This window comes from Cellulosimicrobium sp. BMG9.22 (assembly GCF_059159975.1).
The window spans coordinates 1-57,671 of record NZ_JBZGBY010000024.1 but is presented as its reverse complement, the minus strand read 5'-3'; the positions used below and the strand labels follow the sequence as shown (position 1 = coordinate 57,671).

Genomic DNA, 57,671 nt, shown 5'->3' with positions numbered 1-57,671 from the left:
ACTTCGTCGGTGGGAGCCACGACGCGCACCTCGATGCGTTCAACGAGTGGGTCGGAGTGCTTCGCGAGTGGCTGACAGGCGACGCGCCCAGGGATACTTCACTCGACGTGCGCTGAGGTTGCTCTGTACCGAAACGCGGTGGAGTTCCGGTTCAACGTCTGACCCAGGCCCCGCAGGATCGAACGCGTCTCGCGGGCGGCGGTCCGTCTCCGTCGCGCGGCAGGCAGAGGAGTGGAGTGGGAACCGTGAAGCGCAAGGTCGTCGTCGTCGGCGCGGGGATCGTGGGCATCTCCGCAGCACACGTCCTGGCGACCCGTGGTGCGGACGTCGTCGTGCTCGAACGCGATGGACAGGATCCGCGCGGTTCGACGGCCCTTGCACCCGGATTCGTCGGCCTCTACAACGACGCTCCTGTCCTGACGGAGCTGGCACGGGAATCCGCCGCGCTGTACGACATCGCGGGCACCGGCTTCCGCCGCTCTGCCGGTCTGGAGCTGGCGACGTCGGAGGCCGGAGCCGCCGAGGTCGAGCGTCGTGTCGGGGCCGCCCGCTCTGCCGGGCTGCACGCGGAGCTGGTGCCGGCGACAGGCCTCGCGAGCACGGTGACCACCTTCGTCGACACCGGACAGGTGCGCGCGGCAGGGTACTTCCACGAGGACGCGTCGGCCGACGTGCGCGTCGTGGGGACCGCCCTGCGGGCAGAGGCCGTCGCTCGCGGTGCGAGGTTCGTGGCCGACCAGGAGGTCGTCGCGGTCGAGCGGCAGGGCGCGGCGATCCTCGTCGTCACCGCGGCGGGTGACCGCTCTCGTGTCGACGACGTGATCCTCGCCGGGGGCGTGTGGGGATCGGGGCTGACAGCTCTCACGGGCCTCGACCTCCCGCTGTTCCCTGTCGCGCACCCCTACGTCTACGGCCGCCCGGCCGCGACGTGGAGCCCGGGACCGTTCGTGCGATGGCCCGAGCGCCACGTCTACGCCCGGGTCCACGGAGACCTGCTGGGCATCGGCACCTACGACCACCGTCCGGTACCCGTCGACCACGACGAGCTCGCAGCCGGGGCGGGGCTGGAATGGTCGGCGGAGCTCGATCCCGCGCTCGACACCGCTCAGGCACTCCTTCGCCCGGAAGCCAGGTTCACGCCGGCGCGCCGGGTCAACGGAGCCTTCGCGATGACCCCGGACAACCTCCCGTTCCTGGGCAGGCACCCGTTCGCGGAGGGCGTGTGGATCGCCCAGGCGATCTGGTTCACCCACGCCGCAGGCGCGACCAAGATGCTCGCACGAGCCATCCTCGACGGGCGGGACCTCCCCGCAGCGCTCGACCCGGCTCGGTTCGCCGGTGCGGACGCTGCGGTGGTCCGGGACCGTGCTCTGCGCCTGTATCGGGACATCTACGCCAACGACGCCGGGTAGCTCTTGGTCGTGCGGTCCGGTGGTGCCTGAGACGCAGGTCACAGCGCTGCGCGCCCGTCGCATCGTGAGACGGGGCGAGCGTCGCGGCGTCGCGGCACGGAGGTTTCGCCGCTGTTTCCGGGGAACGACGGGCGGGAAACGGCGCCGTACCGGCCAGTATCAACTCGGTAACGATCGCCCGTCGCAACCGGGCAAGGGGGAGATCCTTCGCAACTTGGTCTGTAGCGTGGCCTCAAACCGTGGTGGGCTTGCCCGTCCACGCGCGCCGACGTCGTCAGAGCGCGCGGGCGGCGGGGCGACCGGGGGGCTAACGACGCTCTCTCGGACGCGCTCACCATCCCTTGGAGGAGGAACATTGAAGATCAGGCGCACCAGTGCCGCCCTCGCCGTGACGGTCACGGGGGCACTGCTGTTCTCCGCGTGCAGCGGCACGTCGGGTGACGGCGAGACCGAGACGAGCGACTCGGGCATCAACAACGAGTCCGCCGTCACCGTCGCGTGGGAGGCCCCCCTCAACGAGCTCAACCTGAGCTCCACGAACGGCAACGCGACGCAGAACGCGATCATCAACTACATGCTCAACTCGGGCTTCAACTACTACGACGCCGACCTGAACGTCGTCAAGGACGAGTCGTTCGGCACGTACGAGAAGGTCTCGGACGACCCGCTGACCATCAAGTACACGTTCGGCGAGGACACCAAGTGGTCCGACGGCACGCCCGTCGACGCGACGGAGATCCTGCTCGACTGGGCCGGCCAGTCCGGCAAGTTCAACACGGTCGAGGCGGAGCTGGACGAGGAGGGCAAGGTCCTCAACCAGGAGGCGCTGGACGCCGGCGTCTTCTTCGACGGTTCGGACCCGGGCATCGCCCTCATCTCGGAGAACCCCGAGATCTCCGAGGACAACAAGTCGATCACCGTCGTCTACGACAAGCCGTTCGGTGACTGGGAGCTGAGCTGGACCAACGAGTTCGTCCCGGCGCACGTCGTCGGCCAGAACGCGCTCGGCATCGAGGACCCGGAGGAGGCCAAGGCGGCCGTCCGCGACGCGATCCTCAACAACGACACCGCGGCGCTGTCGAAGATCTCGCAGTTCTGGAACAAGGGCTTCGAGTTCACGACGCTGCCCGAGGACCCGGCGCTCTACGTCTCGAACGGTGCCTACACCCTCGAGGAGTACGAGGAGAACCAGTACCTCACCCTCAAGGCGAACCCCGACTACCAGGGCACCAACAAGCCCTCCGTCGAGACCGTCACGGTCCGCTACATCGAGGACCCGATGGCTCAGGTCACGGCGCTGCAGAACGGTGAGGTCGACCTCATCGGCCCGCAGGCGTCCGCCGACGTCCGCACCGCGCTCGAGGCGCTCGACGGCGTCGAGACCCACGCGGGCATCGAGGGCACGTACGAGCACGTCGACCTGGTCTTCCAGAACGGCGGTCCGTTCGACCCGGCGAAGTACGGTGGCGACGCGGAGAAGGCCAAGGCCGTGCGCCAGGCGTTCCTCCTGACGATCCCGCGCCAGACGATCGTCGACAACCTCATCAAGCCGCTCAACCCGGACGCCGAGGTGCGCAACTCGAACATCCTCCTCCCGGGCTCGCCGAACTACGACCAGATGGTCGCGGAGAACGGCTCGGACTTCTACGACCCCTCGAAGCCGGAAGAGAACATCGAGAAGGCGAAGCAGCTCCTCGCCGACGCGGGCGTCCAGCTTCCGGTCGAGGTGCGCTTCGCGTACAACAACGAGAACACGCGCCGCGCGAACCAGCTCGCGCTCATCACGGACACGGCTACGCAGGCCGGCTTCCAGATCGTCGACACGGGCCGTCCGGCCACCGAGTGGGGCACTCTCCTCGGGACCGGCCAGGACCAGTACGACGCGTCGCTGTTCGGCTGGCAGTCCACCTCGACCGCCGTCACCGAGTCGGACGCGAACTTCCGCTGGTCGCCGAACCCGGGCGTGAACAACTACGGCAAGTACAACAACCCCGCCGTGGACGCCGCGCTGGACAAGCTCCAGGTCGCCACCGACCCGGAGGAGCAGTTCCAGCTCCAGCTCGAGGTCGAGAAGAACCTCTGGGCGGACGGCTTCGGCGTGACGATCTTCCAGTTCCCCGCCATCCAGGGCTGGGACGAGAACCTGAAGGGCGTCGAGTCGATCACCATCAGCCCGACCATCTTCCACGGGTTCTGGAACTGGACGTTCGAGGGCTGAGCGCCCTGACCGCCTGATACGTCCCGACGCCGTCCTGCGACGGCGTCGGGACGCATCGGGAAGCGTGAGACCGGGGGTCCCTGGGCGGCTCGTCCGCCCCGGGACCCCCGGTCCTCGCATGCCGAAGCCCCTGACGTCTCCCCACGACAGGTCCTGAGACCGTCGATTCACGACCACGCGAGACCCACGCGTAGAATCGACCGGCCCCCGACCCGGGGTCCCTAATCGACCAGCGAGGTAAGACCTCCGATGTTCTCCTTCATCTCGCGGCGTGTGCTCGCAGGGTTGGCGACCCTCCTCGTGTCCACGTTCGCGATGTTCCTCCTTGTCAGCGCCGCGATCCGGCCCTACATCTTCATGGACCTCGAGGGCAGCACCGCTACCAACAAGCAGCAGCAGATCGATCAGCGCACGATCGACCTCGACCTGAACACCCACGTCGTCATCCGCTACTTCAAGTGGCTCGGCGACTTCGTGCAGGGTGACCTCGGCGAGGCGTGGCGCAGTGGCCAGCAGGTCACGACCCTGCTCCAGGGCGCGATCATCTCGACCATCCAGCTCGTCGCCGCAGCAACGGTGCTCGCGGTGATCTTCGGCGTCATGGTCGGTATCGTCAGCGCGCTGCGCCAGTACAGCACCTTCGACTACCTGACGATCTTCGTCTCGTTCGTGCTCTACTCGCTGCCGGCCTTCTGGGTCGCCGTCCTGCTCAAGCAGTGGGGCGCGATCGGCTTCAACGACTTCCTGCGGGACCCGAATCTCTCGATCCTCGCGATCGCCGTCGTCGGCCTCGTCATGGGGCTCCTCTGGTCCCTCGCGTTCGGCGGGACCGCAAGGCGCCGGCTCACCGTGTTCGGCATGGGCTTCGCCGCGAGCGCCCTCGCGCTGCTCTATCTCCAGATCTCCGGCTGGTGGGAGGAGCCGAACCTCGGTCCGGTCATCATCGTCGTCACGGGCGGCGCTCTCGCCTTCGCGATCACCGCGCTCGTCTCCGGTCTGAAGAACCGCCGCGCGCTCTACGCGTCGCTCACCGCGGTCGTCGTCGGCGTCGTCGTCTACTTCCCGATCCAGTCGGTGCTCGACCAGGTCGACAACTGGTGGTTCGTGCTCGGGCTCGCCGTCGTCACCGTCGCCGTCGGCGTCGCGATCGGGTTCGCCTGGGGCGGCCCGGACCGGGGAGTCTCGGCCCGCGCCGCCGCCATCACCGCGTTCCTCGTCGGCTCGATGATCTTCGTCGACAAGGTCATGCAGATCTGGCCGGACTACTTCGGGGCGACCGCCATCAACGGGCGGCCGATCCCGACGATCGGCAACAGCACGCCGAACCTCGGCGGCAACTTCTGGGTGCAGACGCTCGACCAGTACACCCACCTGCTGCTGCCGACCCTCGCGCTCGTGCTCATCCAGTTCGCGGGGTACACGCGCTACTCGCGCTCCAGCATGCTCGAGGTGATGAGCCAGGACTACATCCGCACCGCCCGGGCCAAGGGTCTTCCGGAGCGGACCGTCGTCATGCGGCACGGGTTCCGCAACACGCTGATCCCCCTTGCGACGATCGTCCCGATCGACGTCATCACGCTGCTGGGCGGCGCGATCATCACGGAGCAGGTCTTCGCCCGCCCGGGCATGGGGCTGCTCTTCCTGAGATCTCTCAGGGGCGGCGAGATCGACCCGGTCATGGCCTACCTCGTCATCGTCGCGGCCCTCGCCATCATCGCCAACATCGTGGCTGACCTCATCTACGCAGCCCTCGACCCGCGGATCCGGGTGAACGCATGAGCAACACACCGAACGACACGCCGCAGGCCGGCGCGGTCGAGAACCAGATCGAGCTGCTCGAGGTCGAGGGCCTGTCGCAGAGCCAGATCGTCCGTCGACGCTTCTTCCACCACAAGGGCGCGGTCGTCGCGCTGGTGTTCCTGGTGGGGATCGTCCTGCTCGCCATCACGTCCATCGGCATCGGCGGGTGGCACGGCTGGTACGAGTACAAGGCGTCCGGCCAGGGCTCCACGTACCCGCTCGTCAACGCCGGCCGTCCTTCGCCCGAGCACATCTTCGGTCAGGACGAGGCAGGGCGTGACGTCTTCGCGCGCGTCATGAAGGGCACGCAGACGTCGCTCCTCGTCGTGCTCGCCGTGGGAGTCATCTCGACGCTCATGGGCGTGCTCGTCGGATCGCTCTCGGGGTACTTCCGCGGCGCGGCCGACTCGTGGCTCATGCGGTTCACCGACCTCGTCATCACGATGCCCGTCATCGTCATCGGCGCGGTCCTCGCGCTGCTGTCCGGCGGGAGCAACGCCCTGATCCTCGGCGGCTTCCTCGGGCTCGTCCTCTGGCCGCCGCTCGCGCGACTCGTGCGCGGCGAGTTCCTCAGCCTGCGGGAGCGGGAGTTCGTCGACGCCGCCCGCGTCGCCGGGGCGAGCAGCTCGCGGATCATCTTCAAGCACATGCTGCCGAACGCCGTCGGCGTGATCATCGTCAACGTGACGCTGCTCATGAGCGCCGCGATCCTGCTCGAGACGGCGCTGAGCTACCTCGGCGTGGGGATCCAGGCTCCGGCGACCTCGCTCGGCAAGCTCATCAGCGACTACCAGGAGGCGTTCGCGACGCGTCCGTGGCTGTTCTGGTGGCCGGGCCTGTTCATCGTCGCGATCGCGCTGTGCGTCAACTTCATCGGCGACGGCCTGCGCGACGCGTTCGACCCGCGGCAGAAGCGCATCCCCTCGGAGCGCAAGATGGCCCGGGCGAAGCGGGTCGCGCGCCCGACCGCCACGGTCGTGGCGGACGCTCCCGGCTCGGCCGACGGGCCCGGGGCCCGCTGATGATCGCGCACGACGTCGCCCGTCCGAGGGGTCCGCGACCCCTCGGACGGGGCGGCGCCTCCGTGCGGTGCTCAGGCCGTGAGCGCGGCGACGGTCGCAGCAGCGAGCGCGGCGAGCACGCCGAGCGCCACGACGTGCCACGTCGTGCGGGCGCCGGGCGCGCCCGGCAGCTCGCGGTCGAGGTGCCCTGCGGCGGCCAGCCTGGCGCGGCGGTCCACCACGGCGTCGGCCACGGCCTCGGCGCTCGCCCCGGCCACGACCCGGGCCTGGTCGACCGGTCGACGTCGGGAGCTGCGCAGCCACCGTGCCGAGGCGCTCGAGCGGGGCGCCGCCCAGGCGGTCACGCGGCCGCCCACGTACCGCACCTCGAGGGAGTAGCGCGTCTCGACGCCCTCGTACGCGGTCCACGGCACATGGACCGTGCGGGCGACGTTGCGCACCTCGATCCCGCCGTCGGACACCTCGACGGCGGGACGCCAGAACAGCATCCAGACGAGGTACGTCACGAGCGCTCCAGGGGCCGCGGCTCCCGCCACGGCGCCGAGGTCCCCCGTCAACGCCGTGGTCACCACCAGCGCGACGGCGACGACGCCCGTCGCCACCGTGAGCACTCGGCCGAACGTCGAACGGAACACCAGCGTGGGACCCATGCGCCCATGCTCGCAGAGTCGCGGCGCCACGAGCGCCCGCGCTCGCTCCAGCAGGAAGGACACTGATCAGCGTGGCCAACGAGACGTCTCCCGCGGCCCCGGCCGCGCGCCAGGGCAGCCCCGTGCTGACCGTGCGCGACCTCGGCGTGGACTTCTACGTCGACGGGTCCTGGTACCCCGCTGCCGCGGACATGAGCTACGACCTCCACTCCGGTGAGGTCCTCGCGATCGTCGGCGAGTCGGGTTCCGGCAAGTCCCAGTCGTCGCTCGCCCTGCTGGGCCTGCTGCCGCCGAACGGCCGAGCGCGCGGTTCGGCGAAGCTCGGGGACCGCGAGCTCATCGGGGCGTCGCACGGCGCGCTGCGTCACGTGCGCGGCCGGGAGATCTCCATGATCTTCCAGGAGCCGATGACGGCGCTCAACCCGGTCTACACGGTCGGCTTCCAGATCGTCGAGACGATCCGCACGCACTTCAACGTCGGCCCGGCCGACGCGAAGAAGCGCGCGATCGAGCTCCTGCGGCTCGTGGAGATCCCCGAGCCGGAGCGCCGCTTCGACGCCTACCCGCACCAGCTCTCCGGCGGTCAGCGCCAGCGCGCGATGATCGCGCAGGCTCTCGCGTGCGACCCGAAGCTGCTCGTCGCGGACGAGCCGACGACGGCGCTCGACGTCACGGTGCAGGCGGAGATCCTCAAGCTGCTCCGCGACCTGCGCTACCGCGTCGACGCCGCGATCATCCTCATCACGCACGACATGGGTGTGGTGGCCGACATGGCCGACTCGATCATGGTCATGAAGGACGGGCAGGTCGTCGAGCGCGGGACGTCCGCGGACATCTTCGCGCGCCCGCAGCACCCGTACACGATCCGTCTGCTGGATGCCGTACCGCACCTGGGTTCGAAGCCGCACACGACCACGGCCACGGACCGTACGCCGCAGGCTCGGACCGACGACCGCAAGGTCGTGCTCGATGCGCAGAACATCGTCATCGAGTACCCCGGACGCCGTCGTCAGGCCGCGTTCCGCGCGGTCGACGACGTGTCGCTGCAGATCCACCAGGGTGAGGTCGTCGGCCTGGTGGGCGAGTCCGGCTCGGGCAAGACGACGATCGGTCGTGCCGCCGTCGGCCTGCTGCCGGTCACCGGCGGCTCCCTGCGGATCGTCGGCACCGACATGGTGGGGGCCAAGCCCAAGGACCTCAAGCCGCTGCGCACCGAGGTGGGCATCGTCTTCCAGGACCCGGGGTCGTCGCTCAACCCACGACTGCCGATCGGCGAGTCGATCGGCGAGCCGCTCATGCTGCACAAGGGCACCAAGGGTCGCGAGCTCAGCCGGGAGGTCGAGCGGCTGCTCGACCAGGTCCAGCTCCCGCGCGCGATGCGCAACCGGTACCCGCACGAGCTGTCGGGCGGCCAGCGCCAGCGCGTCGGCATCGCCCGTGCGCTCTCGCTCGAGCCGAAGCTGCTCGTCGCCGACGAGCCGACGTCCGCGCTCGACGTGTCGGTCCAGGCGACGGTCCTCGACCTGTTCACCGACCTGCAGCGCGAGCACGGGTTCGCGTGCCTGTTCATCTCGCACGACCTCGCGGTCGTCGAAATGCTCTCGGACCGGATCGCGGTCATGCACAAGGGCAAGCTCGTCGAGGTGGGGGAGACGTCGCAGGTGGTCCACGCGCCGCAGCACGCCTACACCCAGCGCCTGCTCGCCGCGGTCCCCGTGCCCGACCCGGAGGCCCAGCGCGAGCGTCGAGCTGCGCGCGACGCCCTGCTCGAGGCCGCCGCCCGCGACATCGCGAACGACGGCGCGACGGCGCTGGCCGACGAGGAGCGTGCACTCGCGGCGGCGCGCGAGGACATGGACCACGAGCGGGCGACCCCGCCGACCGCGGGCGCGGGGTTCTGACTCGAGGACGACCACGGACCGACGCCCCGGGGCGACCACCGTCAGCAGGCTGACGACGGTCGCCCCGGGGCGTTCCGGTTGCCGGACCGTGCCCGCACGGCAAGCCTGGGTGTCATGACCCGCGCGGGCGACGGTGCCGACGTACCACGGCCGAGCCCGGACGCGCCCGCTGCTCGCACCGCCGGGAGCGCCGCGGCCGGTCCGCCACGGCGGGCCACGGAGGATCACGACGGCCCGCGCACGGGTCGCCCGGACCCCCGGGTGTTCTACCCGGCGGCGGGGATCATCCTCGTGTTCGTGCTGCTGGCGGTGCTCTTCACGGACACCGTGACGGCGGTGATGAACACGCTCCAGCGCGACGTCATCGGCGTGTTCGGCTGGTACTACGTGATCGTCGTCGCGGCGTTCGTCGTGTTCTCGCTCTGGATGGGTCTGAGCAGGTTCGGCGACATCGTCCTCGGCAAGGACGAGGACGAACCGCTCTTCCGGCTCCCGGTCTGGTTCGCGATGCTCTTCGCGACGGGGATGGGCATCGGGCTCGTCTACTGGGGCGTGGCCGAGCCGCTCTCGCACTACGTGAACCCCAAGCCGGGCGTGGAGGGCAGCGACGCGCTGCTCGCCCAGGCGGCGATGGGCCAGAGCTACCTGCACTGGGGCATCCACGCCTGGGCGATCTACGTCGTCGCGGGGCTATCGCTCGCCTACTCCATCCATCGCAAGGGTCGTCCGGTGTCCATCCGCTGGGCGCTCGAACCCCTGCTCGGCGACCGGGTCCGCGGACGCCTGGGTGACGTCATCGACGTGATCGCGGTCATCGGGACGGTCTTCGGCGTCGCGACGTCGCTCGGGTTCGGCGTGCTCCAGATCGCCGCGGGGCTCGGCTACCTCGACGTCGTCGAACCGAGCACCGCGCTCGAGATCGGCCTCATCGCGGCGATCACGGCGCTGGCGACGCTCTCCGTGGTCTCCGGGCTCGGCAAGGGCATCAAGTGGTTGTCGAACGGCAACATGGTCGTCGCGGGGGCGCTGCTCGTCGTCGTCCTCGTCCTGGGCCCGACGCTCTTCCTGCTCCGGGAGTGGGTCCAGTCGCTCGGCTACTACCTGCAGAACATCGTCCGGCTGACGTTCGACACGACGGCGTTCCAAGGTGCGGCAGGGCTTGAGTGGCAGTCGTCGTGGACGATCTTCTACTGGGGCTGGTGGATCTCCTGGGCGCCGTTCGTCGGCGTCTTCATCGCGCGGATCTCGCGTGGGCGCACGGTCCGCGAGTTCGTCCTCGGGACGCTCCTCGTGCCCACGATCGTCACGACGCTCTGGTTCTCGGTCCTTGGCGGTACGGCCCTGTACCGCGAGCTGACCGAGCCGGGCAGCATGCTCGTCGACGGCGAGGTCGACACCGACACCGCCCTGTTCCAGGTCCTCGGCGACCTGCCGCTGCCCGGCGTGCTCTCCACCGTGGCGATCCTGCTCATCGTCGTCTTCTTCGTGACGTCCTCGGACTCGGGGTCCCTCGTGGTCGACATGCTCGCGAGCGGCGGGAACCCGAACCCGCCGACGTGGAGCCGCATCTTCTGGGCGGTCCTCCAGGGGCTCCTCGCGATCGCGCTGCTGCTCGCGGGCGGGCTCCAGGCCCTGCAGACCGCCGCGATCCTCATCGCGCTGCCGTTCTCCGTGGTGATGATCGGGATGGCGATCGCGACCGTGCGGGCACTGCGGGTCGAGCACGCCGCCCTCCTGCGCGCGGAGCGGCGCCAGGCGCGTGCCGTGCTGACGGAACAGGTGACCAGCCGGGTCACGGAGTCCATCTCCGAGCAGTGGGAGGAGCTGTACCCCGACCGTCCCGACCGCTGGAAGCCCCTGGCGCGGCGCGGCCGCAAGGGGCCGCCGTCGTCGTGACGGAGGTGTCCAGGACGTGCAGACGTGGAGCCGGGTCCGTGGCGAGTGACGTGCGTCATGGAGGCGTTGGCGCGAACCCGGTAGGATAGCCCTGCCCGGGAGACGGCCCGAGCGCCGACGGACCAGCCCTGGCGGGCAGGGTCCGGCCTCAGGCGGGTCGTCGTCCCCCTCGAACCCCACGAAATGAGAACCGTAGATGTCTGTGCGCTCCGACCTGCGCAACGTGGCGATCGTCGCCCACGTCGACCACGGCAAGACGACCCTCGTCGACGCCATGCTGCGCCAGTCCGGCGCCTTCAGCGCGCACCAGCACGTGGACGACCGCGTCATGGACTCCGGTGACCTCGAGCGCGAGAAGGGCATCACGATCCTCGCGAAGAACACTGCGGTCCGCTACTCCGGTCCCGCGGCGGCCGCGGTCGGTGAGCCCGAGGGCATCACGATCAACGTCATCGACACCCCGGGCCACGCCGACTTCGGCGGCGAGGTCGAGCGCGGCCTGTCGATGGTCGACGGCGTCGTGCTGCTCGTCGACGCGAGCGAGGGCCCGCTGCCGCAGACGCGCTTCGTGCTGCGCAAGGCGCTCGCCGCGAAGCTCCCCGTGATCATCGTCGTGAACAAGGTCGACCGGCCGGACTCGCGCATCACCGAGGTCGTCGCCGAGGCGACCGACCTGCTGCTCGGCCTCGCGAGCGACCTGGCCGACGAGGTGCCGGACCTCGACCTCGACGCGATCCTCGACGTGCCCGTCGTCTACGCGTCCGCCAAGGCCGGGCGTGCGTCGGTCGACCAGCCGCTCGACGGCGAGCTGCCCTCGAACGAGGATCTCGAGCCGCTCTTCAGCACGATCCTCGAGAAGATCCCCGCCCCGGTGTACGAGGAGGGAGCGCCCCTGCAGGCGCACGTCACCAACCTCGACGCGTCGCCGTTCCTCGGCCGCCTCGCGCTGCTGCGCGTCTTCAACGGCACGCTGCGCAAGGGCCAGGTCGTCGCGTGGGCGCGCCACGACGGCACGCTGCAGAACGTGAAGATCACCGAGCTGCTCGAGACCAAGGCGCTCAGCCGCGTCCCCACGGACTCCGCGGCCCCCGGCGACATCGTCGCCGTCGCCGGCATCGCCGACATCACGATCGGCGAGACGCTCACGGACCCCGACGACCCGCGTCCCCTCCCGCTCATCACGGTCGACGACCCAGCGATCTCGATGACCATCGGGATCAACACCTCGCCGCTCGCCGGCAAGGGCGGCAAGGGGCACAAGGTCACGGCCCGCCAGGTCAAGGACCGCCTCGACGCCGAGCTCGTCGGCAACGTCTCGCTGCGCGTGCTCCCCACCGAGCGTCCTGACGCCTGGGAGGTCCAGGGGCGCGGTGAGCTCGCGCTCGCCATCCTCGTCGAGCAGATGCGTCGCGAGGGCTTCGAGCTCACCGTCGGCAAGCCGCAGGTCGTCACGCGCACCGTCGACGGCAAGACGCACGAGCCGATGGAGCGCATGACGATCGACGTCCCCGAGGAGTACCTCGGCGCAGTCACGCAGCTCCTGGCGCAGCGCAAGGGCCGCATGGAGACCATGTCGAACCACGGCACGGGCTGGGTCCGCATGGAGTTCATGGTCCCGGCGCGCGGCCTCATCGGCTTCCGCACCCGCTTCCTCACGGACACGCGCGGCACGGGCATCGCGTCCTCGATCGCCGAGGGCTACGAGCCCTGGGCCGGCCCCATCGAGACTCGCATCAACGGCTCGCTCGTCGCGGACCGTGCCGGCGTGGTGACGCCGTTCGCGATGATCAACCTCCAGGAGCGCGGCTCGTTCTTCGTCGACCCCACGCAGGAGGTCTACGAAGGCATGATCGTCGGCGAGAACTCGCGCAACGAGGACATGGACGTGAACATCACCAAGGAGAAGAAGCTCACGAACATGCGCGCCGCCTCGAGCGACACGTTCGAGAACCTCACGCCTCCGAAGCACCTGACGCTCGAGGAGTCGCTCGAGTTCGCGCGCGAGGACGAGTGCGTCGAGGTCACGCCCGAGGTCGTGCGCATCCGCAAGGTGCTGCTCGACCAGACGGAGCGGGCCCGCGCGACGTCGCGCGCCAAGCGCGCCTGACGCCGCGCCGCGGGTGAGCGTGGAGCCGGCCGAGCCGTCCGTCGTCGTGCCCGACGGCGGGCTGCTCGCCGTCCACGCGCACCCCGACGACGAGACGCTCGCCACGGGCGCGCTCCTCGCGACGTGGGCTCGTGCGGGGGAGCGCGTCACGGTGGTGACGTGCACGCGCGGCGAGCAGGGCGAGGTGATCGACACCCCCGCGCACCGGACCGGCGTCGGGCACCTCGAGGGGGACGGTCCTGCGCTCGCCGCGCACCGCGAGGGCGAGCTCGCCGGAGCGCTCGCCGCGCTCGGCGTGACGGACCACGTCTTCCTCGACACGGTCCCGCTGCCGGGCGCCGATCCCGGAGCCCGGGCGGAGGTCGTGCCCGACGACGTCGCGCCCGCCCGGTACGAGGACTCCGGCATGGCGTGGGCCGCGCCTGGTGTCGCGGGTGCCGCCGCACAGGTCGCTCCCCGGGCCTTCGTGGCCGTCCCGCTCGACGAGGCCGCCGAGCGCCTGGCCGCCGTCGTGCGCGAGCGCCGCCCCGCCGTCGTCGCGACGTACGAGGCGGGCGGCGGCTACGGTCACCCGGACCACGTGCGCACCCACGAGGTCACGGTCCGCGCGCTCGAGCTCCTCGCGGGGGCAGGCGAGGACGTGCCCGCACTGTGGTGCGTCGTGGCGCCGGAGAGCACCGTGCGCGCCGCCCGTCGTGCGCTCGTGGAGAACGCCGACGTGCGGGCTCTCGTGACGTCCGAGGGGAGGGCCACCCTCCCGGACCCTGCCGAGGACCTCCCTCCGGTCGCCCGCCCGGACGCCACTCTGAATGGTGCCGTCGCCGTGCCCGTGGCGCCCGTGCTCGACGAGCTGCTCGCCGCGATGCGCGCCCACGCGACCCAGGTGCAGCACGTGACCGCCGCGCACGACGCCGGACGAGGCGGCCCGCTGCTCGGCTGGTACGCGCTGAGCAACGACGTGCTCGCCCCCGTCCCTTCACACGAGTTCTACGTACCCTCCCGCGGGGCTCTTCCGCTCGGCCCGGGTCGTGGCGCCGGCTCCCGGTAGCCTGGGCCGGTGGAGACAGGGATGGGGCGGCTCGTCGCCCGCGGGGTGGTGTGTGCTCTGATCGGCGCGATCGTCGGTCTCGTCGGCACCGTGGCGCACCGGGCGACCCCGGTCGGGATCGTGCTCCCGGGCGGGTTCGGGCTCGGCTTCGTCCTCGCACTCCTCGCGGTCCTCGCGGCCGGTGTCCTCTCCCGGGCCTGGGGCGGGATGGCAGGACTGCTCGGGTACGGGATCGGGTGGGTCGTCGTCGTGCAGCTCCTCTCCCTGCAGGGCCCTGGTGGCGACGTGCTCGTGCCGAGCCAGCCCGTCGGGTACGCGTGGATCTACGGCGGCCTCGTGGCCGTCGCGGCCGTCGCGTTCCTGCCGCGCTCGTGGTTCAGCGAACGCGCGGTCCGTCCGGCGCTCCACGAGCGCCCCACCGGGCAAATCGGACCGGCTGCGTAGGTCCGACCCGCTAGAATTCGCCGTGCGGCCCTCAGCCGCACGAACCCCTCGTCAGCGCGCAGACATCGCGCGCCTTTCGTCACGGAGACAGTGGATGGGTCAGCCGACCGAGCGAGACGCCGATCTCGACACCTCCCAGGACGTTCCGACGACGCCGCCCACGCCCGACGCGGCGACCGGCGCTCGCGAGACCCCGGCGACGACGGCCGCTCCGGCTGCCGCTGAGCAGCCCGCGTCCGCCGAGCCCGCGAGCGAGTCGTCCACCACGGAGGCTGCTGCCGGGACCGACGACGCGGCTCCGGCCGACGAGGAGCGGGCCGAGACCGAACCGGTCGAGACGACCGAGTCTTCCGAGGGCGTGGAGCAGGCCGAGGCGACGGCGCCGGCCGAGACCGAGCCCGTCGAGTCGCCGTCGCCGTCGCCGGCCGAGACTGAGCCCGTCGAGTCGCCGTCGCCGGCCGAGACCGAGCCCGTCGAGTCGCCTTCGCCGGCCGAGAGCGTCGAGCAGGCCGAGACCGAGCCCGCCGTGGAGCCGACCGAGAGCGCCGAGCCGGCAGCCGCTGACGAGGCGGCGACCGTCGACACGGCGGCCGCTCCCGGTGCGGACGACGAGGACGACGAGGACGACGAGGAGCCCTACGTCCCGCGGGTCTTCGCGTTCGACCCGGACGTCCCCGCCGTCCTCGTCCCCGTCGCCGGTGCGGACCCCGAACCGGCCGCCTCACCGCAGGCGAACGCCGAACAGCAGGACGAGCCGCAGCCGGCCGGGTCAGGTTCGACCGGGTCGGGCTCGACCGAGCCGGCGCCCGCCGAGCCGGCGCCCGCCGAGCCGCCGCCCGCCGAGCCGCCGCCCGCCGAGCCGGCGTCAGCCGAGCAGCGGCCCGCCGAGCCGGCGTCAGCCGAGCAGCAGCCCGCCGAGCCGGCGCCCTCCGCGCCCACGACCGAGCCTGCTCCTCCGACCGACGGCGGTGACGCCGAGCAGACGGCCGCCGTGCCGGTGGTCCCGCCGTCGTCCGAGGAGCGGCCCGCTGCCCCGACGCAGGTGATCCCGCCGGTCGACCCGTGGGCGCGTCCTGCCCCGGTGGTCCGCACCTCGGTCCGCCCGAGCGCCGCGATGCCCGGTGCCACGCCGACGCCGGACGGCCCGGCCCGCGTTCCTGCCGTCCCGACCGCCGGGGCAGCGGCCGCCGGCACGCCGACGCTCGTGGGCGCGTTCGGGCCCGTCCCGCCCGACGACTCGCGCGAGGCGTCGCCGTTCGAGGGGTTCGAGGAGGACCCGCCCCGCCGCGGGTGGGCCCGTGGCCTGATGTGGACCGGCATCGGCGTGCTCGTCGTGGGCGGCCTCTACACGGGCGGCCAGTGGTTCTTCTCGGACAAGGTCCCGAGCGGTACGACCGTCGCGGGGGTCGACGTCGGCGGGATGACCCGCACGGCCGCGCAGGAGGAGCTGGAGGCGGAGCTCGGCCCGCGCGCGGCGGAGCCCGTCACGCTCACGGCGGGCGAGTCGTCCACGACGCTCGACCCGGCGACCGCGGGCCTGTCGTTCGACGCCGCGGAGACGGCCGAGGAGCTCACGGCGTTCTCGATGAACCCGGCGCGCCTGTGGGAGCACCTGTTCGGCGGCGAGGACGAGGCGCCCGTGATCGCGGTCGACGACGCGGCGCTCGACGCCCAGGTCGAGACGCTGCGTGGCAGCCTCGAGGCGGCGCCCGTCGACGGGACGGTCCAGTTCGTCGACGGCGCTCCCACGAGCACGCCGGCCGCCGACGGGACCGCCCTGGTCGCGGACGAGGTGTCCGACATCATCACCTCGAGCTGGCTCGTCACCGACGGCCCGGTCGCGTTGCCGACCGAGCCCGTCGCGCCGGACATCACGCAGGAGGAGACGGACGCCGCGCTCGCCGAGGCGCAGAAGGTCGTGTCCGCGCCCGTCGTCGTCTCCGTGGGCGGCCAGCAGCCGGAGCTCCCGCCGGAGGCGCTGGCCAGCGCGGCGTCCTACGCCGCGACGGACGGCGCGCTCGTGCTGAGCCTCGACGGCGAACAGCTCGTCGACGCCGTCGTCGAGCGCACGAACGACCTGCTCACCGCCGCGGACGACGCGCACTTCGTGTTCGCGGGCGGGGTGCCCGTGATCGAGGGCGGGGAGCCAGGTACGACGATCGACCCCGCCGCGATCTCGACGGCCGTCGCGACGGCGGCGGTCGGGGACGAGCGCACGGCCACGGTCGAGCTCGTCGAGTCCGACCCATCGCAGTCTCGCGCGGCGCTCGAGGCGCTCGGCGTCACGGAGAAGGTCTCGGAGTTCTCCACGCCCCTGCCGAACGTGCCGATCCGCACGGAGAACCTCCGGGTGGGGGCGAGCAAGGTCACCGGCACGCTCGTCAAGCCCGGCGAGACGTTCTCCCTCGTGGACACGCTGTCGCCGATCACGCTCGAGGGTGGCTACTTCGCCGCGGGAGTGGTGGAGAACGGCAGGCACACCGAGGGCGTCGGCGGCGGGTTGTCGCAGATGGCGACGACGACGTACAACGCCGGGTTCTTCGCCGGGCTCGACGACGTCGAGCACCGGCCGCACAGCTACTGGTTCGAGCGCTACCCGGCCGGGCGCGAGGCGACCATCTACGTCGGCTCGATCGACATGAAGTTCAAGAACGACACCCCGTACGGCGTGCTCATGCAGTCGTGGGTCGGCGGTGGCCAGCTCCACGTCGCGGTCTGGAGCACCAAGCATTACGACGTCGAGACGTCGGCGAGCGGCAAGTCGAACGTCGTGCAGCCGTCGACCGTCACGCAGACGGGCCCGGACTGCGAGCCCACGCCCGCGGGCAGCCCCGGCTTCTCGATCACGAACTACCGCAAGGTCTACCACGCGGGTGAGCTCGTCAAGGACGAGTCGTACCGCTGGACCTACAAGCCGGACAACGAGGTGGTCTGCGCTCCCTGAGCGCGGGCCGGGACGAGGAGTGCACATGCTCGGACGCAGCGAACGGGAGTCGGGCGCGCAGGCGTTGCTCGCAGCGAGCAGCGCGGGCTGGGTCGACCCCGCCGACGCGGAGACGCTGCTCGACCTCGGGTCGACGACGGCCACGCTCTCGACGGTCGCGAGCATCGACGGCCTGTCGGCCGTCGTCCACATCGGGCACCCCGCGCAGCCGTCGCACGAGCTCGAGCGCGCTCTGCTCGCGGCTCCGCCGTCGCTCGTCCTCACGGGCGCCGTCGGGGTTCCCGCGCAGTGGGCGTGGGTCGGCCGCTCGGTCGGTGCGCACGACGTCGCGGGCCACGTCGTTATCGACGAGGCGGGCTTGCGCGACCGGCGGCACGTGCTGCGCACGATGGGCGTCAGCCCACGGCTCGTCCCCACGCGCACGACGCTCGAGGAGCGCGTCGCGCTCGCAGGCTCGGACGGGAGCCTCGTCGTCGAGCGCTCCGTCGCGCGGGGTCCGCTCGGGCCGCTCGGCTTCGTCGAGCTGCCGGGCAGCGAGCGCCTCGCCGAGGGTGCGCCGGTCTGGTACGGGCTCCTCGAGTCGCGCGACGCCGCCCCGCACGTGGACGGCAGCGCGCAGGTGTGGCTCGCGTTCGGGCCGCGCGACGACCACCGCGGATCGCTCCAGCAGACGCTGGGTCTCTTCGCCGGGGCAGGCATCGACCTGCAGCACCTGCGCAGCCACCGCTCGCAAGCCGGGCCGCACATCTTCTTCACGGCCTTCTCCTGCCCGGACGCGTCGGCGCTGGACGGCGTCGTGCGCGGCTTCGCGGAGCGCGGGGTCGCGCACCGCGTGCTCGCGGTCCTGCCGGGCCAGGAGTTCGTGCCGGGGCCGGACGCGCTGGAGCCGCGCTGGGCCGTGGCGCCCTCGGACGTGCGGGCGTCGGACGCTCCGACGGACCCCGTGCGCGCGTGAGCCGCGTCGGGTACCTCGGGCCGCAGGGGTCGTTCACCCATCAGGCCGCGGCCACCTGGGTGCGCACGCAGCCGGAGACGCCCGACCTCGTCGCGTCCACGACCGTCGGCGAGGTCTTCGCGCACGTGGCGGCGGGCCGGCACGAGCGCGGCGTCGTCGCGATCGAGAACACCGTCGAGGGGTACGTCGTGCCGTCGCTCGACGCGATCGTCGGGAGCCCGACGGTCGTCGCGGTGGACGAGGTCGTGCTCGACATCTCGTTCGACGCGTTCGTGCGACCGGGCCACGGCGACCTCACCGAGGTGACCGCGCACCCGCACGGTCTCGCGCAGTGCCAGCGGTTCGTCGACCGGACCGGGCTACGGCCGCTCCCGGCGGCGTCCAACGCCGCGGCGTGCCGGGATGCCGGGCCGCACCAGGTCGCGCTCGGGCCGACGATCTGCGGGGAGCTCTACGGGCTCGACACGTTCGAGCGCGCGGTCGAGGACTTCGCCGGCGCCCGCACGCGCTTCCTCGTCCTGGCGCCCCGGGCCGAGGCTGCGGGGATCCTCGCCCGCGCCCGCGAGGACGGTGACACCCCGTGGCGCACGATGCTCGCGGTGACGCCCGTCGTCACCGGGCCGGGCGTCCTGGCGCGCATCACGCGCTCGTTCGGCGAGCGCGGCGTGAACCTCTCGAGTCTCATCACGCGCCCGATCAAGGCCGTCTCGGGCACGTACGTGTTCGTCGTCACGGTCGACGGCGCGCCCTGGGACGTGCCGGTGCGCGCGGTGCTGGACGACCTCGTGCGCGCGGGCGACTCGCTCAAGACGCTCGGCGTGGTGCCGGCGCGCGGCGAGCTCGACGAGTCGCGCGACGCGGCGCACGTCGACGTCGACGCCGCGCACGTGCCGGTGGGCAGCGTCGGCGTCGGGTCTGCCGCCGACGAGCTCGCGGCAGGGCTGCTCTGGTGAGCGCCGTGCGGTCCGGGCGCGAGCCCGGAAGGGTCGCGGTCCTGGGCCTCGGCCTCGTCGGCGGCTCCGTCGCCCGGCTCCTGCACGAGCACGGGGTCGCGGTCACCGGCTACGACGCGACAGCCGGGACGCGGGCGGCGGCGCGCGCCGCGGGCCTGCGGGTCGCCACCGACCTCGCCGACCTGTGCGCCGACGAGCCGGACGTGCTCGTGCTCGCCGTGCCGCTGCGCGCCATGCGGGCCGTCGCGACCGAGGTGGCGCGGCACGTGCGGGGCGCGACCGTCGTCACCGACGTGGGGAGCGTCAAGGGAGCGGTGCGCGACGCCGTGCGCACCGCCGGTCTCGCGGCGCGGTACGTCGGCGCGCACCCGATGGCCGGGACGGAGCACTCGGGGTTCGAGGCGTCGGACGCCGCGATGCTGGCGGGCGCACGGTGGGCGGTGACCCTCGATGAGACGACGTCGCGCACGGCGTTCACGACCGTCCTGCGGCTGGTCACCGGTCCGCTCGGCGGGACCGTGCACGTGCTCACCGACGACGTGCACGACGAGTCGACCGCACTCGTCAGCCACGTCCCGCACGTGCTCGCGACGGAGCTGCTCGGCGTCGTGGCCGACGCGCCGGTGCGCGACGTCGCGCTCGGGCTCGCCGCGGGCAGCTTCCGCGACGCGACGCGCGTCGGGCGCACGGACCCGCGCCGGACCGAGGCGATGGTCACGGACAACGCGGCGTGGGTCGCGTCCGCGCTGCGCGTCGTCGTGCGCGACCTCGAGCAGCTCGTCCGCGCGCTCGAGTCGAACGCGCCGGTGGGGGAGTTCTTCGACCGCCCCGACGTGGTCCGAGCCTCTGGACGACCGACCTCCGACGCGCCGCGACGCGTCCAGCTGGACGAAGACGGCGCGTGGCGCGCGGCCCTCACCGGCGCGGGCGCCCGTGGCCAGGTCGTCGTGGACGTCGAGGACGACGCCGTCACGGTCACCTGAGCGCTCGGCCCTCGCGTCGGGTCAACGCCCTGCCCGAGGCGGGTTCCTGGTCAGGCCGGGCGTCGCGGCGGGCGCGGCGGGACGGGCTTGGCCGCCACGATCGCGGCGAGCGGCACGACGACGAGCGGTGCCTCCCCGTCCCTCGCACCGTGGCCGCGATGCGGCGGGGCACTCCCGCCGGCGTCCTCGCGGAGGACGAGCTCCGTGGCGGTGGTGCGCACGACGACGCCGATGACGTCGGTGAGCGGCTTGCCCGCGGCGCGCGCCTCGTCGTCGGGCAGGCGACGGCGGACGACCACGCGTGTACCCGGCGCCCACGACGACCACGGCGCGTCGGGCACGGTGTGCGCTCCTCGGAGATCGTGTGACGTTCGTCCACGGGCTGGGCGGTGATGGTCGGGTACGGCCCGACCTGAGCGATACTAGTCGGGCATGCCCCTGTCGTGACCTCGCCCCTCAACCGGGCTCGGTCCGGACGAATCCAGAAAGGTAACCGGTCGTGACTTACGTGATCGCCCAGCCGTGCGTGGACGTCAAGGACAAGGCGTGCATCGAGGAGTGTCCTGTCGACTGCATCTACGAGGGAAAGCGGTCGCTGTACATCCACCCGGACGAGTGCGTCGACTGCGGCGCGTGCGAGCCGGTGTGCCCCGTCGAGGCCATCTACTACGAGGACGACGTCCCGACGGAGTGGAGCGACTACTACCGCGCCAACGTCGAGTACTTCAACGACCTCGGCTCGCCCGGTGGCGCCGCGAAGATGGGTCTCATCGAGAAGGACGACCCGATGATCGCCGCCCTGCCGCCGCAGGCCTGAGCCTCCTGCCTCGCCTGACGTGGGACTCGCCGATCTTTCCGGCCTCGCCTATCCCTGGGACACGCTGACGTCGTACGCGGAGCGCGCCCGCGCGCATCCGCGCGGTGTCGTCGACCTGTCGATCGGTACGCCCGTCGACCCGACGCCCGCGGTCGTGCGCGAGGCCCTCGCCGCGGCGTCGGACGCCCACGGTTACCCGACGACGCACGGCACCCTGGCTCTCCGCGAGGCGGTCGCGGGGTGGTTCGCGCGCCGCCGCGGCGTCCCGGGCCTGGACCCCGACGCGGTCCTGCCCACGATCGGCAGCAAGGAGCTCGTGGGCCTGCTGCCGTCGCTCCTGCGCCTCGGGTCGGGCGACGTCGTCGTGCACCCGAGCACGGCTTACCCCACGTACGACGTCGGGGCGCGGCTCGCGGGCGCGACCGCGCTCGCGACCGACGACGTCGACGCGTGGGCCAGCCGGACCGACGTCCGGCTCGTGTGGGTCAACTCGCCGAGCAACCCCACGGGGCGCGTGCTCGACGCCGCCCACCTCGCGCGCGTGGTCGAGGCGGCCCGCGCGATCGGCGCCGTCGTGGCGAGCGACGAGTGCTACGCGGAGCTCGCGTGGGCCGAGCCCTACGCGACGAGCGGCGTTTCCAGCCTGCTGAACCCGGCAGTCTCGGGCGGCTCGCACGAAGGGCTGCTCGTCACCTACTCGCTCTCCAAGCAGTCCAGCATGGCGGGCTACCGGGCCGCGTTCGTCGCGGGCGACCCGGCGCTCGTCGCCGACCTGCTCGCGACCCGCAAGCACCTCGGGATGATCGTCCCCGCCCCGGTCCAGGCCGCGATGGTCGCGGCGCTCACGGACGACTCGCACGTCGCCGCACAGCGCGAGGTCTACGCGCGCCGCCGCGAGGTGCTCGTCGGGGCGCTGGGCGCCGCGGGACTGGAGATCGACCACTCCGAGGCGGGCCTGTACCTGTGGTCGCGGCCGGCCGGAGGCGGCGAGCAGGACTGCTGGCAGACCGTGTCGGACCTCGCCGACCTCGGCATACTGGTCGGACCGGGAGCGTTCTACGGACGTCAGGGCGCCGGGCACGTGCGCGTCGCCCTGACCGCGACGGACGAACGTGTTCACGAGGCCGCCGCTCGACTGTCCGGAGCCTGATCGCTGACGTGACGTGCCTCACATTCGTGTGGGGTTCTCGTGACGGTTCCGGATTGGTCACGTGCGGGTGAAGCGGGGTACGGTCGACCGCGCGGCAACGGCGCGAGCAGCAGCAGGAAGGGAACCATGACCACCACACAGCAGGCGACGGTCCGCCTCCTCGTCGACGACCAGGCGCAGGACCTGCCCGTGGTCGCGGCGACCGACGGCAACGACGGCATCGTCGTGTCCTCCTTGCTCAAGTCGACCGGCCTGGTGACGGTCGACCCGGGCTTCATGAACACCGCGTCGTGCGAGTCGAGCATCACGTACATCGACGGCGACGCGGGCATCCTGCGGTACCGCGGGTACCCCATCGAGCAGCTCGCCGAGCAGGCGAGCTTCCTCGAGGTCGCGTACCTGCTCATCCACGGCGAGCTCCCCGACACCCCGACGCTCGAGGCGTTCGTCGAGCGCGTCAACCGCCACACCCTCGTGCACGAGGACTTCCGCACGTTCATGGGGACGTTCCCGCGCAACGCGCACCCGATGGCCGTGCTGTCGTCGGCGATCAACGCGCTGTCGACGTTCTACCCCGAGTCGCTCGACCCGTTCGACGACGAGACGGTCGAGCTCGCCACCGTCCTGCTCCTCGCCAAGACCCGCACCATCACGTCCTACCTGCACCGCCGCCGCGTCGGTGAGCCCCTGCTCTACCCGGACTACTCGCGCGGGTACGTCGACGACTTCCTGCGCATGACCTTCGCGACCCCGTACCAGCAGTACGAGGCCGATCCGGTCGTCGTCGACGCGCTCGACAAGCTGCTCATCCTGCACGCCGACCACGAGCAGAACTGCTCCACGTCGACCGTGCGCGTCGTCGGCTCGTCGCACGCCAACCTCTACGCGTCCGTCGCGGCGGGCGTCAACGCGCTGTCCGGCCCGCTGCACGGCGGCGCGAACGAGTCCGTCCTGACGATGCTCGACAAGATCGCGGGCGCCGAGTACGACGTCGACACCTTCATGAAGAAGGTGAAGAACAAGGAGGACGGCGTCCGCCTCATGGGCTTCGGGCACCGCGTCTACAAGAACTACGACCCGCGCGCCGCCATCGTGAAGAAGTCCGCCGACGCCGTGCTCTCGACCCTCGGCAAGAAGGACCAGCTCCTCGACATCGCCATGGGCCTCGAGGAGATCGCGCTCAACGACGACTACTTCATCGAGCGCAAGCTCTACCCGAACGTCGACTTCTACACCGGCCTCATCTACAAGGCGATGGGCTTCTCGCCCGCCATGTTCACGCCGCTCTTCGCGCTGGGCCGCATGCCCGGCTGGATCGCGCAGTGGCGCGAGATGATGAAGGACCCGCAGACCAAGATCGGCCGCCCGCGCCAGGTCTACGTCGGCGAGACCGAGCGCGACTACGTCCCGGTCTCCGACCGCTGACGCCTGCCTCCCCGGACGCCGCGCCGCTCGCCTCCCGGTGAGCTGTGCGGCGTTCGTCGTATCGGGGCGTTCGGGTCGCGTCCGGGAGGGGGTGGGGCGTTCGGGTCGCGTCCGGGAGGGGGTGGGGCGTTCGGGTCGCGTTCGGGAGGGGGTGGGGTGTGCGGCGCCGGTCTACCATCCGCCGCTCGTTCCTCGCGGCTCCCGCCAGGCCCACCACGACCGGCGCCGCACACCCCACCCCCTCCCTCGTGGGCACGTCACCCTGGTCGACACTCCGGCTTCCCTCGTCGGTCCGTCACCCCGGCCCGCGGCCCAGGGTCGCTATCTCGGCGTCGCCAGAGTGAGGCCCGGGCGTTCCGTCTCGCGCACGCCGACCACGACGAGGCGACACGGCGGCAGCGGCGACCCGGCGCGCGGCTGGGCCGCGGGTGGGTGATCGGCGCACGGGGTGAGGTGGTGCAGGAGGGATCGGGGGCTGCGCGCGCGGTCGTGGTGGGCCTGGCGGGAGCGCGCGAGGAACGAGCGCGCGGATGGTAGACCGCGCGCGCAGCCCCCGGTCCCGACACCCGAGGCGACCCACAGTGGGTGACCCGCGCCCGAGGTGACCCTCAAGGCGCCTGACGGAAGCCTCAGGACGGGTCGGGCGTCGCGACCGTGAGGCGGACGGTGCCCGGGGCGGGCGGGGGAGCCGTGCCGTCGGCGGCCGGGTCGGCCGTGGTCCAGGTGGGGTCGTCGCGGGTCCAATTCTGGTCGGCGACGTCGACGGCGACGACGTTGGTGGCGTCCGCGGTCGCCACCGCCCACTGGGCGACGGCCCATGCGGCGCGATCGGGGCCGCCGTCGCCGGCCGCCGTCGGGAGGGACGTCGGGTCGACGACGACCGTGCCGCCGTCGGGATCGGACTCGTCGACGACGACGGGCAGTTCGCCGAGGTCGCGCGCGACGCGCGTGGTGAGGAGCTCGGTCGGCTCGCCGTCGGCGGGGATCTCCACCGCGGCGACGGGCGCGAGGTCGCACGTGAGGGAGGCGGGGGAGTGGCCGGTCAGCGCGGAGGCCCAGGCGCGCGAGCGCGGCTCGTGCTGGGCGTACGCGTCGGGGAACCCGGACCGCTGGACGGCCTGCGCGGCGACGGTGACCTCCAGGGTCTCGTAGCCGTCGATCGTCTCGAGCACGTCGTAGAACGCGTTGGTCGAGTACACGGGGTCCATGATCTGCTCGACGCTGCCCCAGCCCTGGGAGGGGCGCTGCTGGAACAATCCGACCGAGTCGCGGTCGCCGTAGTCGATGTTGACCAGGCGCGACTCCTGGAGCGCGGTCGCGAGCCCGATCGTGGCGGCACGGGCGGGGTAGCCGCGCCGGACCGCCGTCGCCGTGACGAGCGCGGCGTTGTCGGACTGCGTGAGGGAGAGGTACCAGGTGCGACCGTCGGCGGTCGCCGCGCAGCGCTCGGCGACGGGGGTCTCTTCGTCGAGGCGGTTGAGCGCGACGACGACGCCGCCCACCGCGACCGCGGTCACCGTGAGGAGGGTGACCGCGGCCCGCAGCGGGCGGCGTCGGGTGCGAGCGCGCCCGGTCGTCGCGCCTCGCGGGCGCGGGGGCCGGGGCGTGCTCATGGTCGGCCTGCGTCGATCAGTTCGCGTGCAGCGCGGCGTTGAGCTCGACCCCCGCGCCCGTGCGCGAGACCGCCTCGACGCCGCCGGTGAGGGAGTTGCGGCGGAAGAGGATGCCGGAGCGACCCGCGAGCTCGCGGGCCTTGACGACGAGCGGCGCACCGGCGTCGTCGGTCTGCCCCACCACGGAGACCTTGGTGCCCGCCGTGACGTACAGGCCGGACTCGACGACGCAGTCGTCCCCGAGCGGGATGCCGAGGCCGGCGTTGGCACCGAGCAGCGAGCGCTGCCCGACGGAGATGACCTCGCGGCCCCCGCCGGAGAGCGTGCCCATGATCGAGGCGCCGCCGCCGATGTCGGACCCGTCGCCCACGACGACCCCCGCGGAGATGCGGCCCTCGACCATCGACGTGCCGAGCGTGCCGGCGTTGAAGTTGACGAAGCCCTCGTGCATGACGGTCGTGCCGGGGGCGAGGTGCGCACCGAGGCGCACGCGGTCGGCGTCGGCGATGCGCACGCCGGTGGGGACGACGTAGTCGACCATGCGGGGGAACTTGTCGACGCCGTAGACGGTGACGGGCTGCCCGGTCGCGCGCAGCCGCAGGCGTGTCTCCTCGAAGCCGTCCGTCGCGCACGCGCCGTGGTTCGTCCACACGACGTTGACCAGGACGCCGAACAGGCCGTCGAGGTTGAGCGTGTGCGGGGCGGCCAGGCGGTGCGAGAGCAGGTGCAGGCGCAGGTAGGCGTCGGCGGTGTCGGCGGGTGCGGTGTCGAGGTCGATCTCGGTGCGGACGACGACGACGTCCACGCCGCGCAGGTCGTCGCGCTCCGCGAGCGCGTCGAGGGACGCGGGGAGGGTCGTGTCCTGGGGCGCCGCGCCGAGCGCGGGCGAGGGGTACCAGACGTCGAGGGTCGTGCCGTCGTCGGTGACGGTCGCCAGGCCGAAGCCCCACGCCGTACGCGGCTCGGACGCGGCCGCCGAGGGGGTGGTCGCGTGGGTCGCAGAAGTCATGCGCACCACCCTATCGGCCGCCGGTAGGGTGCTGGGGTGACCTCTCCCACGACCTCCGCGACTCCGTCACTCGTCCCGCCCGTGCTGGACCTGGAGGGCGACCTCGTCACCCTGTTCCGGGCGGTGTGCGACATCCCGTCGGTGAGCGGGGACGAGCGCACGCTGGCCGACGCCGTCCAGGTGGCCCTCAGCGCGTTCTCGCACCTCGAGGTGGTGCGCGACGGCAACGCGGTGGTCGCGCGCACGAACCTGGGCCGCGCTCGCCGCGTGGTCGTCGCGGGGCACCTCGACACGGTGCCGCTGACCGACCCGCCGAACCTGCCGACGCGCGTGGTGGGCGACGGCCACCACGCGGAGGTCTGGGGTCGCGGCACGGTGGACATGTTGGGCGGGGTCGCGGTGGCGCTCGCGCTCGCGGCCGAGCTCGTGGAGCCGGTGCCGGACGTCACGTGGGTCTTCTACGACCTCGAGGAGGTCGACTCGGACCTCAACGGGCTCGGGCGGCTCGTCCGGAACCGGCCCGACCTGCTCGCGGCGGACTTCGCGGTGCTCGGCGAGCCGACGGCGGCCGGGCTCGAGGGCGGCTGCAACGGGACCCTGCGGGTGGAGGTTCGCGTCCCCGGCGTCGCGGCGCACTCGGCACGGGCCTGGACCGGTCTCAACGCGATCCACGCCGCGCACGAGGTGCTCGACCGCCTCGCGGCGTACGTCCCGCGGGAGGTCGAGGTCGACGGCCTCGTGTACCGGGAGGGGATGAACGCCGTCGGTATCCGTGGCGGGATCGCGGGGAACGTCGTCCCGGACGAGTGCGTGGTCACGGTGAACTTCCGCTTCGCGCCGTCGCGCTCGGTCGCCGACGCCGAGCGGCACGTGCGCGAGCTCTTCGCCGGCTTCGACGTGGTCCTCACCGACGCGGCGCCCGGCGCGCGGCCCGGCCTCGACGACCCGCTCGCCGCGGAGTTCGCGGCCGCGGTTCTCGCCGTCACGGGCGGGGCGCCCGGCCCCAAGTACGGCTGGACCGACGTCGCGCGCTTCGCGGAGCTCGGGGTCCCGGCCGTGAACTTCGGTCCCGGCGACCCGCTGCTCGCGCACAAGGACGACGAGCGCGTCCCCGCCGGGCAGCTCGCGCTGTGCCGCGACGCGCTGCGCGCATGGCTCACCGGCTCCTCCGCGGCATAGGCTCGTGACCATGAGCGACACGGTGCGGGACGAGGCGCGAGACCAACGGTCGGGCGAGGGCGGCGACGAGGGGCTGCCGCAGGCCGGCTCCGGCTACCGCAAGGGCCCGGTGCTGCTGCGCGGCGACCAGATCCCCCGGCAGACGACGGACCAGCGCCTCCTCGACTCGCGCGGCAGCGCGGACTGGGTGCACTCCGACCCGTGGCGCGTCATGCGAATCCAGAGCGAGTTCGTCGAGGGCTTCGGCGCGCTCGCCGAGATCGGGCCCGCGGTGTCGGTCTTCGGCTCGGCCCGCACGCGGCCCGACCACCCGGACTACGCGCTCGCCGAGGAGGTCGGGCGGCTGCTCGTGGAGGACGGCTTCGCCGTCATCACCGGCGGGGGTCCCGGCATCATGGAGGCGGCGAACAAGGGGGCGAACGAGGCCGGGGGCCGGTCGGTCGGCCTCGGCATCGAGCTGCCGTTCGAGCAGGGCATGAACCAGTACGTCAACCTCGGCGTGAACTTCCGGTACTTCTTCGCGCGCAAGACGATGTTCGTCAAGTACGCGCAGGGCTTCGTCGTGCTCCCCGGCGGGTTCGGCACGTTCGACGAGCTGTTCGAGGCGCTCACCCTCGTCCAGACGCACAAGATCACCGAGTTCCCGCTCGCCCTCATCGGCTCCGACTACTGGGGCGGGCTGCTCGAGTGGGCCGGGTCGGCCGCCGTCGGGCGCGGCATGATCAGTGCGCAGGACGTCGACCTCGTGCACCTGTGCGACGACCCTGCCGAGGCGGTGGCCTACGTGCGCGAGCGCGGCGCCGAGCTGCGCGCGGAAGAGCTCGAGGCGACCGAGGAGCTCGCCCGCGCGAGCGCCGGCGACGCGAGCTGACGAGCGCTGACGAGATAGCGGCGCCGATGCCCGCACACGTCCCGTCCGAACCGTCCGGTCCGCCCGTCGCGAGCCGCACGAGGAGCGGTCCGGCGGATGCTCTGCCGCCCCTCGGCGTGCCCCCGCGCGGGACGTCCCTCGTGCTGCGCGGGCGCGAGCTCGACCGGCCGGCGGTCATGGCGATCGTCAACCGCACCGACGACTCGTTCTACGCGGGCGCGCGTCAGCTCGACGACGGCGTGGCGCTCGCGGCCGTCGCGCGCGCGGTCGAGGAGGGCGCCGAGATCGTCGACGTGGGCGGCGTGCGGGCGGGCGTCGGCCCGGAGGTGACGCCCGCGGAGGAGATCCGCCGGGTCGTGCCGTTCGTCGCGAGGGTTCGCACCGAGTTCCCGGACCTGCTCGTCAGCGTCGACACGTGGCGCGCCGAGGTCGCGCACGAGGCGGCGCTCGCGGGCGCCGACCTCGTCAACGACACGTGGGCCGGGCACGACCCGCGGCTCGTCGAGGTCGCGGGCGAGCACGGCGTCGGCGTGGTGTGCTCGCACACGGGCGGGGCGACGCCCCGCACGGACCCCTTCCGGGTCGCCTACCCGGCCCGGCCGGGCGCGGCCGACCCGCGCGACGGCGTCGTGCAGGATGTCGTGGCCACGCTGCGCGCCGCCGCCGAGCGCGCGGTCGCGTGCGGGGTGCCGCGCGCGTCGGTGCTCGTCGACCCGACGCACGACTTCGGCAAGAACACGTGGCACTCCCTGCACCTCGTGCGGCGCACGGAGGTCCTCGCCGCGCTGGGCTTCCCGCTGCTCGTCGCGCTCTCCCGCAAGGACTTCGTGGGGGAGACGCTCGACCTCCCGGCCGACGAACGGCTCGAGGGGACGCTCGCGGCGACGGCCCTCTCCGCCTGGCTGGGCGCGCGCGTGTTCCGCGCGCACGACGTCGCCGCGACCCGGCGCGTGCTCGACCTGGTGGCCGCGGTCCGCGACGAGACCCCGCCCGCGGCGGCGCTGCGAGGGCTCGCGTGACCTCAGGCCGGCCCTCGTCCCAGCCGGTGGTGCGGGTGCGAGTGCTGCGCCCGCCGACGTGGCCGTGGTGGGTGCAGGTCCTCGCCGTGTACGGCCTCGCGCGCGCCGTGAGCGCGGCGATCCTCGTGGTGGTCTCGCGGTCGCAGGAGGCCAACCTCTGGACGGACGCCGCGCCGTCGTACGTCGCCTGGACGGCCCGCATGTGGGACGCGAGCTGGTACGAGCAGATCTTCGCGTCCGGCTATCCGGGCACCCTCCCCGTCGACGCCGACGGCGTGGTCCAGCAGAACGTCTGGGCGTTCTTCCCGCTCTACCCGGCGTTGGTGCGCGCGCTCGACGCGCAGACGGGTCTCGGCTGGGACGTGCTGGCGCCGGGCGTCGCCCTCGCGTGCGGCGCCGGGGCGGTCCTGGTGATCCACCACCTCGTCGCGACGGCGGGTGCCGCGGCGGTCGAGCGCCGGCCGGGGCTGCCGCTCGCGACGGTCCTGCTCGTGAGCGTGTTCCCCTCGAGCCCGGTGCTGCAGGTCGCGTACACGGAGTCGCTCGCGCTGCTACTCGTCGCGACGTCGTTGCTGCTCCTCGCGCGCCGTCGCTACGCCTGGGCGGCGCTCGCGATCGTCCTGCTCGGGTTCTCCCGCGCCGTCGCGCTCCCGATGGCCGCGGTCGTGGTGTGGCACGCCGTCGCCCGGTGGCGCCGCGGCGACCTGCGCGTCCCCGACGTCGTACGTCTCGGAGGGCTCCTCGCCGTCGCCCTGGTCAGCGGGCTGCTCTGGCCGTGGGTGTGCAGCCTGGTCACGGGCGTCGACCAGGCGTACTTCCGCACGCAGGAGGCGTGGCGCGGGGGAGCGGAGGTGGTCCCGTTCGTTCCCTGGGTGGACGTCTCGCGCTGGCTCTTCGACGGCGCGGGCCCGTGGGTCCTGGCCCTCGTCCTGGTCGCGACGGCGGCGCTCGTGCTCAACCCCGTCGCCGCCCGCCTCGGCCCGGAGATGCACGCGTGGTCCGGCGCATACCTCGCCTACCTCGTCGCGACGATCCAGCCCGGGACGTCGATCGTCCGGTTCCTCGTCCTGGCCTTCCCGCTCGCGGCGGTCACGGCCGGCTGGACCCGTTCGCGCGTGTGGCTCGGCGCGGTCACCGTCGTGTTCCTCGCGGGCCAGGCATGGTGGGTCTGGTCGCTGTGGCGGCTCGTGCCCCCCTCGGGCTGGCCACCGTGACGGTCGGTCGTGGCTCGGGTGGATCAGGGGCGGCGCCGGGCGCCCGGGACGTCGGTCCGGGTGAACTAGACTGTCCGGCGGGCGTCGTCCGAGGTCGGACGCCCCTCCTCGCGTGCGCGGGGTGGACTCGGGACAACGGAATGGAGAGCCATCGATGGCTGCGATGAAGCCGCGGACGGGTGACGGCCCGCTGGAGGTCACCAAGGAAGGGCGAGGCATCGTCATGCGAGTCCCGCTCGAGGGCGGTGGACGGCTCGTGGTGGAGCTCAACGCGACCGAGGCCAGCGAGCTGGGTGAGGCGCTCCAGGCCGTGGTGGGCTGATTGTCCTCACGTGAGCGCGACGGAGCCGGCCGTCTCGAGCTGCCGACCCCGCTCCCGGAGGTCGTGGGTGCCCACGGCCGCCTGAGCGACACGCCGCTGCTCGTCGACGGTGAGGTCGCGGCCGTCGTGGTGGCGGTCGCCCCGGCGAACGAGGCGGGGGACGGCCTGCAGCCGCGGTCGGGCACGGTCGACGCCGCCGTGCGGTACGGCATCGATCTCGCCGAGCTCGCCGAACGCTCGGGCGGACCCCGCTTCCGCGGTGCCGCGGGAGACGTCCTGCGCCTCGACCTGCCGCGTGCGCACGTCGGGTCCACGCTCCGGCTCCGGTGGGCGGGTCTGCCGTCACGGCTCGTGCTGCTCGGCGTCGGTGGCGGTTCTCCTGCCGAGCTGCGGCGGGCGGGTGCCGCGCTGGCCCGTGAGGCGCGCGGGCTCGAGCGCGTCGTGAGCGCCGTGACGGGCGACGCCGGCGCGGACGAGGTGCGCTCGTTCGTCGAGGGCTATCTCCTGGCCGCGTACCGGCCACCCCGCCGAGGCGCCCCCGACCCGACGGGTGCCGCGGCCGGCGCACCCGCCGAGCAGCTCGTGCTGCTCACCGACGCGTCGCGCCCGGACCCGGCTGCGCCGATCGACGCCGCGACGCGAGCGGCCCGCGCGACCTGGCTCGTCCGGGACCTCGCCAACACCCCGTCGGACGTCAAGGACCCGGCGTGGTTCGCCGACCGCGCACTCGAGCTGAGCGACGCCCTGGGCCTCGACAGCCGCGTGCGCGGCCCGCTCGAGCTCGAGTCCGAGGGCTTCGGCGCGATCCTCGCGGTCGGGGCCGGCTCGGCGCGCCCGCCGCGACTGGTCACCGTCACGTACGACCCGCGGGACCACGGCGTGCTCCCGACGGGAGCCGACGATCCCCGGCACGTCGTGATCGTCGGGAAGGGCGTCACGTTCGACACGGGCGGCCTGTCGATCAAGCCGCGCGAGGCGATGGTCCCCATGAAGACCGACATGGCGGGCGCCGCCGTCGCGCTCGCGGTCGTGCTCGGTGCCGCCCAGGCGCGCTCGGACCGGCGCGTCACGGCCGTCCTGCCGCTCGCGGAGAACCACGTGGGCTCGTCCTCCTACCGCCCCGGCGACGTCCTGCGCACGTTCTCGGGCCGCACGGTCGAGGTGGCGAACACCGACGCCGAGGGACGGCTCCTGCTCGCCGACGCGCTCGCGTACGCGGTGCGCGACCTCGCTCCGGACGTGCTCGTCGACGTCGCGACCCTCACCGGCGCTGCCTCGCTCGGCCTGGGGCGCGGGCACGCGGCGCTGTTCGTGACGGACGAGGGGGTCGCGTCGGCGATCGAGGACGCCGCCGACGCGACGGGCGAGCGTGTGTGGCGCATGCCGCTCGTCGAGGACTACGCGGGTGCGCTGCGGTCCGACGTCGCGGACCTCCGGCACGTCCCCCTCGAGAACCCCGGCGGGGGGTCGATCACGGCCGCGCTCTTCCTGCGCGAGTTCGTCGGCGACGTGCCCTGGGCACACCTCGACGTCGCGGGTCCCGCGCGCGCGACGGCCGACCGTCACGAGACGACGGCGGGCGCCACGGGCTACGGCGCCCGGCTGCTGCTCGAGGCGCTCGACCGGCTCTGACGGACGTCAGCGCCGCACGGCGAGCAGCAGCCCGTCGCCGCTCGGCAGGAGTGCGGGCAGGACGCGGTCGTCGGACCGCAGGGAGCGGCCGACCTCGCGGACGATCGTCGTCACCTCGTCCCGGCGGGCCGGGTCGGCGACGCGGTCGTGCGACAGCGCACCGTCGACGGCGAGCACGCCGCCCGGACGCAGCAGGCGCAGCCCCTGCTCGACGTACTCCGGGTAGCTGTGCTTGTCGGCGCCGACGAGCACCAGGTCGTACGCGCCGTCCGTGAGGCGGGGCAGGACCTCGCTCGCACGCCCCGGGATCGTCCGCGTCCGGGCGGACGGCACGCCCTCCTCGGCGAACGCCTCCTTGGCCGCGCGCTGGTGCTCGACCTCGGCGTCGATCGTGGTCAGCACGCCGTCGGCGGGCATCCCGCGCAGGAGCCACAGCGAGGCGACACCCGTCCCGGTGCCGATCTCGACGACCGAGCGCGCCGCGAGCGAGGCGGCGAGCACCTGCAGGACGGCGCCCACGCCGGGCAGGACCGTCGAGCAGCCGAGCTCGGCGGCGCGGTCGCGCGCACGCAGGAGGACCTCGTCCTCCAGGACGAACTCCTCGCTGTACACCCAGCTCGCGGCCTTCGCGCTGCGATGGGTGCCGACGTCGCTGGTGATCGGTACCTCCACGGGACGGGTCGTGCGGATCCTTCGGCTGCCTCGGATCGTACTCGCCCCCGCCCACCCCGGCCCGACGCCGCGCCGTCCGACGGACGCGCGCGTGTGTGTGCGCGCCGTGGACGTCACGCGGACGTCCGGGGCGGGCGGGGAACAGCCGCAGGGCGCCGGGCGTTCTTCTGGGACGATGGACGACGTGAGCGACAGGCGACCGGTGACGACCACGGGCGGGACGGACGACGCGGGGGTGTGGGTCCCACCGACGTGGGACGAGATCGTGCGCGAGCACTCGGCGCGGGTCTACCGCCTCGCGTACCGCCTGACGGGGAACCGGCACGACGCCGAGGACCTCACCCAGGAGACGTTCGTCCGGGTGTTCCGCTCGCTGTCGAGCTACACGCCCGGCACGTTCGAGGGTTGGCTGCACCGCATCACGACGAACCTCTTCCTCGACCAGGTGCGACGCAAGCAGCGCATCCGCATGGAGGCGATGGGCGACGACGACGGGCTCTACCCGGCGCGGCCCGACGCCCAGCCCGAGCGCGGCTACGAGCACGCCAACCTCGACCACGACGTGCAGCGGGCGCTCGACGCGCTCTCCCCGGAGTACCGCGCCGCGGTCGTCCTGTGCGACATCGAGGGGCTGTCGTACGAGGAGATCGCGGTGACGCTCGGCATCAAGCTCGGCACCGTCCGGTCCCGGATCCACCGGGCGCGCTCGCAGCTGCGCGCGGCGCTCCCGCACCGCGACCCGGCGGACCGGCCGGCGTCCGACGACGTCCCCGGCTCGCCCGCGCGTCCCTCGGCGTCCCAGTCCTCGGCGGTCGCCGCCGGGTCGGCCCGGGGGGCCGCGTGACGCACCTCGGCTCCCGCCTCTCCGCACTCGTCGACGGGCAGCTCTCGCCCGCCGAGAGCGAGCGTGCCCTCGAGCACGTGACCGGGTGCCCGCGGTGCGCGGACGAGCTCGCCGCGGCGCGTGCCGCGCGGCGGGCGCTCAGCACGGCCGGGCCGGTCGAGCCCGCCCCCGATCTCGCCGCGCGACTCCTCGCGCTCTCGGCGCAGATCCCGCCCGCCGTCGACGACCCCCTGCGGCGCCCGCCCGCCGCGAACGGGCCCTGGACCGAGCCGGTGGCGCTCCCGCGCGGCGCGTGGAGCGGAGAGCTGCGTGGCGGGGCGCTCCGCCGCCGCGTCGTCGGCCTCGTCGTCGGGGGCGTGGGCGTCGCCGCGGTCGGGCTCTTCGTGCTCGGCGAGAGCCCGACCGTCACGCCGAACCCCCACCGGGCGGACCCGCTCACCGCGCTCGCGCACGCCGCGCCGCTCGCCACGGGCGCGTCGACGGCCGGGGCGACGGACGACGACGCGGCTGTCCTCGGTGCCCTCGCGAGCCGGGGGTGGACGTGCCCGACGGCGCTGCCGCCCGGCTTCAGCCTCGTCGACGTCCGTGACGACCCGACCCGCGAGATGCTCGAGATCGACCTCGCCGCGCCGGGGGGCGAGGTCGTCGTCCGCGAGCAGGCGGGCCGCCTGGACACGGCGGCGCTCGCGGACGCGACGAGGTGGGACGTCGACGGGCGGACGGTCCACGTGCTGTCCGACGAGCCGTGGCACGTCGTGTGGCAGTCCGGGGACACCGTCATCGACGTCGTCGCCGACACGGAGCGGGCCACGCTCGACGCTCTCGTGGCGGCGTTCCCCGCGCGTGACTACGATGCCGGGGTCCCGGCACGCATCTCCCGGGGCTGGACGACCATGACAGGAGCGCTCGGCACCTCATGACGGACCCCCAGACCGGCCCCCAGGACGGACCTCGCAGCGGCCCGCAGGGCGCCGACGGCTCTCCGGGGCGCCCGGACGGGTCCCCCAACCCGTTCGCGCCGCCGTCGGTCTACCGGAGCGCGCCGCCGGTCCCTCCGTCGGCGCCGGTGCCGCCGGTCCCGTACCCCGGACCCGGTGCGCCGCCGAACGTGGCGGCGCACGCGTCGGCCGCCGGGACGACGCCGGTCCCGCCGCCGCCCGGTGCGACGTCCGGCCGCGGCAACGACGGTCCTGCACGGCCCGCCGACCCGTGGGAGACCTTGCGCTCCTTCGGCGAGCCCGAGCCGCCCGCCCCGACCAGACCCGGCGGATCGGTCGACCCGACGCTCGTCGCGGGTCCCGTACCGCCGCGACCACGCCGCGGCGTGCGGCCCACGGCGGTCGCGGGGGTCGTCGTCCTGGGCCTCGTCGCGGGGGCCGTCGGCGGCGTCGCCGCCGACCGGTTGCTGGACCAGGGCTCGGACCGGACGGTCGCGTCGACGCTCCCGCCGGCGAGCGTGGAGCCCGGCGCCGACCGCCCGGCGGGATCGGTCGCGGACATCGCGGCGACGGTCCTGCCGAGCGTCGTCTCGCTGCAGGTGCAGGCCGCGGAGGGCGTCGCCACGGGGTCGGGGTTCGTCCTGCGAGAGGACGGGTACATCCTGACGAACAACCACGTCGTGGCAGGCGCAGCCGAGGGCGGGGACGTCGTCGTGCTGTTCGCCGACGGCCACGAGAGCCCGGCGGAGCTCGTCGGCCGCACGGTCGACTACGACCTCGCCGTGGTCAAGGTCGAGGACACCGGCCTCGTACCGCTCGCGCTCGGCAACTCCGACGAGGTGCTCGTCGGCGACCCGGTCGTGGCCGTCGGGGCGCCGCTCGGCCTCAACGGGACCGTCACGACGGGGATCATCAGCGCCCTGAACCGGCCCGTGCAGGCGGGCGCGGCCGCCGAGACGGCGTTCATCAACGCGATCCAGACCGACGCGGCCATCAACCCGGGGAACTCGGGCGGGCCGCTCGTCAACGGCCGCGGCGAGGTCGTCGGCATCAACTCGGCGATCGCCCAGCCGCCGGGGAGCCCCGCGGCGACGGGCAGCATCGGCCTGGGCTTCGCGGTCCCGTCCAACCAGGCACGGCGGACGGCCGAGCAGCTCATCGCGGACGGCGTCGCGACCTATCCCGTGATCGGGGTGCTGCTCGACCAGCGCTACCAGGGCGAGGGCGTGCAGGTGTCCACCGACACCCAGGGCGGTACGCCTGCCGTGACACCGGACGGTCCCGCGGAGGCGGCGGGCATCCGACCCGGTGACGTCATCCTCTCGATCGACGACAGGCCGGTCACCGAGTCCGACGAGCTCATCGTCGCGATCCGTGCCAAGGCGCCCGGGGACGCGGTGACGCTGCGCGTCCGCACGGGCGACCAGGAGCGTGACGTCCGCGTCGTCCTCGACGAGGCCACGAGCGAGTAGTCTGTCGACGTGTTCGGGATCAACGGGGCCGAGTTCATCGTGCTCCTCGTCGTGGCGGTGGTCATCATCGGGCCCGAACGCCTGCCCGGATACGCCGAGCAGCTCGGCTCGTTCGTCCGGTCCGCGCGGGGGTACCTGCGCGACGCGAAGGCCCGCGTCGACACCGAGCTCGGCGAGGAGCTCGGGGACGTGGACTGGGCCAAGCTCGACCCCCGCCAGTACGACCCCCGCCGCATCGTGCGCGAGGCCCTCCTCGACGACGAGCCGGTCCGCGAGCGCGTCGCCACGCAGCCGCCCCCCGCGCCGGCGGTCCCGAGCGGCCCGGCGCCGTTCGACGACGAGGCGACCTGACGCGCTCGGCGACCCCCGCCCGACGCCTGGCGATTCGTTCCGGCGGCGGGCGACCTGTCAGAATGGGGCAATGTCCATCGAGGCGACACAGATCGGGTCGGCAGGCGTCGGGTCGGCACCGGTTCCGGTGACCACGCAGCAGATCGGGACCACAGGAGCGACGAGGCCCCGCATCCTCTCGGGGATGCAGCCCACCGAGGACTCCCTCCAGCTCGGCAACTACATCGGCGCCCTGCGCCAGTGGGTCGCTCTCCAGGACTCCTACGACGCGCTGTACTGCGTGGTCGACCTCCACGCGCTCACGGTGAACCCCGACCCGGAGAAGCTGCGCGAGCGTACGCGCCGCACGGCCGCGCAGTATCTCGCGGGCGGCGTCGACCCGGAGCGCTCGGCGCTCTTCGTCCAGTCGCACGTCCCCCAGCACGCGGAGCTGTCCTGGGTGCTGTCGTGCCAGACGGGCTTCGGCGAGGCGGGTCGCATGACCCAGTTCAAGGACAAGTCGGCCAAGCAGGGCGCCGAGGGCACGACCGTGGGCCTCTTCACCTACCCGGTCCTCATGGCCGCCGACATCCTGCTCTACGACGCGGCGCTCGTCCCCGTCGGCGAGGACCAGCGCCAGCACCTCGAGCTCACGCGCGACCTCGCCGAGCGTCTCAACGCGCGGTTCGGCGAGGGCACGGCCGTCGTGCCGGACGCGCACATCGTGCGCTCCGTGGCGAAGATCTACGACCTGCAGGAGCCGACGGCGAAGATGAGCAAGTCGTCGTCGAACGGCAAGGGCGTGATCTGGCTGCTCGAGGACCCGAAGGTCGCGGCGAAGCGCATCCGCTCGGCCGCGACGGACTCGGGCACCGAGATCCGTTACGACCCGGTCGCGAAGCCCGGCGTCTCCAACCTCCTGACGATCTACTCGGCGCTCACGGGCCGGGACGTCGAGGCCATCGCCGCCGAGTACGACGGCCGCGGCTACGGTCACCTCAAGGTCGACCTCGCGGACGTCGTGGTCGAGTTCCTCACCCCGTTCCAGGAGCGCGCGAACGCCTACCTCGCGGACCCGGCCGAGCTGGACGCCGTGCTCGCGCGCGGCGCCCAGAAGGCACGCGAGATCGCCGCCGGCACGCTCGCCCGGATCTACGACCGTGTCGGACTCGTGCCCGCGGGCGGGCCGACCACGTGAACCTCCCGGAGCGTGGGCCGGACCAGGTGCGGATCGGCATCGCGATCGAGGTTCCCGAGCCCTACGCGACACAGCTCCAGGACGCCCGCGCCCGGTTCGGGGACCCGCTCGCGCGGTCGATCCCTCCGCACGTGACGCTCCTGGGGCCCACCGTCCTCGACCCCGCCGGGCTCGTCGCCGCGCGCGACCACCTCGAGGCCGTCGCGGCGCAGGCCGCGCCGTTCCTGGTGCACCTGCGGGGCAGCGCGACCTTCCGGCCCGTCTCTCCCGTCGTCTTCATCCAGGTGGTCGAGGGGATCGCGGAGTGCGAGCACCTCGAGAGCGCGATCCGCTCCGGGCCGCTCGCGCAGGACCTGCGGTTCAACTACCACCCGCACGTGACCGTGGCCCACGAGGTCCCCGACGACGCGCTCGACGCCGCGTTCGACGAGATGGCCGCGTACGAGGCGCGCTTCGACGTGACGGGCCTCTCCCTCTACGAGCACGGCGACGACGGCGTCTGGCGCCCCGAGCGGCTCTTCCCGCTCACCGGGGCCACGGAGCCGCCGCACACCGGGCCCGGGGATGCCGGGCCGGCGGACCCCTCGTAGGGTTCGGGTCGTGACGCCGCACGACGCCGCCCCGAGCACCGTCTCTCGTGCGGCGCAGCGCGCGCACGACGTCGTCGAGTGGTGGAAGGACAGCCGCCCGGGGCGCGCGACGTACCGGTACCTCTACGCGCGCGGCGCCCTGCTCTGCGGCGGCATCGCGTACTCGGCGCTCTTCTCGCTCTTCGCCGCGCTGACGATCGGGTACACGATCTTCATGCAGGTGCTCGGCGGTCGCCAGGAGCTCATGGACGCCGTCTTCGCGGAGCTCAACGAGCTCGTCCCGGGTCTCATCGCGGTCGACGGCTCACCGGGCGTGATCCAGCCCGAGGAAGACCTGCTGCCCGAGGCGGGCGTCAGCCTCACGAGCATCGTGGCCGGGGTCGTGCTGCTCTTCTCCGTCGTGTCCTTCATGTACCACCTCCGGGGTGCCGTGAGGACGATGTTCGGCGCGAGCGACGTAGGGCAGAGCGCCCTGCTCGCCCGCGCGCGAGCCCTCCTCGGGTTCTTCCTCCTGGCACTGACCATGCTCGTCTCGGCGGTCGCGAGCATCACCGTCACGAGCCTCGGGAACCGGGTCATGTCCGCGCTCGGGCTCGCCGGCGGGCAGGCCGTCCTCGTGACCGGAGCGGGCTTGTTCGTGAGCGTCCTGCTCGACGCGCTGCTGGTGGTGGTCGTCGTGACCCTTCTCGCCGGGGTGCCCGTCCGACGGCGCGACCTCCTCGTGGGCTCGCTCACGGCCTCCGTGGGGTTCGCCGTCCTGCGCTACCTCGGGTCGTCGTTCGTCGCCGGAACCGCGAGCCGCAACGCGCTGCTCGGCTCGTTCGCCGTCCTCGTCACGCTCCTGCTCCTGGTCAACTTCACGGCCCGGATCCTGCTCGCGGTCTGCGCCTGGATGGCCGACCCACCGCGCCCACCGGACCCCGAGCCCGGCGGACCGCGCCACGCGCGCGACGGGCGCCCCGAGCTCCCCGTCCTCGACGGCGTCCACCCGGTCGAGGGACGCCACGCCCGCGCGGCGAGGCACACCGCGGAAGTCTCCACGGTCCAGCCCGTCGGCGCCATGCCGTCGTCCGAGGAGCGTGTCCGCGCCGGCCAGGGCGCCGGCAAGCCGTGGAGCCCGGTCGTCCGCGGCTACCGCCGCGCCCACCTTCCTCGCTGAACCGGGCGTCCGCAGCTGCGCCCGAGTCCGGGGTCCGCGGTGGGAGCGGACTGTGTGCTCGGACTGGCGCGCCGTCACCTCCGTCGTTCGTCTCGCATTCTCGAGCGCGCCTTGACGTCCTTCGCACACGGCCCGCCCCCACGGCTCGTCCTGCCCCTCACCGCAGGACCCGCGTGGCGGGGTTCGGCGTTCGGGTCCGGTCGGCACGTCGAGTGGCGGTCGGCCCGACCTGTCAGCGCTCCACGGGCCGGGAGACCGGTGGAGCGCTGACAACTTTGTGTGGCACGCGGTTGTCAGCGTCGTACGGGTGCTGGGGCACGTGGTGTGCTGACAGCGCGGGGGCTGGCGGCGGGACCACCGGTCGGCGCACCGCGTACCGGCACCGGGAGGACGGTTCCGAGCCTGCGCGACGGTCGACCCGGCGAGGGACTGGCCAGCGCCGGGTCGGGCTGGCTGGGTGGGCCGACGTGCGGGGTGGGACGGAGCCGGGTCGGGGTGGGTGGTGTGCGAAGGGCGTCAGAGCCGTGCTCCCAGGAGCGAGGACGAACGACCGGGGCGACGGCGCGGCAGCCCGTGCGCGCCACCCGCCCCGACCACCCAGCCCGACCACAAGTCCGTCGCCCGGCCCGACCGTTCGGCAACTGGCCGTCAGCCGGGCGACATGACGAAGGGCGCCGGCTCGGTTCGAGTCGGCGCCCCTCGTGAGGAACAGGTAGCGGCTCAGAAGGCGCGCGTGATCATCGCGCGCTTGACCTCCTGGATCGCCTTGGTGACCTCGATGCCGCGGGGGCAGGCCTCGGTGCAGTTGAAGGTCGTGCGGCAGCGCCACACGCCCTCCTTGTCGTTGAGGATCTCGAGGCGCTGCGTGGCGCCCTCGTCGCGGCTGTCGAAGATGAAGCGGTGCGCGTTGACGATCGCGGCGGGACCGAAGTACTGGCCGTCGGTCCAGAACACGGGGCAGGACGACGTGCAGGCGGCGCACAGGATGCACTTGGTGGTGTCGTCGAAGCGCTCGCGCTGCTCGGCGGACTGCATGCGCTCCTTGCTCGGCTCGTTCCCGGACGTGATGAGGAACGGCATGATCTCGCGGTAGGACGCGAAGAACGGCTCCATGTCCACGACGAGGTCCTTGACCACGGGCAGGCCCTTGATGGGCTCGACCGTGATGGGCTTGTCGGGGTTGACGTCCTTGAGCAGCGTCTTGCACGCGAGGCGGTTGCGGCCGTTGATACGCATCGCGTCGGAGCCGCAGACGCCGTGCGCGCACGAGCGGCGGAACGTCAGCGAGCCGTCGTGCTCCCACTTGATCTTGTGCAGGGCGTCGAGCACGCGGTCGGTGCCGTGCGCGAGGACGGTGAACTCGTCCCAGTACGCGTCCTCGCCGTGCTCCGTCTCGGGGGAGTAGCGCCGGATGCGGAGCGTGACCTCGAACGAGGGGATCTCGCCGGCCTTGGCCTCGGGGGCGACCGGGCTCTCGAGTGTGGCAGTCATCAGTACTTCCGCTCCATGGGCTCGTACCGGGTCTGGGTGACGGGCTTCGATCCGAGGGCCACCTTGTAGCCGTCGAAGGACTCGACGTGGTCGAAGTACCCGGCGACGTGGCCGTCGGCGACGTCGCTCGCAGAGGTGGGACGTCGGTAGGCCATCGTGTGCAGCATGTAGTGGGCGTCGTCGCGGTCGGGGTAGTCCTCGCGGTAGTGACCCCCGCGCGACTCCTTGCGGTTGATCGCGGCGACGACGGTGACCTCGGCGATGTCGAGGAGGAACCCGAGCTCGATGGCCTCGAGCAGGTCGGTGTTGAACATCCGGCCCCTGTCCTGGACGGAGACGTTCTTGTACCGCTTCTGCAGGTCGCGGATGTCGGCCAGCGCCTGGTCGAGCGACTCGCCGGTGCGGAACACCTGCGCGTTGGCATCCATCGTCTCCTGGAGCGCCTTGCGCACCTCGGCGACGCGCTCGCCGTCGGGACGGTTGCGCATCTCCTCGAGCTGGGCGATCACGGCGGCCGCGGGGTTCTCGGGCAGCTCCGAGTACTGCGCGGTGGCCGCGTAGGCGGCGGCCGTGCGCCCGGCGCGCTTGCCGAAGACGTTGATGTCGAGGAGCGAGTTGGTGCCCAGGCGGTTCGAGCCGTGGACGCTCACGCACGCGACCTCGCCGGCGGCGTACAGGCCCTTGACGACGTGGCTGCTGTCGCGCAGCACCTCGGCGTCGACGTTGGTCGGGATGCCACCCATCGCGTAGTGCGCGGTCGGGTAGACGGGCACGGGCTCGGTGTACGGCTCGATGCCGAGGTAGGTCCGCGCGAACTCGGTGATGTCCGGGAGCTTCGCGTCGATGTGCGCGGGCTCGAGGTGGGTGAGGTCGAGCAGGACGTAGTCCTTGTTCGGGCCGGCGCCGCGGCCCTCGCGGACCTCGTTGGCCATCGAGCGGGCGACGATGTCGCGCGGCGCGAGGTCCTTGATCGTGGGCGCGTAGCGCTCCATGAAGCGCTCGCCGTCGGAGTTGCGCAGGATGCCGCCCTCGCCGCGGGCGGCCTCCGAGAGGAGGATCCCGAGGCCTGCGAGACCTGTCGGGTGGAACTGGAAGAACTCCATGTCCTCGAGCGGTAGACCACGCCGGTAGGCGAGCGCCATGCCGTCACCCGTGAGCGTGTGCGCGTTGGATGTCGTCTTGAAGATCTTGCCCGCGCCTCCGGTCGCGAAGATGATCGCCTTCGCCTGGAACACGTGGATCTCGCCGGTCGCCAGGTCGTAGGCGACGACGCCGGTCGCGGTGACCGTCTCGTCGTCGGCGATCTCCCCGGCGGCGAGGTCGTGGTCCGTGATGAGGTCGAGGACGTAGAACTCGTTGAAGAACTCGACGTCCTGCTTGACGCACTGCTGGTAGAGCGTCTGGAGGATCATGTGCCCGGTGCGGTCAGCGGCGTAGCACGAGCGGCGCACCGCGGCCTCGCCGTGGTTGCGGGTGTGCCCGCCGAACCGGCGCTGGTCGATGCGACCCTCGGGCGTGCGGTTGAACGGCAGGCCCATGCGCTCGAGGTCGAGGACCGCGTCGATGGCCTCCTTGGCCATGATCTCGGCCGCGTCCTGGTCGACCAGGTAGTCACCGCCCTTGACCGTGTCGAACGTGTGCCACTCCCAGTTGTCCTCCTCCACGTTCGCGAGCGCGGCGCACATGCCGCCCTGCGCGGCGCCCGTGTGGGAGCGCGTGGGGTACAGCTTCGAGATGACGGCCGTGCGGACCTTGCCGGACGACTCCAGCGCCGCGCGCATCCCGGCGCCGCCTGCGCCGACGATGACGACGTCGTACTGATGGGTTTGCATCGGGGTCGATGCCTCCTGGGAGAGAGCGGGTGGAGCGAGGGGGTGGGGCGAGGTCAGGCCGTGCAGAACGACGCGAGGAGCTCGGCGGGTGCGTTCGCGGGGCACGGGTCGAACGTGAAGATCACGAGCGTGCCGAGGACCGTGACGATCGTGAACGCGAGGTAGAGGGCGAGCTTGAGGACGAGGCGAGTGCCGTCACGCTCGGCGTAGTCGTTGATGATCGTGCGCACGCCGTTCGTGCCGTGGAACATGGCCAGCCACAGCATGAGCAGGTCCCAGATCTGCCAGAACGGCGAGGCCCACTTGCCGGCGACGAAGCCGAAGTCGATCGCGTGCACGCCCTCGCCGACCATGAGGTTGACGAAGAGGTGCCCGAAGATGAGGACGATGAGCACGACGCCGGACGCGCGCATGAAGATCCAGCTGTACAGCTCGTAGTTGCTGCGCGTGGCCTTCTGGCGCTTGTACGGGTCGCGCGGCGCGGCGACCTCCACCGTGGGTGCGGCGGCCATCAGTGCCCCCCTCCGAAGACGTTCATGAGGTGACGCGGCAGGAAGCCGGCCATCGTCACGACGAAGAGCCCGACGACGACCCACAGCATCGTCCGCTGGTACTTCGGGCCCTTGGCCCAGAAGTCGACGAGGATGATGCGGATGCCGTTGAACGCGTGGAACACGATCGCGGCGACCAGGCCGACCTCGCCGATCCCCATGATCGGCGTCTGGTACGTGCCGATGACGGCGTTGTACGCCTCGGGCGAGACCCGTACCAGTGCCGTGTCGAGCACGTGGACGAGCAGGAAGAAGAAGATGAGGACGCCGGTCACGCGGTGCGCGACCCACGACCACATGCCTTCGCGGCCGCGGTAGAGCGTGCCGGCTGGTGCACTGGGCACTTTGGGGGCCTCCTGTGGCGAGATCAGGGGGAGATGTCGGGTCTCGGTCACGACCCGGACCTTCCTCCGTCCGAGGCGAGCGGCCGTCGTCGGCATCGGTCTCAGGGCTTCCACCATAGTGACATCGGCGTCATGATGAGGACCGCCGGACGGCGTCCGACGGCCTCGCGCGGCGTGTTTGTGACTGATCCCACAGCCCGCTGGGGAACTCCGGGCCTCACTATGCTGCCCCCATGGCCTCCTCGCCTCCTTCGCCCGTCGGCAGCCTTTCTGGCAGCCCCTCCGGCCCTGCCGTGACGCCCATCCCGGGGTTCCACGCCGTCGTCCCCGCGGGGGGCGCCGGCACGCGGCTGTGGCCGCTCTCGCGCGCCGGGTCGCCCAAGTTCCTGCTGGACCTCACCGGCTCCGGGCGTTCGCTCCTCCAGGCCACGGTCGACCGTCTGACTCCCCTCGCGGGGGCGGACGGGATCGTGCTCGTCACGGGGGAGCGGCACGTCGCGTCGGCGCGCACGCAGCTGCCCGGGCTGCCCGTCGACAACGTGCTCGCGGAGCCCTCGCCCCGGGACTCCATGGCCGCGATCGGGCTCGCGGCCGCGGTCCTCGAGCAGCGGCACGGCGACGTCGTCGTGGGGTCGTTCGCGGCGGACCAGGTGATCCGCGGTCAGGACGCGTTCGAGGCGTCGGTGCGCGAGGCGGTGGAGGCCGCCCGCGCCGGGTACGTCGTCACGATCGGGATCGCGGCCTCGCGGCCGTCCACCGCGTTCGGCTACGTGCACAGCGGTGAGCCGCTGGGCGTGGAGGGCGCGCCGAGCGCGCAGCACGTGCGCGGCTTCACGGAGAAGCCCGACGCCGCCACCGCGCAGAGCTATCTCGCCTCGGGCGAGTACCGGTGGAACGCGGGCATGTTCATCGTGCGGTCGTCGGTGCTGCTGGGGCACCTCGCCGACCAGCGCCCGGAGCTGCACGACGGCCTGCGGGCCGTGGCCGCTGCCTGGGACGGCCCGGAGCGGGAGCGCGTGCTGCGTGAGACCTGGCCCGCCCTGGAGAAGATCGCCATCGACCACGCGGTGGCCGAGCCCGTCGCCGCGGTCGGCGGGGTCGCCGTCGTGCCCGGCACGTTCGGCTGGGACGACGTCGGGGACTTCAACTCCCTCGCCGCGCTCCTGCCGTCCGTGGACGGCGCCGGGTCGAAGGTGCTCGGCGACACCGGGAAGGTCGTGCGCAAGGAGAGCGCGGGTTCCGTCGTGGTGCCCGCGAGCGACCGGGTCGTCACCGTCCTGGGCCTGGACGACGTCGTCGTGGTGGACACGCCCGACGCCCTCCTCGTGACGACGCGCGCCCGGGCGCAGCAGGTCAAGGCCATGGTCGACACGGTGCGCGAGCTCGGGCTGGACGAGCTGCTGTGAGCGCCGACGTGACCCTCGCCGCGCGGATCGCCGCGGCCGCCGCGCGCCACGCGGACGAGCTCGTCGCGATCCGTCGTGACATCCACGCGCACCCGGAGGTCTCGCGTGCGGAGACGCGCACGACGGCGCTGCTCGCCGAGCGGCTGCGCGCCGCGGGCCTCGAACCTCGGCTCCTGCCCGGCACGGGGCTCGTGTGCGACGTCGGCCCGGAGCCGGGCGAGGTCCTGCCCGGCACCGAGGACGAGGTCGTGGTGGCTCCCGGTCGTGTCGCCCTGCGTGCCGACCTCGACGCCCTGCCTCTCCAGGACCGGTGCGCCCTGCCGTGGGCGTCGACCGTGCCGGGGGTCGCGCACGCGTGCGGGCACGACGTGCACACGGCCGTGGTGCTGGGTGCCGGGCTCGTGCTCGCCGACCTGCACGCGCAGGGTGGTCTGCGCCGCGGTGTCCGCCTGATCTTCCAGCCGGCCGAGGAGGTGCAGCCGGGCGGGTCGCTCGACGTGCTCGCCGCCGGCGGGCTCGACGGCGTGGACGAGATCTACGCCGTGCACTGCGACCCGAAGGCTGACGTCGGGCAGATCGGCACGCGCATCGGGCCCATCACGTCCGCGTCCGACGAGGTGTCGGTGACGATCGCGTCGCCGGGCGGCCACACGTCGCGCCCGCACCTGACGGGGGACGTCGTGTACGCGCTCGGCCAGGTCATCACGCAGGTGCCCGCCGTCCTCGGCCGCCGCCTCGACCCGCGCTCGGGGGTCAACCTCACGTGGGGCGCGGTGCACGCGGGCTCGGCGCACAACGCCATCCCGAGCACCGGGACCGTGCGCGGCACGCTGCGCTGCCTCGACGTGCGCGCGTGGGAGTTCGCCGGTCAGGTGCTGCACGACGCCGTCGAGCAGGTGGTCGCGCCGTACGAGGTCGAGGTGACCGTGCACCACAAGCGCGGTGTGCCCCCGGTCGAGAACGACGAGCGCTGCACGGGCGTGCTGGAGGCCGCGGCGCGCGACGTGCTGGGCCCGGACTCGGTCCTGCTCACCGAGCAGTCGCTCGGGGGCGAGGACTTCGCGTGGTACCTCACGAAGGTGCCCGGCGCGATGGCCCGGCTCGGGACACGCACCCCGGGCGGGCGCAGCTACGACATCCACCAGGGCGACCTGCAGGTCGACGAGCGCGCCGTCGACGCCGGCGTGCGGCTGCTCGCGCGCGTCGCTGCAGGCGCTGGGTGACGCGGTCCCGACTCGTGGACAGGGGTGTGTCACGCCTCAGACGCAAAGTGACGCTTGGATAACGAAGCAGGCCCGTTACCGGCAAGTAACGTGCGGGGCCCCTGAGGCTGATTAGTGTTCGGTCGTATAGAGGCCGACGGACCGGCCCTCCCGTGCAACGGTGCTCGGGAGGGCCCAGGGGTCCCTCCCTGCGCGGCCCTGCTACGAGAACGACAGGAGCTATCAGGTGAAGAGAGCGACTCAGGTCACCGCGCTCGCGGCGGTCGCCGCATTGGCGCTGGCCGCGTGCGGCGCCGCACCCGAGGACGACGAGACGACCGGCGGCGGCGAGGACACGGCCGGGGGCAACTCCGACTTCTCCGCGTGCATGGTCTCCGACGCGGGCGGGTTCGACGACCAGTCCTTCAACCAGGCCGGGTTCGAGGGTCTGGAGCAGGCCGAGGAGGAGCTCGGGATCGAGGCCATCGAGGTCGAGTCGTCCGCCGACACGGACTACGCGCCCAACATCGACAACCTCGTCCAGCAGGGCTGCAACCTCGTCATCGGTGTCGGCTTCCTCCTCGAGGACCCGATCCAGGCGGCGGCCGAGGCGAACCCCGACACGAGCTTCGCGCTGATCGACTCGGCGTTCTCGGACGCCGACTTCGCGCCCGTCGAGCTCGACAACGCCAAGCCCATCCTGTTCAACACGGCCGAGGCCGCGTTCCTCGCCGGCTACCTCGCCGCGGGCATGAGCGAGACGGGCACGGTCGCGACGTTCGGCGGCATCCAGATCCCGTCCGTCATGATCTTCATGGACGGCTTCGTCGACGGCGTCGCGAAGTACAACGAGGACAACGGCACCGCCGTGCAGGCGCTCGGCTGGGACAAGGAGGCCCAGACCGGCTCCTTCACCGGCGACTTCGAGAACCAGGCCAACGGCCAGAACCTCGCCCAGGGCTTCATCGACCAGGGCGCGGACATCATCATGCCCGTCGCGGGCCCGGTCGGCCTCGGTGCGGCTGCCGCCGCCCAGGGCGCCGGCGCGAAGATCATCTGGGTCGACTCGGACGGTTTCCTCACGACCGAGTACGGCGACATCATCATCACCTCGGTGATGAAGCGGATCGGCCCGGCGGTCTTCGATACGGTGAGCGAGTCGGTCGACGGCAACTTCACCAACGAGCCCTACGTGGGCACCCTCGAGAACGAGGGCGTGGGCCTCGCCCCGTTCCACGACTTCGAGGATGCGGTGCCGGCCGAGCTGCAGGACCAGCTCGCCCAGTACCAGGAGCAGATCATCGCCGGTGACCTGGTCGTGGAGTCGACCAACACCCCGTGACAGCTCGATGACGGTGGCCCGGGCGAACCCGCCCGGGCCACCGTCGTCATGAGGCGACGACACGACGGAAGTGCGGTTCGATGGAGTTCCCTGTTCTCAGAGAGGCCGGCCGGTGAAGCTGGAGCTGCGCGGGATCACGAAGGTGTTCGGGTCCCTGGTCGCGAACGACCACATCGACCTGGTGATCGAGCCAGGCGAGATCCATGCCCTCCTGGGGGAGAACGGCGCGGGCAAGAGCACGCTCATGAACGTGCTCTACGGGCTGTACGACCCGGACGACGGCGAGATCCTCGTCGACGACGTGCCGGTCGCGTTCACCGGGCCCGGCGACGCGATGGCGGCGGGCATCGGCATGGTCCACCAGCACTTCATGCTCGTCCCGGTCTTCACCGTGGCCGAGAACGTGGCGCTCGGCCACGAGCCCGTGAAGGGCGCGGGCCTCATCGACGCGCGCCGGGCACGGAGCCTGGTCCAGGAGATCTCGGACCGGTTCGGCTTCGAGGTGAACCCGGACGCCATGGTCGAGGACATCCCCGTGGGCGTCCAGCAGCGCGTCGAGATCATCAAGGCGCTCTCCCGTGACGCACGGGTCCTCATCCTCGACGAGCCGACGGCGGTGCTGACCCCGCAGGAGACCGACGAGCTCATCGCGATCATGCGCCAGCTCAAGGAGGCCGGGACCTCCATCGTCTTCATCACCCACAAGCTGCGCGAGGTGCGCGCCGTCGCGGACCGCATCACCGTCATCCGCCGCGGCAAGGTCGTCGGGACGGCCGACCCGAGCGCGAGCGAGACCGAGCTCGCGTCCCTCATGGTCGGCCGGTCGGTCTCGCTCGGCGTCGACAAGACGCCCGCCGAGCCTGGCGACGCGACGTTCCGGGTCGACGATCTCACCGTCATGGACGACGTCGGCACGGCCGTCGTCGATCGCGTGAGCCTCGACGTCGCGCGCGGCGAGATCCTCGTCGTCGCGGGCGTCCAGGGCAACGGTCAGACCGAGCTCACGGAGACGATCGTCGGGCTGCGCAAGCCCGTCGCGGGCTCGATCCTGCTCGACGGGAACGAGCTCGTGGGCCGCAACGTCGCCCAGGTCCTCGAGGCCGGCGTCGGCTACGTCCCGGAGGACCGCAGCACGGACGGGATCGTCGGGACGTTCTCGGTCGAGGAGAACCTCGTCCTCGACCTCTTCGACCGGGCGCCCTTCGCGCGCGCCGGGGCGCTGAACAGGGGCGCCATCCGGGAGAACGCCGAGCAGCGCGTCGTCGAGTTCGACGTCCGCACCCAGACGGTCCAGGTGCCGGCCGGCACGCTCTCGGGCGGCAACCAGCAGAAGGTCGTCCTCGCCCGCGAGATGTCGCGGCCGCTGCGTCTGCTCATCGCGTCGCAGCCCACGCGGGGTCTCGACGTCGGTTCGATCGAGTTCGTCCACAGCCGTGTCGTCGCGGAGCGCGACAAGGGCACGCCGGTGATCATCGTGTCGACCGAGCTCGACGAGGTGCTCGCGCTCGCCGACCGCATCGCGGTCATGTACCGCGGTCGCGTCGTCGGGGTCGTCCCCGGCGACACCGACCGGGACGTCCTCGGCCTCATGATGGCCGGGGTGCCGCTCGAGGAGGCGGTCGTCCAGGCCGCCGAGCACCACACGACCCTCGGCGGGGCCGACGTCGACCCGGGCACGCCGGGCGCGGCGTCGGACGTCTCCGACGACGACACGACCGAGGCAGACGCCCGCGAGGAGGAGATCCAGTGAGCCAGCAGGCAACGCCCGACGAGGCCGCGGTCCCGCCGACGCCCGCGCCACCGAGCGACCCCGCGAAGCCCGAGGCGTCCGCCGGGCGCGGCATCCTGCGCGAGATGCTCGAGAGCAGCTGGCTCGTCTCGCTGCTGGCGATCGTCGCCGCGCTGATCCTCGGAGGGGTCCTCATCGCGGCGGCCGACCCGGAGGTCCAGCAGGCCGCGACCTACTTCTTCGCGCGACCGACGGACTTCTTCGAGGCGGTGTGGGTCGCCGTCTTCGGTGCCTACAGCGCGCTCTTCCAGGGTGCGGTGGTCAACTTCGACGCCCCCGACCTCCAGCGTGCGCTGCGACCTCTGACCGAGACGATGACCGTCTCCACGCCGCTCATCCTCGCCGGCCTCGGGCTCGGCATCGGCTTCCGTGCCGGGCTGTTCAACATCGGTGCGCAGGGGCAGATCATCCTGGGCGGCATCTTCGCCGGGTTCATCGGCTTCACGTTCTCCCTCCCGCCCGGCCTGCACCTCCTGCTCGCGGTCCTCGGCGCAGCGCTCGGCGGCGCGATCTGGGCGAGCATCGCGGGCGTGCTCAAGGCCCGCACCGGCGCGCACGAGGTGATCGTCACGATCATGCTCAACAACATCGCGATCTACCTCGTGGCGTACCTGCTGACCACGCCGGCGTTCCAGCGCCCCGGGAGCAGCAACCCGATCAGCCCGCCGATCCCGGGCTCCGCGACCTTCCCGCTGCTGCTCGGGGAGGGCTTCCGGCTCCACCTCGGGTTCGTGCTCGCGCTGCTCGTCGCCGTGGGCGTCTGGTGGCTCATGGAGCGCTCGACGCTCGGATTCCGCTTCCGCGCCGTGGGCGAGAACCCGCACGCCGCGCGCACCGCGGGCATCTCCGTCGCGTGGGTGACGGTCTGGGTCATGGCGCTCGCCGGTGCGCTCGCCGGTCTCGGTGGCGCCGCCCAGGTGCTCGGCACCGAGAAGGTGCTCACCGCGGGTGTCGCCGCGAGCTTCGGCTTCGACGCGATCACCGTCGCGCTGCTCGGCCGGTCCCGCCCGCTCGGGACCGTCCTCGCCGGCCTGCTCTTCGGTGCGCTGCGCGCGGGCGGGTTCGCCATGCAGGCCCGCACCGGCACGCCGATCGACATCGTGCTCGTCGTGCAGTCGCTCATCGTGCTGTTCATCGCGGCGCCGCCGCTCGTCCGGGCGATCTTCCGGCTCCCGACGCCAGGCGGCCCGACGCGGGCCGAACGGCACGCCGCGCGCCGTCGGGCGCGCGCGACGTCCTCCACCACCTCGACGACGCAGGAGGCCGGCGCATGAGCACCGCGACCACCCCGGCCCCCGCCGCACCGGCAGCCGCGCGGCCTCCCGCTGCCAAGCCGCTGCCGCCCATCAGCTGGCGGGCGCCGGTCGCCTACACGGTCATCGGCGTGCTCTCGCTCGTCTTCTTCGCGCTCCTGCCCGCGAGCGGGCAGGAGACGACGTTCCGGCTGTCGTCGGAGGGGGACTTCTTCCAGATCGCTCCCATCACGGTGAGCTCGACGGGCGCCGCGCTGTTCCTGTCGATCCTCGCGCTCCTCCTCGCGGGGTTCGCGTTCTGGGCGGCGCGGGACCGGCGCAGGACCGGCATCTGGCTGCCGATCGTCTTCGGTGTCGCGGTGGTCTTCGCCTTCCTCTGCTGGGCCGGCGCCGGCAAGTCGGCCATCCCGCTCACCGGCCTGCTCCAGGGCTCGCTCTTCCTCGCCGTGCCGCTCGTGTTCGGCGCGCTCTCCGGGGTGCTGTGCGAGCGTGTCGGCATCATCAACATCGCGATCGAGGGCCAGCTCCTGGCGGGGGCGTTCCTCGCCGCCGTCGTCGCCTCGCTCACGTCGAGCGCCTACGCGGGCCTCATCGCGGCGCCGATCGCCGGGGCCCTGGTGGGCGTGCTGCTCGTGATCTTCTCGGTGAAGTACTGGGTCAACCAGATCATCGTCGGCGTCGTGCTCAACGTGCTCGTCGTCGGCGTGACGAGCTACCTGTACTCCACGGTGCTCACCGAGGACCCGGCGACCTGGAACACGCGCACGCCGCTGCCCGTCCTGGAGATCCCGGTGCTGTCGCAGATCCCGGTGGTCGGCCCGGTGCTGTTCCGCCAGACGGTGCTCGTGTACCTCATGTACGTCGTCGTGATCCTGCTGCAGATCTTCCTCTTCCGGAGCCGGTGGGGGCTGCGCCTGCGCGCCGTGGGCGAGCACCCGAAGGCCGCGGACACCGTCGGCATCAAGGTCAACGCCACGCGCGTGCGCAACACCATCCTGGGCGGCGCGGTCGCGGGTCTTGGCGGTGCGTTCTTCACCGTCGCGGCCGGCCTCGCGTTCGGCAAGGAGATGACGGGCGGCAAGGGGTTCATCGCCCTCGCGGCCATGATCCTCGGGCGCTGGAACCCGGTCGGGGCGCTGGTCGCGGCGCTGCTCTTCGGGTTCTCGGACAACCTCCAGACCGTGCTGGGCATCGTCGGGACGCCGATCCCGAGCCAGATCATGCTCATGACGCCCTACGTCGTGACGATCTTCGCCGTCGCCGGTCTCGTCGGGCGCGTGCGCCCGCCGGCCGCCGAGGGCGTCCCGTACATCAAGTGAGGACGTCGGTGACCACGACATGACCCCTGCCGGCACGATCGACTGGGACGCCCTGCGGGACGCGGCGCGCGAGATCATGGGCCGCGCGTACGCGCCCTACTCGGGCTTCCCGGTCGGTGCTGCGGCCCTCGTCGACGACGGCCGCGTCGTCGTCGGCTGCAACGTCGAGAACGCCGCATACGGCGTGACGCTGTGCGCCGAGTGCTCGCTCGTGAGCTCGCTCGTCGGGACGGGCGGCGGGCGCCTCGTGGCGTTCGCGTGCGTCGACCGGCACGGCGCCATCCTCATGCCGTGCGGCCGGTGCCGGCAGCTCCTGTGGGAGCACGGCGGCCCCGACCTGCTGGTCGAGACGGTGCGTGGTATCAAGACGATGAGGGACGTGCTGCCCGACGCCTTCGGGCCCGAGGATCTGGAGGAGCGCTCGTGACCAGCGACGACGGGGCCCCGCACGACGAGGGGACCGAGGAACAGGAGCGCGCGACGGCCGAGGCCGGCGGGACCGCGGGACCGGACGGCACCTCGCCGGGTGCCGAGGAGGAGGGACCGACGCCCGAGGCGTTCGACGCCGTCGACGTCATCCGCACCAAGCGCGACGGACAGCGGTTCGACGGCGCGCAGATCGACTGGGTGATCGACGCGTACACGCGCGGCGTGGTCGCCGAGGAGCAGATGGCCGCGCTCGCGATGGCGATCTACCTCAACGGCATGGACCGCACCGAGATCGGGCGCTGGACGCACGCGATGATCGCGTCCGGCGAGCGGATGGACTTCTCGGGTCTGACCCGCCCGACCGCGGACAAGCACTCGACCGGCGGCGTGGGGGACAAGATCACCCTGCCGCTCGCCCCGCTCGTCGCGACGTTCGGCGTGGCCGTGCCGCAGCTCTCGGGGCGCGGCCTCGGGCACACCGGCGGCACCCTGGACAAGCTCGAGTCGATCCCCGGCTGGCGCGCGTCGCTGACGAACGCGCAGATGATGAACGCGCTCGAGCACGTCGGCGCGGTCATCTGCCAGGCGGGATCCGGCCTGGCCCCCGCGGACCGCCTGCTGTACGCGCTGCGCGACGTCACGGGGACGGTCGAGTCGATCCCGCTCATCGCGAGCTCGATCATGAGCAAGAAGATCGCGGAGGGCACGGGCGCGCTCGTGCTCGACGTCAAGGTCGGCTCGGGCGCGTTCATGAAGGACCTCGACTCGGCGCGCGAGCTCGCGCGGACCATGGTCGACCTCGGCACGGACGCGGGGGTGCGCACGGTCGCGCTCCTCACCGACATGTCCACGCCGCTCGGCCTCACGGCCGGCAACGCGCTGGAGGTCAGGGAGTCGGTCGAGGTCATGAAGGGCGCCGGCCCGCAGGACGTCGTCGACCTCACCGTGGCGCTCGCGCTGGAGATGCTCGCGGGCGCCGGTCGCCCCCAGGACGAGGACGACGTCCGGCACGCCCTCGTCGGCGGCCGGGCCCTGGACAAGTGGCGCGCGATGATCGCCGAGCAGGGGGGCGACGCGCGCGCACCACTGCCGGTGGCGCGCGAGCGCGAGCACGTCGTCGCCGACCGGGACGGGGTGCTCACCCACCTCGACGCCTACGCCGTCGGGGTCGCGGCGTGGCGCCTCGGCGCGGGCCGGGCGCGCAAGGAGGACCCGGTGCAGGCGGGCGCGGGCGTCGAGCTGTTCGCCAAGCCGGGCGACGTCGTCCGCAAGGGCCAGCACCTCATGACGCTGCACACCGACACCCCGGAACGCTTCGAGCGCGCGGTAGCCGCGCTCGAGGGCGGCTGGGGCATCGCGCCGCCGGGGACGGCCGTCCAGCGGCGCCCCGTCGTCCTGGACCGCGTCGACTGACCGTGGGTGACGAGGAGCAGAAAGCGGTCGAGACACCCGACGAGCGCCGGCCGCGCTCGGTCTACGGCGTCGGGACGGAGCCGGACGCACGGTTCAGCCTGGCGAACGAGCGCACGGCGCTCGCCTGGGTCCGCACCGGTGTCGGGCTCGTCGCCGGCGGGATCGCCCTGACGTCGTTCTCGACCTTCGCGGACCTCCCCGGGCTCGTCGACGCCGTCGCGGCAGTCGCCTGCCTCGTGGGCGGCGGGGCCGCGGTGTACGCGCTCGTGTCGTGGCGGCGCAACGAGCGCGCGCTGCGCCTGCGCAGGCCCCTCCCGGCGCCCGGTGGACTGCCGGTGATCGTCTCGAGCGTCGTCCTGCTGGCGGTCCTCATCGCCGGCTACGCCGCGGCGGCCGGCCTCGGCGAGGCGGCAGACCTGCCGTGAGCCTCCCCGAGCGCGACGAGGGCTTGCAGCCCGAACGGACGGCGCTCGCGTGGCAGCGCACGGTCCTCGGCGTGGTCGTCGGGGCGCTGCTCCTGGGTGCCGCCGGGCTGCGCAGCGGGCACGCGCTCGTCGTCTGGGCTGCCGGTGCGATCGCGGTCCTCGCGCTCGTCCCCGCGGTGCTGCGCCAACCGACGGGTGGGCTGCCCGGTCATGGGCGGCTGTACTCGTGGTCGTTCCTCGTGCGCGTCGTCGGTCTCGTCCTCGTCCTCGCGGCGGTCGGGACCGCCTGGGCGCTGAGCCGCGCGCTGGGCGCGCGGTGAGGCTGCCCCGCGCGCTCGTCGGGCTGCGGCTCACGAGCCTCGCCCGGCTCGTCCCGGACGCGCCCCTCCCACCGCTGCCTCCCGCCGGTCCCTACGTGCCCGACGGCGAGGTACGGCACGCGCTCGACCTCGCCCGCCGTGCCGGCCACCCCGAGCCGGTCGTGGCGTGGCTCGACGCGACGCTCGGCGGGTTCGACGGCCGGGACCGGCGTGCCGTCGTCGACCCGCTGGGACGCGTCGCGGCGCGTGCCGCCGGGGCCGCGGCGCCCGACGTGCAGCCGCTGCGGCTCGGCGACGCCGTCGCGCGCCAGACCGACGGGACGACGTGCGGCTCCGCCGTGCTCGCGCTCCTCGCCGCGGCGGGCGACCCCGTGCTCGCGCTGTGGCTGTCGGCAGGGCTTCGACCAGGGCCCGGGGCGGTCGAGCCACCGGGCGTCATCGGGAGCGGTCCGGTCGACGGGTCCGACGCGACGGCACGGTTCCGGTACCTGCAGCAGGTCGTCAAGCGGCGGACCAACCGCGATGCGCTGGGCCCCGTGCCGTGGCCGTCCGCGCTCGGCACGCCGCCCTGGGGTGCCGCGCGCGTCGCACGGTTCGCGGACGTGCGGTACACTCACCGCGTCGTCGACGAGAGTGGGTCGTCCGGCGCACCGGTTCTCGGCGCGGCCCTCGATGCCGCGGCGCGGGGCGTGCCGGTTCCGCTCTTCACGGGAGGTGACCTGAGCGTCGGCGTCACGACCGCCGTGCCGCGCCACGTCGTGCTCCTCGTCTCGGCCGACCCGCCCGCGGCGGCTCCGAAATCGGGAGCCGGACCCGCGACCGGGGTGAGGCGGTGCTGGGTCTACGAGCCGTCGTCGGGCACGGTGCACCGCCTCGACGCGCACGACCTCCCGGACGGATCGGTGCACGGCGACGTGCGCCGTGCGCTCGGCGGCTGGCCGCACGTGTGCTGGGCGCTGGTGCCCGCCGGCCGGGCTGGCGGGGCGCACGGCCCGGCGGGAGGATGGACGGAGCCCGCGGACGCGAGGTGACGACGCCGAGGGATGACGCCGAAGGATGCGAGAGGAGTCGCGATGAGCACCGTGCCCGGGGACGACGCGTGGCGGGACGCAGGCCTGGTCGACCAGGACGAGGACGTGGTGAGCCTCGTCGAGGAGGTCGAGACCGACGACGACGGCGTCGAGGACGCGGAGCACGAGAGCGACGAGTACACGCCGCGGACCCCGCGCCCCGACCTGGACGGCGAGGCGAACGAGGCCGACGTCGTCGAGCAGGCGTCCGCGGTCCCGGGCGACGAGGACGACTACGCCTGAGCCCGACGGCCCGGGTCCCCGCGACGTCCGCCCGGCTCGGTGACGCTCGGCGCGAGCGACCGCGTACCGGCCGGTAGCGTGAGCGCATGACCACCGAGAACTCCCCGCTGACGGTCGACGTCATCCGCTCCCTGCCCAAGGTCGTGCTGCACGACCACCTCGACGGCGGGCTGCGGCCCGCGACGATCCTCGAGCTCGCTGCCGACGTCGGGCACCAGCTCCCGGCCGCCGACGCGGACGCGCTCGGCGCGTGGTTCGCCGAGTCCGCGGACTCCGGTTCCCTCGTGCGCTACCTCGAGACGTTCGACCACACGATCGCCGTCATGCAGACCCGCGACGCGCTGGCTCGCGTGGCGCGCGAGGCCGTGCTCGACCTCGCGCGCGACGGCGTCGTCTACGCCGAGCAGCGCTGGGCTCCCGAGCAGCACCTGCAGCGCGGGCTGACGCTGCAGGACACCGTCGACGCCGTGCAGTCCGGCATCGAGCAGGGGATCGCCGAGGCGGCCGCGGAAGGACGGACCATCCGCGTCGGGCAGCTCGTCACGGCGATGCGGCACGCCGACCGCTGGCAGGAGATCGCCGAGCTCGCCGTCGCGAACCGTGCGAACGGCGTCGTCGGCTTCGACATCGCCGGCGCCGAGGACGGCTTCCCGCCCTCGCGTCACGGCGAGATCTGGCGCTACCTCGCCGAGCAGAACTTCCCCGTCACGATCCACGCGGGCGAGGCAGCAGGTCCCGAGTCGATCGCCGAGGCCGTGCACCTCGGGCAGGCGGACCGCATCGGCCACGGCGTCCGCATCGTGGAGGACATCGCCTTCGACCCCGAGCACCCCCACAGCGCCGAGGGCGAGGCCGGCACCGCCGCGCTCGGGCAGCTCGCGCACTGGGTCCGCGACCACCAGATCCCGCTCGAGCTGTGCCCGTCGTCCAACGTCCAGACCGGCGCCGCGACGTCGATCGCCGCGCACCCCATCACGCGGCTCAAGGAGCTCGACTTCGCCGTCACGCTCAACACCGACAACCGCCTCATGTCACGCACGACCATGACGCAGGAGATGGCGCTGCTCGTCGAGCACGCGGGCTGGACGATCGACGACCTCGCCGACGTGACGATGACCGCCGCCTGGAGCGCGTTCGTGCACCACGACGAGCGTCGCGCGCTGGTCGACGACGTGATCCTGCCCGGCTACCAGGAGGTCCAGGGCGCGCAGCTCTGAGTCCTTGCGTCGGCGACCGGTGGCGCCCGGTCGCCGGGGGCGCGTGGTCGCCAGGTGGCCTCTGCGGAGGGGGCGCGGGTCTACCATCCGCCGCTCGTGCCTCGCGGCTCCCGCCAGGCCCGACCACGACCCGCGCCCCCTCCGCGCCGGCCACCCGCTGCATCGTCACCGGGTGCGGGGGTGCGTCCTGAGACGGCTTCGTGCCGAGGTAGAGCCGTGGTCGCCGAGGTAGAGCCGT

Annotated in this window: 52 protein-coding genes (1 of these 52 running past the window's edge); 43 read left to right on the top strand and 9 right to left on the bottom strand. The window is 72.8% G+C overall.

Annotated features, from left to right (window positions below; translation table 11 throughout):
• The 5 genes from AC4H2H_RS15280 to AC4H2H_RS15260 form a co-directional block, all read left to right on the top strand.
• On the top strand, positions 1 to 116 hold the final stretch of the coding sequence (locus tag AC4H2H_RS15280) for an alpha/beta fold hydrolase (RefSeq protein WP_494371680.1). The gene continues 637 nt to the left of window position 1, outside the view; the window shows 116 of its 753 coding nt (coding positions 638–753); the start codon falls outside the window, past its left edge; it ends in the stop codon at positions 114 to 116.
• Between the two features lie 120 nt (positions 117 to 236).
• Positions 237 to 1,412: an NAD(P)/FAD-dependent oxidoreductase gene (locus AC4H2H_RS15275; protein ID WP_494371670.1), complete on the top strand. Its 1,176-nt coding sequence runs from the start codon at positions 237 to 239 to the stop codon at positions 1,410 to 1,412.
• A gap of 355 nt (positions 1,413 to 1,767) precedes the next feature.
• Positions 1,768 to 3,630: an ABC transporter family substrate-binding protein gene (locus AC4H2H_RS15270; RefSeq protein WP_494371669.1), complete on the top strand. Its 1,863-nt coding sequence runs from the start codon at positions 1,768 to 1,770 to the stop codon at positions 3,628 to 3,630.
• Positions 3,631 to 3,879: 249 nt separating this feature from the next.
• Complete coding sequence (locus tag AC4H2H_RS15265; protein WP_494371668.1) at positions 3,880 to 5,409, top strand: ABC transporter permease; 1,530 nt, start codon at positions 3,880 to 3,882, stop codon at positions 5,407 to 5,409.
• Positions 5,406 to 6,452: an ABC transporter permease gene (locus AC4H2H_RS15260; protein WP_494371667.1), complete on the top strand. Its 1,047-nt coding sequence runs from the start codon at positions 5,406 to 5,408 to the stop codon at positions 6,450 to 6,452. The genes AC4H2H_RS15265 and AC4H2H_RS15260 overlap by 4 nt, the downstream gene beginning before the upstream one ends.
• Positions 6,453 to 6,523: 71 nt before the next feature.
• Here AC4H2H_RS15260 and AC4H2H_RS15255 read toward each other — a convergent pair whose 3' ends face one another.
• Entirely contained in the window at positions 6,524 to 7,102 is a 579-nt protein-coding gene (locus AC4H2H_RS15255; protein WP_494371666.1) for a PH domain-containing protein, read from the bottom strand.
• Positions 7,103 to 7,173: 71 nt separating this feature from the next.
• On the opposite strand from AC4H2H_RS15255, the gene AC4H2H_RS15250 reads away from it, so the two are divergent.
• From AC4H2H_RS15250 to AC4H2H_RS15210, 9 genes are all read left to right on the top strand, one after another.
• Positions 7,174 to 9,003: an ABC transporter ATP-binding protein gene (locus tag AC4H2H_RS15250; protein ID WP_494371665.1), complete on the top strand. Its 1,830-nt coding sequence runs from the start codon at positions 7,174 to 7,176 to the stop codon at positions 9,001 to 9,003.
• Positions 9,004 to 9,117: 114 nt separating this feature from the next.
• Positions 9,118 to 10,899: a BCCT family transporter gene (locus AC4H2H_RS15245; RefSeq protein WP_494371664.1), complete on the top strand. Its 1,782-nt coding sequence runs from the start codon at positions 9,118 to 9,120 to the stop codon at positions 10,897 to 10,899.
• Between the two features lie 196 nt (positions 10,900 to 11,095).
• Entirely contained in the window at positions 11,096 to 13,006 is a 1,911-nt protein-coding gene (typA, locus tag AC4H2H_RS15240; protein ID WP_494371663.1) for a translational GTPase TypA, read from the top strand.
• Between the two features lie 13 nt (positions 13,007 to 13,019).
• Positions 13,020 to 14,054: a PIG-L family deacetylase gene (locus AC4H2H_RS15235; RefSeq protein ID WP_494371662.1), complete on the top strand. Its 1,035-nt coding sequence runs from the start codon at positions 13,020 to 13,022 to the stop codon at positions 14,052 to 14,054.
• A gap of 9 nt (positions 14,055 to 14,063) precedes the next feature.
• Positions 14,064 to 14,498 (top strand): hypothetical protein, encoded by a 435-nt coding sequence (locus tag AC4H2H_RS15230; RefSeq protein ID WP_494371661.1) that lies wholly within the window; start codon positions 14,064 to 14,066, stop codon positions 14,496 to 14,498.
• A 94-nt stretch (positions 14,499 to 14,592) separates the two neighbouring features.
• On the top strand, positions 14,593 to 17,442 hold the full coding sequence (locus AC4H2H_RS15225) for a VanW family protein (protein WP_494371660.1): 2,850 nt from the start codon (positions 14,593 to 14,595) through the stop codon (positions 17,440 to 17,442).
• Positions 17,443 to 17,467: 25 nt separating this feature from the next.
• Positions 17,468 to 18,397, top strand: a complete 930-nt coding sequence (locus AC4H2H_RS15220; RefSeq protein WP_494371659.1) for a hypothetical protein — start codon at positions 17,468 to 17,470, stop codon at positions 18,395 to 18,397.
• Complete coding sequence (locus AC4H2H_RS15215; RefSeq protein WP_494371658.1) at positions 18,394 to 19,350, top strand: prephenate dehydratase; 957 nt, start codon at positions 18,394 to 18,396, stop codon at positions 19,348 to 19,350. The genes AC4H2H_RS15220 and AC4H2H_RS15215 overlap by 4 nt, the downstream gene beginning before the upstream one ends.
• Entirely contained in the window at positions 19,347 to 20,333 is a 987-nt protein-coding gene (locus AC4H2H_RS15210) for a prephenate dehydrogenase (protein WP_494371657.1), read from the top strand. Before AC4H2H_RS15215 ends, AC4H2H_RS15210 begins: the two co-directional genes overlap by 4 nt.
• 50 nt (positions 20,334 to 20,383) lie before the next feature.
• Here AC4H2H_RS15210 and AC4H2H_RS15205 read toward each other — a convergent pair whose 3' ends face one another.
• On the bottom strand, positions 20,384 to 20,674 hold the full coding sequence (locus tag AC4H2H_RS15205; RefSeq protein WP_494371656.1) for a putative acetyltransferase: 291 nt from the start codon (positions 20,672 to 20,674) through the stop codon (positions 20,384 to 20,386).
• Positions 20,675 to 20,832: 158 nt separating this feature from the next.
• Between AC4H2H_RS15205 and fdxA the strand changes: the two genes are divergently transcribed.
• The 3 genes from fdxA (at position 20,833) to AC4H2H_RS15190 (ending at position 23,725) form a co-directional block, all read left to right on the top strand.
• Complete coding sequence (gene fdxA, locus AC4H2H_RS15200; protein ID WP_494371655.1) at positions 20,833 to 21,150, top strand: ferredoxin; 318 nt, start codon at positions 20,833 to 20,835, stop codon at positions 21,148 to 21,150.
• Between the two features lie 19 nt (positions 21,151 to 21,169).
• Positions 21,170 to 22,300, top strand: coding sequence for a succinyldiaminopimelate transaminase (gene dapC, locus AC4H2H_RS15195; RefSeq protein ID WP_494371654.1), 1,131 nt, complete (start codon positions 21,170 to 21,172; stop codon positions 22,298 to 22,300).
• A 126-nt stretch (positions 22,301 to 22,426) separates the two neighbouring features.
• On the top strand, positions 22,427 to 23,725 hold the full coding sequence (locus AC4H2H_RS15190) for a citrate synthase (RefSeq protein WP_494371653.1): 1,299 nt from the start codon (positions 22,427 to 22,429) through the stop codon (positions 23,723 to 23,725).
• Positions 23,726 to 24,354: 629 nt separating this feature from the next.
• Here the strand turns inward: AC4H2H_RS15190 and AC4H2H_RS15185 are convergent.
• Together AC4H2H_RS15185 and dapD are read right to left on the bottom strand one after the other, a co-directional pair.
• The gene (locus AC4H2H_RS15185) at positions 24,355 to 25,338 is read right to left on the bottom strand and encodes a hypothetical protein (protein WP_494371652.1); all 984 of its coding nucleotides are present in this window, start codon (positions 25,336 to 25,338) and stop codon (positions 24,355 to 24,357) included.
• A gap of 16 nt (positions 25,339 to 25,354) precedes the next feature.
• A complete protein-coding gene (gene dapD / locus AC4H2H_RS15180; RefSeq protein WP_494371651.1) occupies positions 25,355 to 26,347 on the bottom strand; it encodes a 2,3,4,5-tetrahydropyridine-2,6-dicarboxylate N-succinyltransferase in 993 nt (330 codons plus the stop codon).
• 36 nt (positions 26,348 to 26,383) lie between these two features.
• On the opposite strand from dapD, the gene dapE reads away from it, so the two are divergent.
• The 6 genes from dapE to AC4H2H_RS15150 all read left to right on the top strand — a co-directional run bounded on the left by dapE (position 26,384) and on the right by AC4H2H_RS15150 (position 32,584).
• Complete coding sequence (dapE, locus tag AC4H2H_RS15175; RefSeq protein ID WP_494371650.1) at positions 26,384 to 27,526, top strand: succinyl-diaminopimelate desuccinylase; 1,143 nt, start codon at positions 26,384 to 26,386, stop codon at positions 27,524 to 27,526.
• 10 nt (positions 27,527 to 27,536) lie between these two features.
• Positions 27,537 to 28,397 carry an LOG family protein gene (locus AC4H2H_RS15170; protein ID WP_494371649.1) on the top strand — a complete coding sequence of 287 codons (861 nt, stop codon included), beginning with the start codon at positions 27,537 to 27,539 and terminating at the stop codon, positions 28,395 to 28,397.
• 26 nt (positions 28,398 to 28,423) lie between these two features.
• The gene (gene folP, locus AC4H2H_RS15165; RefSeq protein ID WP_494371648.1) at positions 28,424 to 29,416 is read left to right on the top strand and encodes a dihydropteroate synthase; all 993 of its coding nucleotides are present in this window, start codon (positions 28,424 to 28,426) and stop codon (positions 29,414 to 29,416) included.
• 35 nt (positions 29,417 to 29,451) lie between these two features.
• Complete coding sequence (locus AC4H2H_RS15160; RefSeq protein ID WP_494371647.1) at positions 29,452 to 30,630, top strand: hypothetical protein; 1,179 nt, start codon at positions 29,452 to 29,454, stop codon at positions 30,628 to 30,630.
• A 154-nt stretch (positions 30,631 to 30,784) separates the two neighbouring features.
• Positions 30,785 to 30,952 (top strand): DUF3117 domain-containing protein, encoded by a 168-nt coding sequence (locus AC4H2H_RS15155; protein ID WP_064506638.1) that lies wholly within the window; start codon positions 30,785 to 30,787, stop codon positions 30,950 to 30,952.
• A complete protein-coding gene (locus AC4H2H_RS15150; protein WP_494371646.1) occupies positions 30,953 to 32,584 on the top strand; it encodes a leucyl aminopeptidase family protein in 1,632 nt (543 codons plus the stop codon).
• 6 nt (positions 32,585 to 32,590) lie between these two features.
• Here the strand turns inward: AC4H2H_RS15150 and AC4H2H_RS15145 are convergent, their stop codons facing one another.
• On the bottom strand, positions 32,591 to 33,256 hold the full coding sequence (locus tag AC4H2H_RS15145) for an O-methyltransferase (RefSeq protein WP_494371645.1): 666 nt from the start codon (positions 33,254 to 33,256) through the stop codon (positions 32,591 to 32,593).
• A gap of 184 nt (positions 33,257 to 33,440) precedes the next feature.
• On the opposite strand from AC4H2H_RS15145, the gene sigE reads away from it, so the two are divergent.
• From sigE to AC4H2H_RS15110, 7 genes are all read left to right on the top strand, one after another.
• The gene (sigE, locus tag AC4H2H_RS15140; protein WP_494371644.1) at positions 33,441 to 34,100 is read left to right on the top strand and encodes an RNA polymerase sigma factor SigE; all 660 of its coding nucleotides are present in this window, start codon (positions 33,441 to 33,443) and stop codon (positions 34,098 to 34,100) included.
• On the top strand, positions 34,097 to 35,020 hold the full coding sequence (locus tag AC4H2H_RS15135; RefSeq protein ID WP_494371643.1) for a zf-HC2 domain-containing protein: 924 nt from the start codon (positions 34,097 to 34,099) through the stop codon (positions 35,018 to 35,020). Before sigE ends, AC4H2H_RS15135 begins: the two co-directional genes overlap by 4 nt.
• A complete protein-coding gene (locus AC4H2H_RS15130) occupies positions 35,017 to 36,510 on the top strand; it encodes a S1C family serine protease (protein ID WP_494371642.1) in 1,494 nt (497 codons plus the stop codon). The genes AC4H2H_RS15135 and AC4H2H_RS15130 overlap by 4 nt, the downstream gene beginning before the upstream one ends.
• A gap of 9 nt (positions 36,511 to 36,519) precedes the next feature.
• On the top strand, positions 36,520 to 36,861 hold the full coding sequence (locus AC4H2H_RS15125) for a twin-arginine translocase TatA/TatE family subunit (protein ID WP_494371641.1): 342 nt from the start codon (positions 36,520 to 36,522) through the stop codon (positions 36,859 to 36,861).
• Positions 36,862 to 36,931: 70 nt separating this feature from the next.
• The gene (gene trpS / locus AC4H2H_RS15120) at positions 36,932 to 38,038 is read left to right on the top strand and encodes a tryptophan--tRNA ligase (protein ID WP_494371640.1); all 1,107 of its coding nucleotides are present in this window, start codon (positions 36,932 to 36,934) and stop codon (positions 38,036 to 38,038) included.
• The gene (locus tag AC4H2H_RS15115) at positions 38,035 to 38,628 is read left to right on the top strand and encodes a 2'-5' RNA ligase family protein (RefSeq protein ID WP_494371639.1); all 594 of its coding nucleotides are present in this window, start codon (positions 38,035 to 38,037) and stop codon (positions 38,626 to 38,628) included. Before trpS ends, AC4H2H_RS15115 begins: the two co-directional genes overlap by 4 nt.
• 10 nt (positions 38,629 to 38,638) lie before the next feature.
• Positions 38,639 to 39,787, top strand: a complete 1,149-nt coding sequence (locus AC4H2H_RS15110; protein WP_494371638.1) for a YihY/virulence factor BrkB family protein — start codon at positions 38,639 to 38,641, stop codon at positions 39,785 to 39,787.
• A gap of 720 nt (positions 39,788 to 40,507) precedes the next feature.
• On the opposite strand, the gene AC4H2H_RS15105 is transcribed toward AC4H2H_RS15110, so the two are convergent.
• The 4 genes from AC4H2H_RS15105 to sdhC are packed head-to-tail and all read right to left on the bottom strand — an operon-like array spanning position 40,508 to position 44,005.
• Positions 40,508 to 41,278: a succinate dehydrogenase iron-sulfur subunit gene (locus tag AC4H2H_RS15105; RefSeq protein ID WP_494371637.1), complete on the bottom strand. Its 771-nt coding sequence runs from the start codon at positions 41,276 to 41,278 to the stop codon at positions 40,508 to 40,510.
• Positions 41,278 to 43,110 carry a succinate dehydrogenase flavoprotein subunit gene (gene sdhA / locus AC4H2H_RS15100; protein WP_494371636.1) on the bottom strand — a complete coding sequence of 611 codons (1,833 nt, stop codon included), beginning with the start codon at positions 43,108 to 43,110 and terminating at the stop codon, positions 41,278 to 41,280. Before sdhA ends, AC4H2H_RS15105 begins: the two co-directional genes overlap by 1 nt.
• A gap of 53 nt (positions 43,111 to 43,163) precedes the next feature.
• Positions 43,164 to 43,622 carry a succinate dehydrogenase hydrophobic membrane anchor subunit gene (locus tag AC4H2H_RS15095; RefSeq protein WP_494371635.1) on the bottom strand — a complete coding sequence of 153 codons (459 nt, stop codon included), beginning with the start codon at positions 43,620 to 43,622 and terminating at the stop codon, positions 43,164 to 43,166.
• Positions 43,622 to 44,005 (bottom strand): succinate dehydrogenase, cytochrome b556 subunit, encoded by a 384-nt coding sequence (gene sdhC, locus AC4H2H_RS15090; RefSeq protein ID WP_494371634.1) that lies wholly within the window; start codon positions 44,003 to 44,005, stop codon positions 43,622 to 43,624. The genes AC4H2H_RS15095 and sdhC overlap by 1 nt, the downstream gene beginning before the upstream one ends.
• 233 nt (positions 44,006 to 44,238) lie before the next feature.
• Between sdhC and AC4H2H_RS15085 the strand changes: the two genes are divergently transcribed.
• From AC4H2H_RS15085 to AC4H2H_RS15025, 13 genes are all read left to right on the top strand, one after another.
• Positions 44,239 to 45,411 (top strand): mannose-1-phosphate guanylyltransferase, encoded by a 1,173-nt coding sequence (locus tag AC4H2H_RS15085; protein ID WP_494371633.1) that lies wholly within the window; start codon positions 44,239 to 44,241, stop codon positions 45,409 to 45,411.
• Positions 45,408 to 46,634, top strand: a complete 1,227-nt coding sequence (locus AC4H2H_RS15080) for an amidohydrolase (RefSeq protein WP_494371632.1) — start codon at positions 45,408 to 45,410, stop codon at positions 46,632 to 46,634. Before AC4H2H_RS15085 ends, AC4H2H_RS15080 begins: the two co-directional genes overlap by 4 nt.
• 226 nt (positions 46,635 to 46,860) lie before the next feature.
• The gene (locus AC4H2H_RS15075) at positions 46,861 to 47,955 is read left to right on the top strand and encodes a BMP family lipoprotein (protein ID WP_494371631.1); all 1,095 of its coding nucleotides are present in this window, start codon (positions 46,861 to 46,863) and stop codon (positions 47,953 to 47,955) included.
• A gap of 112 nt (positions 47,956 to 48,067) precedes the next feature.
• Positions 48,068 to 49,705, top strand: a complete 1,638-nt coding sequence (locus AC4H2H_RS15070) for an ABC transporter ATP-binding protein (protein WP_494371630.1) — start codon at positions 48,068 to 48,070, stop codon at positions 49,703 to 49,705.
• Entirely contained in the window at positions 49,702 to 51,018 is a 1,317-nt protein-coding gene (locus AC4H2H_RS15065; protein ID WP_494371629.1) for an ABC transporter permease, read from the top strand. Before AC4H2H_RS15070 ends, AC4H2H_RS15065 begins: the two co-directional genes overlap by 4 nt.
• Positions 51,015 to 52,316 (top strand): ABC transporter permease, encoded by a 1,302-nt coding sequence (locus AC4H2H_RS15060; RefSeq protein WP_494371628.1) that lies wholly within the window; start codon positions 51,015 to 51,017, stop codon positions 52,314 to 52,316. Before AC4H2H_RS15065 ends, AC4H2H_RS15060 begins: the two co-directional genes overlap by 4 nt.
• A 19-nt stretch (positions 52,317 to 52,335) precedes the next feature.
• On the top strand, positions 52,336 to 52,743 hold the full coding sequence (locus tag AC4H2H_RS15055; protein ID WP_494371627.1) for a cytidine deaminase: 408 nt from the start codon (positions 52,336 to 52,338) through the stop codon (positions 52,741 to 52,743).
• Positions 52,740 to 54,158 carry a thymidine phosphorylase gene (locus AC4H2H_RS15050; RefSeq protein WP_494371626.1) on the top strand — a complete coding sequence of 473 codons (1,419 nt, stop codon included), beginning with the start codon at positions 52,740 to 52,742 and terminating at the stop codon, positions 54,156 to 54,158. The genes AC4H2H_RS15055 and AC4H2H_RS15050 overlap by 4 nt, the downstream gene beginning before the upstream one ends.
• Positions 54,159 to 54,160: 2 nt before the next feature.
• Positions 54,161 to 54,583 (top strand): YidH family protein, encoded by a 423-nt coding sequence (locus AC4H2H_RS15045; RefSeq protein ID WP_494371625.1) that lies wholly within the window; start codon positions 54,161 to 54,163, stop codon positions 54,581 to 54,583.
• Positions 54,580 to 54,903, top strand: coding sequence for a DUF202 domain-containing protein (locus tag AC4H2H_RS15040; protein WP_494371624.1), 324 nt, complete (start codon positions 54,580 to 54,582; stop codon positions 54,901 to 54,903). The genes AC4H2H_RS15045 and AC4H2H_RS15040 overlap by 4 nt, the downstream gene beginning before the upstream one ends.
• A complete protein-coding gene (locus tag AC4H2H_RS15035) occupies positions 54,900 to 55,934 on the top strand; it encodes a hypothetical protein (RefSeq protein WP_494371623.1) in 1,035 nt (344 codons plus the stop codon). Before AC4H2H_RS15040 ends, AC4H2H_RS15035 begins: the two co-directional genes overlap by 4 nt.
• 42 nt (positions 55,935 to 55,976) lie before the next feature.
• Positions 55,977 to 56,216: a hypothetical protein gene (locus AC4H2H_RS15030; RefSeq protein WP_494371622.1), complete on the top strand. Its 240-nt coding sequence runs from the start codon at positions 55,977 to 55,979 to the stop codon at positions 56,214 to 56,216.
• A gap of 86 nt (positions 56,217 to 56,302) precedes the next feature.
• A complete protein-coding gene (locus AC4H2H_RS15025) occupies positions 56,303 to 57,433 on the top strand; it encodes an adenosine deaminase (protein WP_494371621.1) in 1,131 nt (376 codons plus the stop codon).
• Positions 57,434 to 57,671 lie beyond the last annotated feature (238 nt).

Coding starts and splice junctions, on each gene's coding strand:
- AC4H2H_RS15260 (WP_494371667.1), top strand. CDS start 5,406: ATGAGCAACACACCGAACGACACGCCGCAGGCCGGCGCGGTCGAGAAC.
- AC4H2H_RS15185 (WP_494371652.1), bottom strand. CDS start 25,338: ATGAGCACGCCCCGGCCCCCGCGCCCGCGAGGCGCGACGACCGGGCGC.
- sdhA (WP_494371636.1), bottom strand. CDS start 43,110: ATGCAAACCCATCAGTACGACGTCGTCATCGTCGGCGCAGGCGGCGCC.
- AC4H2H_RS15190 (WP_494371653.1), top strand. CDS start 22,427: ATGACCACCACACAGCAGGCGACGGTCCGCCTCCTCGTCGACGACCAG.
- folP (WP_494371648.1), top strand. CDS start 28,424: ATGCCCGCACACGTCCCGTCCGAACCGTCCGGTCCGCCCGTCGCGAGC.
- AC4H2H_RS15030 (WP_494371622.1), top strand. CDS start 55,977: ATGAGCACCGTGCCCGGGGACGACGCGTGGCGGGACGCAGGCCTGGTC.
- AC4H2H_RS15105 (WP_494371637.1), bottom strand. CDS start 41,278: ATGACTGCCACACTCGAGAGCCCGGTCGCCCCCGAGGCCAAGGCCGGC.
- AC4H2H_RS15055 (WP_494371627.1), top strand. CDS start 52,336: ATGACCCCTGCCGGCACGATCGACTGGGACGCCCTGCGGGACGCGGCG.
- AC4H2H_RS15095 (WP_494371635.1), bottom strand. CDS start 43,622: ATGGCCGCCGCACCCACGGTGGAGGTCGCCGCGCCGCGCGACCCGTAC.
- AC4H2H_RS15225 (WP_494371660.1), top strand. CDS start 14,593: ATGGGTCAGCCGACCGAGCGAGACGCCGATCTCGACACCTCCCAGGAC.
- AC4H2H_RS15085 (WP_494371633.1), top strand. CDS start 44,239: ATGGCCTCCTCGCCTCCTTCGCCCGTCGGCAGCCTTTCTGGCAGCCCC.
- AC4H2H_RS15170 (WP_494371649.1), top strand. CDS start 27,537: ATGAGCGACACGGTGCGGGACGAGGCGCGAGACCAACGGTCGGGCGAG.
- AC4H2H_RS15060 (WP_494371628.1), top strand. CDS start 51,015: ATGAGCACCGCGACCACCCCGGCCCCCGCCGCACCGGCAGCCGCGCGG.
- AC4H2H_RS15245 (WP_494371664.1), top strand. CDS start 9,118: ATGACCCGCGCGGGCGACGGTGCCGACGTACCACGGCCGAGCCCGGAC.
- AC4H2H_RS15220 (WP_494371659.1), top strand. CDS start 17,468: ATGCTCGGACGCAGCGAACGGGAGTCGGGCGCGCAGGCGTTGCTCGCA.
- trpS (WP_494371640.1), top strand. CDS start 36,932: ATGTCCATCGAGGCGACACAGATCGGGTCGGCAGGCGTCGGGTCGGCA.
- AC4H2H_RS15255 (WP_494371666.1), bottom strand. CDS start 7,102: ATGGGTCCCACGCTGGTGTTCCGTTCGACGTTCGGCCGAGTGCTCACG.
- AC4H2H_RS15265 (WP_494371668.1), top strand. CDS start 3,880: ATGTTCTCCTTCATCTCGCGGCGTGTGCTCGCAGGGTTGGCGACCCTC.
- AC4H2H_RS15155 (WP_064506638.1), top strand. CDS start 30,785: ATGGCTGCGATGAAGCCGCGGACGGGTGACGGCCCGCTGGAGGTCACC.
- AC4H2H_RS15130 (WP_494371642.1), top strand. CDS start 35,017: ATGACGGACCCCCAGACCGGCCCCCAGGACGGACCTCGCAGCGGCCCG.
- AC4H2H_RS15025 (WP_494371621.1), top strand. CDS start 56,303: ATGACCACCGAGAACTCCCCGCTGACGGTCGACGTCATCCGCTCCCTG.
- typA (WP_494371663.1), top strand. CDS start 11,096: ATGTCTGTGCGCTCCGACCTGCGCAACGTGGCGATCGTCGCCCACGTC.
- dapD (WP_494371651.1), bottom strand. CDS start 26,347: ATGACTTCTGCGACCCACGCGACCACCCCCTCGGCGGCCGCGTCCGAG.